The sequence below is a fragment of the Microbacterium sp. S308A+ genome, assembly GCF_049800815.1.
Taxonomy (GTDB): domain Bacteria; phylum Actinomycetota; class Actinomycetes; order Actinomycetales; family Microbacteriaceae; genus Microbacterium.
In genome coordinates, this window is the sequence record NZ_JBNAFT010000006.1 from 1 (window position 1) to 52227 (window position 52227).

Here is a 52227-nt window from a genome sequence, read left to right on the forward strand (position 1 = left end):
CCGCGCCGTTCATCCACCTCTGGGCATCACCGGCGGCGGGTCCGCCAGCGGGGACCGCGCACGTCATCGGTCCGCTCGTCGGTGGTGGTTTCGCCTTCGGGATCTCGCTCGGCTACGACTATCTGCTGCGTGACGCCGCGGAGCGGGAGCGTCTCATCGCCTCGCTGCTGCGGGCGCAGGAGGAGTCGGCCCGGCTGCAGGAGGAGCTGGCCGAGGAGCAGCGCGAGGCGGGAGCCCTGCGGGAGCGAACGCGCCTGGCCCGCGACCTGCACGACACGATCGCGCAGGAGCTCAGCTCGATCGCCCTGCTCGCCCGCACCGACGACGCGGCTCGGAGGGGGCAGATCGAAGAGCTGGCGCAGCGCTCCTTGCGGGAGCTGCGTCGCATCGTCGCCGCGCTCGCCCCGTCCGAGCTGGACGACGCGGCGCTCGCCGGTGCGCTCGGGCGGATGCTCGACGCGCTCCGGCAGGACACCGGGATCTCGACCGCGCTCGCGATCGACGAGACCCCCTTCCCCCTCCCGACGACGGTCGAGGTAGCCCTTCTCCGGGTCGCGCAGTCGGCGCTCGCCAACGTGCGGCAGCATTCCGGTGCGCACACGGCGACGATCCGGCTGACCTCCGACACCACGGTCGCACGGATGGAGATCGTCGACGACGGCGAGGGGTTCGCTCCCGGTGCGGCCGCTGCGGGGCGGCTCTCCGTGGAGCGCGCCTCGTTCGGGATCCTCGCGATGCGCTCGCGCATGCGGGAGCTCGGCGGAGATCTGAGGATCGACGCGGCGCCCGGCGAGGGGGTCCGTCTGACGGCCGAGGTGCCGGTGCGCGAACGGGAGGACGGGAACGCATGAGCATCCGGGTCCTGCTCGTCGACGACCATCCGATCGTTCGTGCCGGACTGCGCGCTGTCGTGGAGGCGCGTGGCGTGGTGGTGATCGGCGAGGCGGGAACGGGTGAGGAGGCGGTCGCGTTGGCCGCCGACCTCGCTCCCGACGTGGTGCTGTGTGATCTCCGCCTCGGCGCAGGGATGGACGGCGTCGCGACGACGGTCGCCCTGCGCGGGCTTCCGGACGCTCCGGCCGTCCTCATCCTCACGACCTTCGACCACGACGCGCAGATCATCCGCGCCGTCGAGGCCGGCGCGGCCGGATATCTCCTCAAGGACGTCGGCACCGACGTGATCGCCCGGGCCATCGCCGACGCCGCCGCGGGCTCCATGGTGGCCACGCCCGGTGGTGACACCCGGCTCGTGGCCGCGCTCCGGGCTCCTCGCGTCACGATGACGGCACGGGAGCAGGAGGTGCTCGCCCTCGTCGCCGCGGGCGCGGGCAACCGCGAGATCGCCACGCGCCTTTTCATCAGCGAGGCGACCGTGAAGACGCACGTGGTGCACCTGCTCGAGAAGCTCGGCGTCGAGAGTCGCAGCGCCGCGGCGGCCGAGGCGCGCCGGCGCGGGCTCCTCGGGGACTGAGCACACCGTCCGGGACACCGGCCCTTTCTCGGTCGTCGGCGCGATCATCCGGGCTCAGAGTGCTCGGTGGCGGCCAGCGCCTTCAGGAAGCGGGTGACCACCTCCCGCTCGGAAGGGGGAAGGGCAGCGGCGACGGCGAATCGGCGCGCATGCTGGTGTCCGACACCGGCGCGAGCGGCCTGCCTGGCGGCCGGCGTCACCTGCAGCACGAGGGAGCGACGATCGGCAGGGTGGGGGAGTCGTCGCACATGACCGCCACGTTCGAGTCGGTCGAGCATCTTCGTCGTGGCGGCGGAACTGATCTCCAGGTGCTCGGCCAGCGCGCGGGCCGTGGCGAGCTCGCCGATGTTCTCGCGGGCGATGAGGAAACGCATCGCCCGCATGTCGTTCGCGTTGAGCTTCATGTATCGACGTGACGCGGCGCTCATCCTCTCAGCCGCACGGTGCCAGGCGCTCAGCGCCGCCATCATCTCGACGATCTCGTCGATGTCCGTCTCGCTCAGCCCGTCGCGCGGGACGATCTCGGACCGAGGATCGATCAGGCGGGGGTCGACCATCGCGCGGTCGGCGCGGAGGTCGGGCTGGGGGTTGTCCATGTGAGGACTCTATTCTTCTGTGATTTAATGCTAGCTTAGCTGATAACTAACTTAGTTAGCATTTAGGGGTGGATGGTGAGTTCCGACATCGAACAGGTCGTGCTGATGGACGCGGACGGAGCGGAGATCGGCACCGCTCCGAAGAGCAGCGTCCATGGCGCCGACACCCTTCTCCACCTGGCCTTCTCCTGCCATGTCTTCGATCAGGCGGGCCAGCTGCTGGTCACCCGGCGGGCGTTGGCGAAGACGGCGTGGCCGGGGGTCTGGACCAACTCCTTCTGTGGCCATCCCGCACCCGCGGAGGAGTTGACGAGCGCGGTTCGGCGTCGTGCGGAGTACGAGCTCGGGATCGGGCTGGAACGGGTAGAGCCTGTCCTGCCGTTCTTCCGGTATCGCGCGGTCGATGCCACGGGCGTCGTCGAGAACGAGATCTGTCCCGTCTATGTGGCCACGACCGTGCAAGAGCCTCGCCTGCATCCCGAGGAGGCGATCGAGCACCACTGGGTGAATCCGGACGACCTCGCCGAGTCGATCCGACGCTCGCCGTGGGCGTTCAGTCCGTGGCTGGTGCTTCAGGCCCAGCTGCTCCCGTTCCTCGGTGGCACGGGAGAGCTGACGGAGCGGGCGTCATGATCGACGTCATGGTCCCGCGCGACGTGCGAGACGGGGTCGTTGCGGCGATGGACAGCTGCTTCGAGGATATCGCGCAGCGGATAGGACAGGTCGAGGGCTTCGACGGCGTCTGGGAGACAGCGCGGGAGGCTTCCGAAGGCGGCAAGATGCTGCGGCCTCACCTGCTCCTCTCGGCCTATGGTGCGTTCGCGGTTGAACCTGCCGAGAGCGCGGTGCAGGTCGCCGCCGCCATGGAGCTGTTGCACCTCGCGTTCCTTCTGCACGATGATGTGATCGACCGGGACCTCGTGCGTCGGGGGCGTCCGAATCTGATCGCCCGCAGATACGACATCGCCCGAGGTCAAGGAATGAACGACTCCGCCGCGCTCCGCTACGGCGACGGCTGCGCGATCCTCGCGGGGGACGTGCTGCTCTCGGCCGCGCACCGCCTCGTGGCCGAGGTGGACGAGCCGCTTGACGTGCGGAGGGGCCTGCTACGGGCGCTCGACGACGCGATCCTGGCCGCTGCGGTGGGGGAGCACGCCGATCTCGTCATCGGCCTGCGAGGTGTGGCGGACGAGAGCGCGATCCTGCGGACGATGCGGGACAAGACCGCTCGCTACTCGTTCAGCGCCCCGCTGCGGATGGGGGCGCTGCTGGGCGGGGCGTCTGCGGAGGTCATCGCCGCGCTCGGTGTCATCGGCGACACCATCGGCATCGCCTTCCAGGCGCGTGATGACGTGCTCGGGGTGTTCGGAGATCCGCAGCGCACCGGCAAGTCGGCGCTGTCTGATCTGCGCGAGGGCAAGGTGACCTTGCTCATCGCGGCGGCACGAGCCGATCCGGCGTGGCGAGAGGTCGCGCATCTCTTCGGACGCCCGGAACTGGAAGAGACCGACGCCGCCCTGATTCGCGCCGTCATCGAGCGCAGTGGCGCCCGCACACGCGTCGAGGCGGCGATCACCCGCTTCGCCGAAGACGCCAGGGCCTCCTTGGAGCCTGTGACGCTACCGTCCACGCTCGTCGATGATCTGGAACGGGTGCTCGTGACGGTGACGGAGCCCCTCGGATGACGACGACCGGTCTGGCGCTGTACCACAGGACGGCCGCGCGCAGCGCCAAGCGGGTGATGGAGGGCTACTCGACCTCGTTCCGCCTGGCCAGCCGCCTGTGCGCGCCGCCTGTGCGCACCGATCTCGCGAACGTCTACGCGCTGGTACGGGTGGCGGACGAGATCGTGGACGGCTGTGCCGCCGACGCAGGTCTCGACGCCTCGCAGTGTCGCGACGTGCTGGATCGGCTGGAGGACGAGGTGGAGGGCGCGATCCGATCCGGATACAGCGCCAACATCGTGGTGCATTCCTTCGCCGTCACCGCCCGAGAGGCGGGGATCGACGAAAGTCTCACACGTCCTTTCTTCGCCTCCATGCGACGTGACCTCGCTCCGCTCGCGTTCGCGGGCGAGGACGAGCTGGACGAGTACGTACACGGTTCAGCTGAGGTCGTCGGGCTCATGTGCCTGGCGTCCTTCCGCCGTGGCCTTCCGCCGGACACCGAACGCGACGCGCGCTGGGAACGGGGGGCGGTCGCACTCGGCTCCGCCTTTCAACGGGTGAACTTCCTGCGTGACCTCGGCGACGACGCCGAGGTGCTCGGCCGACGCTATTTCCCCGGAGTGGATCCTGCTCGGCTCACCGAAGAGCAGAAACACCGGATCCTTGATCGCATCGATGACGAGCTGGATCTCGCGGATGTGGTGATCGGGGAGTTGCCGTCGTCCAGTCGTCGCGCCGTCGCCGCCGCGCATCTGCTGTACTCCGAGCTGTCCTCCCGCCTTCGCCGCGCACCGGCGGACATGCTCGTGTCGCGTCGGGTCAGGGTGTCCGACGCCCGCAAGGCTTGGCTGGTCGCCCGGGCAGCGTTGCGGCGGGGAGCGGCACGATGAGCCGGGTCGCGGTGGTCGGCGGTGGGATCTCCGGCATAGCCTCTGCAGCGCTCCTGGCCTGCGACGGCCACGAGGTGACCCTTTTCGAGAAATCCCCCGAGCTGGGCGGACGGGCTGGTCGCTGGGAGGCGGGAGGCTTCCGGTTCGACACCGGTCCGTCCTGGTACCTCATGCCGGAGGTCTACGATCACTGCTTCCGGCTGCTCGGCACCACCGCAGCCCGCGAGCTGGATCTGATCCGCCTCGACCCGGCCTACCGTGTGTTCTTCGAGGGTGCAAAGTCCTTCGACATCCACTCGGATCGAGAACGATCGCTTGCCCTCTTCGAGTCCGTCGAGCCCGGGGCGGGGAGGGCGCTCGCCCGCCATCTCGACTCCGCCGCACGCACCGCCCGTATCGCGGTCGACCGGTTCCTCTACACCGATTTCTCGCACCTCGGCGCATTCCTGCCCCGGGGTGATCTGCGCGAGCTGCCCCGGACCTCCCTCCTGCTCGGGCGCTCGCTGCAGAGCATGGTGGAGAGCGCCTTCTCCGACCGGCGGCTGCGCCAGGTCCTGGAGTACCCGGCCGTCTTCCTCGGAGCCGCCCCCGACATCGCTCCCGCGCTCTTCCATCTCATGAGCACCTTCGACCTCGAAGACGGCGTGCTCTACCCGCGGGGCGGGTTCTCCGCGGTCATCGACGCGTTCGTCCGCCGCGCGACGGCGGCGGGCGTCGAGACGCACATCAGCACCGAGGTCCGTAGGATCATCGTCGAGGACGGCGCTGTGTCCGGTGTCGAGATCGACCGGGCCGGATCCCGCACGAGAGAGGCCTTCGATGCGGTGGTGAGCGCCGTCGACAGCCACCACAGCGACCACGTTCTGCTTCCTCCCCGCGCCAGGGAGCGCAGCGCACGGCGATGGAGCAAGGTCAACCCCGGGACAGGGGCGGTCCTGGCCATGCTCGGGGTGCGGGGGCGTCTGCCCGGCCTCACCCACCACAATCTGGTCTTCACCGAGGACTGGGAGTCGAACTTCGGCGCGATCTTCGGTTCCGCGCCGTATGTTCCCGACCCTGCCTCGTTCTATGCGTGCATGCCGAGCGCGACCGACGACTCCGTCGCTCCTGTCGGGCACGAGAACCTGTTCCTTCTGGTGCCTGTCCCCGCGGATCCCCGGATCGGCGTCGGCGGCGTGGACGGTCAAGGAGACCGGGAGGTGGAGGGGGTCGTCGATCGGGCGATCGATGCTCTTGCCGCGCACGCCGGCGCTCCCGACCTTGCCCAGCGCGTCGTGATCCGCCGCACAGTGGGGCCCGCGGACTTCGCACGCGATCTGCATTCCTGGCGTGGCTCGGCGCTGGGGCCGGCGCACACTCTGCGGCAGAGCGCCTTCCTGCGTGGGCGGACCCGCTCCCGCACGACCCGAGGGCTGTTCTACGCCGGAGCGACGACCCTGCCCGGTATTGGTCTGCCGATGTGCCTCATCAGCGCCGAGCTCGTGCTCAAGGCGTTCCGTGGCGATCGGACGACCGGCCCTCTTCCCGTCTTCTCGTCGGCGACGGCGGAGGGATGATGGGGCTGCTGTACCTGGGGATGCTCCTTGCCGCGATCGGCGGCGTCGCCGCCGCGGACGCACGATGGCGGCTGTTCCTCTGGGCGCGACCACGCCGCGCGGTCCTCGTGCTCATAGTCGGCGTCCTCTTCCTCCTTGTCTGGGACCTCGCCGGGATCGCGTCCGGGATCTTCCGTCGTGAGGCGAACGCGATCTCGACGGGGATCCTGCTCGCCCCCCCACCTGCCGATAGAGGAACCCGTGTTCCTGCTCTTCCTCGTGCAGCTGACAATGACCGTCTACGCAGGCCTCCGCAGCCCGCGCACCCGACGGGAGGGCGGGGGCAGATGAGCGCCTATCTTCTGCTCGACCTCCTCTTCCTGACGCCGTGCGTGATCCTGTACGCCGCCGCGTGGAGGCTCCGCCCTCCCCGTCACGTCCGTGCGCTTCTGGCCACTCTGCTCACGCTTTTCGTTCTGACCGTGGTGTTCGACTCGCTCATGATCGCGGCCGGCCTCTTCACCTACGCGGAGGACAAGATCAGCGGGGTCCGCCTCTGGCTCGCCCCGATCGAGGACCTCGCCTACCCGCTCGCGGCGGCGCTGCTGGGCGCGGCCCTATGGGACCTGCGTCGCGGCGGGCGGGGCATGACCCCGACAGCCCCGGAGGGCGGTGCGGCGGCAACCGGCGGAGCCTCCGCTCCCGTCGGGGAGAGGTCGCGATGAGTGCGACGACCCGGCGGTCGCTCCTCGGGGACCTGCTGATCACATCGCGTCCGCTCAGCTGGATCAACACGGGGTATGGCTTCGCCGCCGCGGTCCTGCTGACCACCGGTCGTATCGACATGACCCTGGTCCTCGGCACCCTCTTCTTCCTCGTCCCTTACAACCTCTTGATGTATGGGATCAACGACGTCTTCGACTACGCGTCCGATGTGGCCAACCCGCGCAAGGGCGGTGCGGAGGGGGCGGTCCTCCGCCCCGGCCGGCACCGCGTGACCCTGCTCGCCGCGGCCGGGTTCTCGCTGCCTTTCGTCATCGCGCTCGTCCTGCTCGGCGGCCCGGTCTCGTGGCTCGCGCTCGCGCTCAGCCTCTTCGCCGTCGTCGCCTACTCGGCTCCGCCGTTCCGATTCAAGGAGGTGCCGTTCCTCGACTCCGTCACCTCGAGTGTGCACTTCGTCTCGCCGGCGATCTACGGCCTGACGCTCGCGGACGCGAGTCCCACTCCCGAGCTCGTCCTTCTCCTGCTGGCCTTCCTTGCATGGGGCGTGGCCAGCCACGCCTTCGGCGCGGTGCAGGACATCGTGCCGGACCGGGAAGGAGGGATCTCCTCGATCGCGACGGTGCTGGGCGCCCGAGGGACGGTGCGCTTCGCGATGACGATGTGGCTGTCGGCCGGGGTCCTCATGCTCTTCACCTCGTTTCCCGGGCCCTATGCCGCACTCCTCGTGGTGCCGTATCTCGTGGCCGTCTGGCCCTATCGCTCTATCTCCGACGCCCGTTCGGCTGCGGCGAACCGGGGATGGCGCCGGTTCCTCGCCCTCAACTACGTCTGTGGCTTCCTTGCAACCCTGCTCCTGATCTGGTGGGCGCTCGTCCGGCATGGCACGTGAACGAGGCCGGGAGTGATCGCCCTGTCCGCGCCGTCACATGGCCGATGCGGCATACGCCGCGCTCGTAGAATGTCGCAGGGCGCCGACGACTCGGTCCGCCCTCCATCCCCGGGAGTGATTTCGTGGCCCTCATCGTGCAGAAGTACGGCGGCTCCTCCGTCGCCGACGCAGAGAGCATCAAGCGCGTCGCCAAGCGCATCGTCGACACCCGCCGTGCCGGTCACGACGTCGTCGTGGCCGTGAGCGCGATGGGCGACACGACCGACGAGCTGCTCGACCTCGCCGCGCAGGTCGCGCCGATCCCCGCGCCGCGGGAGCTCGACATGCTGCTCTCCAGCGGAGAGCGGATCTCGATGGCGCTGCTGGCGATGGCGATCCACTCGATGGGCTTCGACGCGCGGTCGTTCACCGGCCCCCAGGCGGGGATGCGCACCGACAGCCGGTACGGTGCGGCGCGGATCGTGGAGGTCACCCCCACCCGTCTGCGCGAGGCTCTCGACGAGGGGGCGATCGTGATCGTCGCGGGCTTCCAAGGCCTCAACGACGACACGCAGGACATCACGACGCTGGGGCGCGGCGGCTCCGACACCACGGCGGTCGCGCTCGCCGCCGCGCTCGACGCCGACGTGTGCGAGATCTACAGCGACGTGGACGGCATCTTCACCGCCGACCCCCGGGTCGTCCCGCTGGCCCGCAAGCTCTCGTGCGTGAGCAGCGAGGAGATGCTGGAGCTGGCGGCCAACGGGGCGAAGGTGCTCTACATCCGCGCCGTCGAGTACGCACGTCGTCACGGCGTGCTCATCCATGCCCGGTCGACCTTCACGTCGAACGAGGGCACCTATGTTCTGGGCGAGGGAATGAAGGACCCCCGCGGACCCGAGGGAGATTCCATGGAAGAGCCGATCGTCGCCGGGGTCACCACCGACCTCAGCCAGGCCAAGGTGACCGTCTCCGGCGTGCCGGACGTGCCGGGGAAGGCCGCGGAGATCTTCAAGATCGTCGCGAAGGCCGGCGCGAACGTCGACATGATCGTGCAGAACGTGTCCGCCGCCTCGACCGGGCGCACCGACATCTCCTTCACGCTGCCTAAGTCCGATGCCTCCGCCGCTCTCAAGGCGCTCGCCGCCGAGCAGTCCGAGGTCGGCTTCGCGGGTCTCGTGCACGACGACCAGATCGGCAAGCTCTCGGTCGTGGGGGCGGGGATGCGCACGCACTCCGGCGTCTCGGCGATCCTCTTCGAGGCGCTGTCGACCGCGGGGATCAACATCGAGATGATCTCGACCTCGGAGATCCGCATCTCGGTCGTGCTCCGGGGCGACGACCTCGCCGAGGCCGCGCGCACCGTCCACGCCGCATACGGGCTCGACGGCGAGGTCGAGGCCGTCGTCGCCGCCGGCACCGGACGCTGATCCACCCCCCCCGCCTCAGGTCGGCCGGTGCCGAAAGGAACGCGTGAGCGCGGAGGGTGCGGAGTATGGGGGTTCGGGCCGCCAGGCGCCACGGACCCGGTAGACTCACCGGAACCCTGACATCGGCGCCAGGCGCGGCTCTCCGCCCACCCGGCGGCCGCGCCGGCGCTTCGAACGCCTCACCGCTCGACGCCAAGGAACCCCCGTCATGACCCGTATCTCCGATTCCGGACTCTCCCTCGCCATCGTCGGCGCCACCGGTCAGGTGGGCGCCGTCATGCGCGACATCCTCACGGAGCGCTCCTTCCCGGTTCGCGAGCTGCGGCTGTTCGCCTCCGCGCGCTCGGCGGGCAGCACGATCGGCTTCGGCGGCGTGTCGGTGACCGTCGAGGACGTCGACACGGCCGATCCGGCAGGGATCGACATCGCCCTGTTCTCCGCGGGTGCCACCGCCAGCCGAGCCTATGCTCCGCGCTTCGCTGCCGCGGGGGCCGTGGTGATCGACAACTCGAGCGCCTGGCGGATGGATCCCGATGTCCCGCTCGTGGTGAGCGAGGTCAACCCCGAGGCCATCGCGAACACGCCGAAGGGCATCATCGCCAACCCCAACTGCACCACCATGGCCGCGATGCCTCCCCTCAAGGCGCTGCACGAGGCGGCGGGGCTGCGCCGGCTCATCGTCAGCACCTACCAGGCTGTCAGCGGGTCGGGTCTCGCCGGTGCGCAGGAGCTCCTCGGCCAGGTCGAGGGCGTGCTCGCCCAGGGGGACACCCTGCGCCTCGTGCACGACGGTTCCGCCGTCGACTTCCCGCAGCCCGAGAAGTATGTCGCGCCGATCGCGTTCGACGTCATCCCGTTCGCGGGGTCCCTCGTCGATGACGGGCAGAACGAGACGGACGAGGAGAAGAAGCTCCGCAACGAGAGCAGGAAGATCCTCGGCCTGCCTGACCTCCTCGTCGCGGGGACCTGCGTGCGCGTGCCCGTCTTCACCGGCCACTCCCTGTCGATCCATGCGGAGTTCGCGGAGGACATCACGCCCGAGCGCGCCCGCGAGCTGCTCGCCACGGCGCCCGGCGTCGCCCTCGAGGAGGTGCCGACGCCCCTGTACGCGGCAGGCAGGGACGCGAGCTACGTCGGCCGCATCAGGGCCGATCAGTCCGCTCCCGAGGGCAAGGGCCTCGTGCTGTTCGTCAGCAACGACAACCTCCGTAAGGGCGCGGCGCTCAACGCCGTGCAGATCGCGGAGCTCGTCGCCGCCCGTGTTCCGGCCTGACCTCTCCGGCCGGGACGGGAACGGTCGTCCGTGCCTCTCCGCACGCGGCAAGAGCGACCGGCGGAGAGAACTAGACTGAGCACGTGACTGAAAACGTCGACGTCGTCCTCATCGGCGGTGGCATCATGAGCGCCACGCTCGGTACGCTGCTGCACGAGCTCCAGCCCGACTGGAAGATCGTCGCCTTCGAGCGGCTGAGCGAAGTGGCGCAGGAGAGCTCCAACCCCTGGAACAACGCGGGCACAGGCCACGCCGCGCTGTGCGAGCTGAACTACATGCCGCAGAACGGCGACGGTCCGCTCGACCCGGCCAAGGCGGTGTCGATCAACGAGCAGTTCCAGCAGAGCCGCCAGTTCTGGTCGTCGCTGGTGGATCGGGGCATCCTCGACGCCCCGTCGACCTTCATCAACTCGACGCCGCACATGACGTTCGTGCGGGGCGAGAAGGACGTCGCCTACCTCCGCAAGCGTTACGAGGTACTCAAGGAGCAGCCGCTCTTCGCCGGCATCGAGTACAGCGAGGACTCGCGCGTCATCAACCAGTGGGCACCGCTGCTCATGCAGCAGCGCCGCAAGGGCGAGCCGTTCGCGGCGACCCGGGTGCCCTCGGGCACCGACGTGGACTTCGGCGCCCTCACCGGCCAGCTCTTCGATCATCTCGCGGCCTCCGGTGTGGAGGTGCGCACCAATCACGAGGTGGAGAAGCTCAAGCGGCAGAAGGACGGCACCTGGCAGGTGTCCTACCGGAACCGGATCGGACACACGCCGAACCGACTGAACGCGCGGTTCGTCTTCGTCGGGGCCGGCGGGTGGGCGCTCAAGCTCCTGCAGGCCTCGAAGATCCCCGAGATCAAGGGGTACGGCGTCTTCCCGATCGGCGGCCAGTTCCTGAAGACCACGAACCCGGCGATCGTCTCGCAGCACAAGGCGAAGGTCTACTCGCAGGCCTCCGTCGGCGCGCCGCCGATGTCGGTCCCGCACCTCGACGCACGGGTGGTGGACGGCGAGTCCTCACTGCTGTTCGGGCCGTTCGCGACCTTCAGCCCGAAGTTCCTCAAACAGGGCTCGATCCTCGACATCGTCACCCAGGTGCGGCCGCACAACATCTGGCCGATGCTCCGTGTCGCCTTCGCGAACCCCGACCTCATCACCTATCTCCTCAGCGAGCTGCTGAAGAACCACAGGAAGAAGGTCGACAGCCTCCGCGTCTTCATGCCGACGGCGAAGGACGAGGACTGGACGCTGATCCAGGCAGGCCAGCGGGCGCAGGTGATGAAGAAGGACGCCAAGAAGGGCGGCGTCCTTCAGTTCGGCACCGAGGTGGTCGCCGCCGCTGACGGCTCGATCGCGGGTCTCCTGGGGGCGTCGCCCGGTGCCTCGACCGCGGTCCCCATCATGCTGGGCCTGCTCAAGCGCTGCTTCCCCGAGCAGTACTCGGGGTGGGAGCCGCAGCTGCGGGCGCTCATCCCGACCCTCGGCGAGGAGTTGAACCTCGACGCCACTGCCGCCGAGGCGTCCATGGCGTCGACCGCGTCCACGCTCGACCTCACGGCCTGATCGGTCGCCGTGGCGAAGCTGTACTTCCGCTACGGGGCGATGAACTCCGGCAAGTCCACGGCTCTGCTGCAGGCGGCGTACAACTACGAGGAGCGTGGCCAGCACGTGCTGCTGGCCAAGCCCGAGATCGACACGAAGGGCGCCTCGCAGATCGAGTCCCGCCTCGGGATGACCCGCGAGGTGGACTTCCTGATCGGCCAGGACGACAGCGCCCGTGCGCTGTTCCGGCAGCATCGCGAATGCAAGCGCCAGGAGCTCGCGGAGAGTCTCCTGCCGGAGGAGCCCGGCGACGTCGCCTGCCTGCTCGTCGACGAGGCGCAGTTCCTGTCGCCCGCGCAGGTCGACGATCTGTTCCGGATCGCGGTGGAGGACGGCATCCCCGTGATGGCCTACGGGATCCGCAACGACTTCCTCACCCACGCCTTCCCCGGCTCCGCGCGCCTGCTCGCGATCGCGCACACGCTGGAGGAGCTGAAGACCATCTGCCGGTGCGGGCGCAAGGCCGTGTTCAACGGGAGGCGGATCGGTGGCCGGTTCGTCTTCGACGGCGACCAGGTGGCCATCGACGGGGGAGGGGACGAGCTCGTCACCACGTACGAGTCCCTTTGCGGCAACTGCTACCTCGACGAGTCCGGCGGACGCCTGGGCTGACCCGGCCTCCCGGCATCCGGCTCACCGCGCGCTTCCTCTGAGAAGCGTGCCGTTTGCGTGGTCTGACCACAAGGGCTACCCTGTGGTCAGACCACAGGAGGAACCATGGCCGATCCCTCGCAGAGCGCCGAGCCGCCCGCCCGTGCGTGGCGGACGGTCCTCGCTCGTCTCGAGGGCGACCTGATCGACGGCCGGCTCGGCCCGGGTGACCGGCTGCCCTCTGAGCGCGACCTCGCCGCCGACCTCGGCGTCGGACGTTCCAGCGTCCGTGAGGCGCTGCGCGTCCTGGAGGTCATGGGACTGATCCGCACCGCGACCGGTTCAGGGCCCCAGGCGGGCGCGATCGTGATCGCGACGCCCGGAGGAGGGCTCTCCGCCCTGCTTCGGCTCCAGGTGGCCGCCCAGGGCTTCCCGATCGCCGACGTGGTTCGCACCCGTCTCGTGCTCGAGCGGGCGGTCGCGGTCGATCTCGCTACCGGTCCCTCCCGCGACACGGCCGCGGCCCACGGCATCCTCGACGCGATGGACGCGGACGACCTCGCACCCGCGGAGTTCCTTGCGCTCGACGCCCGGCTGCACCTCGCACTCGCCGAGGCATCGGGCAACGCCGTGATCGCGGCGATGATGACCGGGCTCCGCGACGCGATCGAGTCGTATGTGCTCCAGGGCTCCGAGCGGATCGCGGACTGGCCGGCGATGGCCGAGGCGCTCAGGGCCGAGCATCGCGGGATCCTGCGTGCGATCGACGCCGGCGACGGCGCGACGGCGTCGGACCTCCTCCACGACCACATCGTCGGATACCACGCCGCCACCGGCATCTCAGACCCCCATCGAACGAAAGGCCTCCCATGACCCGTCGCACGGTCGCACGACAGCTCCCCAACCCGCGCGAGATCTTCGAGCTGATGAGGTTCAGGGCCCCCGAGCTCGACGGCACCAAGCGCCGTCTCGACACGGCTCTCACGATCGCGGACCTGCGGGCCATCGCGAAGCGGCGCACGCCCAAGGCCGCGTTCGACTACACCGACGGCGCGGCCGAGGGCGAGCTGTCGCTCGCACGCGCTCGGCAGGCCTTCGAGGACGTCGAGTTCCACCCCGGCATCCTCACCCCGGCCCCGGACCTCGACACCTCGGCGACGATCCTGGACGGCCCCAGCGCCCTGCCCTTCGGCATCGCGCCCACCGGGTTCACCCGGCTGATGCAGACCGAGGGGGAGTACGCGGGGGCGGGGGCGGCGGCAGCCGCGGGCATCCCGTTCACCCTCTCGACGCTGGGGACCACCTCGATCGAGGACGTCAAGGCCACGAACCCCGAGGGACGCAACTGGTTCCAGCTGTATGTCATGCGCGACCGGGAGATCTCCTACGGGCTCGTGCGTCGGGCCGCGGAGGAGGGGTTCGACACGCTCATGTTCACGGTCGACACCCCCGTCGCGGGCGCGCGTCTGCGGGACAAGCGCAATGGCTTCTCGATCCCGCCGCAGCTGACGCTCGGCACCATCGTCAACGCCATCCCGCGGCCGTGGTGGTGGATCGACTTCCTCACCACGCCCAAGCTGGAGTTCGCGTCGCTGAGCTCGACCGGCGGTACCGTCGGCGAGCTCCTGGACGCGGCGATGGACCCGACGATCAGCTACGAGGACCTCGATGTGATCCGCGGGATGTGGCCGGGCAAGCTCGTGGTCAAGGGCGTGCAGACCGTGGAGGACGCCGTTCGCCTGCGCGACGCGGGCGTGGACGGGATCGTGCTGTCCAACCACGGCGGACGCCAGCTGGACCGGGCGCCCATCCCGTTCCACCTCCTGCCGCACGTGCGCCGCGAGGTCGGCGAGGACTTCACCGTGATGGTGGACACGGGCATCATGAACGGCGCCGACATCGTCGCCTCGGTGGCGCTGGGCGCCGACTTCACGCTGATCGGTCGTGCCTACCTCTACGGTCTGATGGCGGGCGGTCGTCGCGGCGTGGATCGTGCGATCGCGATCCTGCGCAGTGAGATCGAGCGGACGATGCGCCTGCTGGGCGTCTCGACGCTGGCCGAGCTGGAGCCGCGCCACGTGACGCAGCTCGCGCGCATGGTCCCTGTCGCGGACGGGATCGCCGCCGTCCGTTGAGCACTCGGTCCGGGAACACCCAGTCCGGGCTCCTCCCCGTCGGGGGACGCCCGGTCCGGGGAGTGGCGCGTCTCAGCGCAGCGTCGGCAGGAGGGCGTCCAGCCGGTCCGCCGTCTCCTCCCAGCCCTCCACGGCCACGGTCGGAACGCCGAGCGCCTTCACCGGATAGTCGTTGCCGCCCTCGTCCAGACGGTCTCCGTAGAAGAGCATCTCGGCGAACGGGATCCCGGTGTGCTCGGCGAGCTCGGTCATCCCGTAGGCCTTGTCGATCCCGGCGCGGGTGATGTCGATCGACGTGGAGCCGCCGGAGCGCACCTCCAGCTCCGGGAGGAACGGGGCGACGGCGTCGCGCAGGGCGGCGCGCTTTGACCCGTCCGGGTCCCAGGCCTGCTTGGCGTCGCCGGGCGCGCGCTGGCCGAGCGCGGAGAAGGTGATCTGCGACCCGCGATCCTCCAGGATCGGCCCCCACGTCTCCTCGGCCCACAGGCCCAGCCGTCGCGCCTCGCGCTCGAGGGCGGCGAGCGCCGTCGTCTTCTGGTCCTCCGTGAGGTCCCGAGCGTAGACGAGGGTGAAGTCGGTGCCGTCGTGGCGGAGATACCGTGTGCCGCAGGTGGGCATGAGGTGGATGCGCGCGAGCGTGGCGGAGTCCGCGTCGGGGAGCTGCGAGACCACCTGCGTCCGGAACTGCTCCTCGTTGCCGCCGGAGATGATCGCGACCTCCACGAGAGACGCGAGGTCGAGGAGCAGGCGCGCGATCCGCGGGTCGATCCGGCTCTTGGACGGCGCGAGCGTGTCGTCCAAGTCGAACGCCACGAGGCGAGGTGTGGTCGTCATGATCTCTTCCCGGGAAAGATGACATCGGATGCGAGAGAAGGGAGCCGACCCTTGGGGGCGGCTCCCTTCCTCCACGTCGGGGTGACAGGATTTGAACCTGCGGCCTCTTCGTCCCGAACGAAGCGCGCTACCAAGCTGCGCCACACCCCGTGGCAACCGTTCGAGTCTATACCGAAAACCTCTCGGCTTCGAATCGTCGATCGCCCGCGCGCGCCGCGCGAGGTCGCCGCTCAAGGCCGGGCGACGAGGGTGAGCAGCGTGGCCTCGGGGCGACAGGCGAAGCGGACGGGAGCGTAGATCGAGTGGCCGCAACCGGCGCTCACGTTCAGCGGGACGGTTCGCCCGCCATGGGTCCAGGTGCTCAGCCCCTTGGCCTGCTTCACCGGGATGTCGCAGTTCGCGACGAGGGCGCCGAGGCCCGGGACGCAGACCTGCCCGCCGTGCGTGTGCCCGCCGAGGATCGCGTCGGCGCCGAGGTCCACGAAGGAGTTCAGGACCCGCTGGTAGGGCGCGTGGGTCACCCCCAGCACAGGAGTGCTCTCCGGACGGTCGCCCAGGGATCGGAGCGCCGCGGGCAGCTCGTCCAGCTCGTCCCAGTCGCGATGCGCGTCGTCCACGCCGAAGAGGTCGAGCCGGCGGCCGTCGATGTCGAGGCTCGCCGCGGTGTTGTTCAGGGAGGCCCAGCCGAGCTCGTCCGACAGGTAGGCGTCCAGCGCCGCGGTGTCGAGCTTCGGCGGCTCGCGCCGGATGTCCGAAGGCCCGAGGAAGTATTTGAACGGGTTGCGCGGCGCGGGGGCGTAGACGTCGTTCGAGCCGTGCACGAAGACGCCGGGTACGCCTGCGAAGGGGGCGAAGGCACGCCGGATCCCCGCGAGCCCGTCGGCATGCCCCAGGTTGTCGCCCGTGTTCACGACGAGGTCGGGGCGAAGGGCGGCGAGCGAGGCGAGCCACCGCTGTTTGCGATGCTGCCACGGGGCCATGTGGGCGTCGGAGAGGTGCAGGATCCGCAGCGGACGGGAGCCCGCGGGGAGAGCGGCGGCCGTCGCGTGACGCACGGTGAACAGGTAGCGCTCGACGCCGACGCCCCAGACGGCCGCGGCCGCGCCGACGGCCCCCGCCGCGCCGAGCGCGACGAGGGCCGGATGTGTGGAACGCCGCGGCACTAGGGGCAATTCTGCTTCGCGTAGAGCAACGAGATAGTGGCGTTCCGGTTGACCACCGTCCCTGTCGCGGGGTCGGTTCCCGTGACGGTCCCGCCTCCGCCGCTGCCGGCGGTGCAGGCGCCCAGCCCGACGTTGGGGAAGCCGGCCGCTCTGAGGTCGTCCATCGCCTTCTGCGGCGGCCGGCCAGAGACGTCGGGCACCGCGACGCCCTGTCCGTTGCTCGGAGAGATCGTGACGGTCGCGCCGCGTGCCGCCTGGCCGCCGCTCGGATCCTGCGCGGCGATCACTCCCGGTGCCAGGTTGCTGTCGACCGGCGCGCCGACGGTGACGTCGAACCCGGCGTTGCGGAGCGTGCTCTGCGCTTGCTCCTGCGACATGCCGACCACATTGGGGAGGCTCGCCATCGTCGGACGCAGCAGGGAGTTGGTCGGGTCGGGGAATCTGTCTCCGCCGTAGATCGCGTCGGCCGCCCTCTGGAGGGCCGGTGCGATCTCGAACCTGGTGTAGTTGAGGCTCACGCCGTTGTAGCCGAAGTCCTCGATGTCGACAGCGCCCTCGCTCTGCCCGACCCACACGGCCGTCGCCGTCTTGGTCGTGGACATGACCATGGTGGTCTGCTCGGTGTTGTGCGAACCGGTCTTGCCGAGCACAGGGGTGCCGTCATAGGGATTCGCAGCCGTACCCGTCCCGCCCCCGGTCATGACGCCCTGGAGGGCGTAGGCGGCGGTCGCGGCGATGTCGGGCTTGATCACTTCCTTGCATCCGTTGGGGGGCAGGGCCTTGTCCTGGCCGTCGGGACCGACGATCCGGTCGATCGCGTGCTGGTCGCACCGGGTGCCGCCGTTGCCGATCGCACCCATCGCGCTCGCCATGTCCAGCGGCGCGATGGCCTTCGACCCCAGGATGTCGAACGGCACGTTCTCCTTGGTGACCGGTTCGCCGTTGCCGAGCTTCACGCCCATCCGGTCGGCGACGCGGTTGATGTCGCAGAGGTTGAGCTTCTCCGCCATTGCGAAGAACCCGCTGTTGAGTGACTTCACCGTGAACTCGTAAGGCGTGCCCACCCAGCCGCGATCTCTGTTGGCGTTCCCGACGATGTCGGTGCCGAAGTAGACCGGGTCGCCGTCGCAGGTCAGCTTGTTGAAGATGCGGTTCGTGCCGTTGACGGTCTCACGAAGGGAGTTGCCCTTCTCCAGCCAGTCGATGAGGGTGAAGATCTTGTAGCTCGATCCGACCGAGAAGCCGTTGGACGCGCCGTGCGCGGAGTCGGCCGCGTAGACGAGCGAGGAGTATCCCGGCTGCCCGTCGAGCGATGCGTCCTCGGAGAAGGTCGTGTTCTGCACCATCGCGAGGATCCGGCCGGTTCCGGTCTCGATCGTCGTTCCGGCGGCGCCGAACTTCAGGCCCTCGATCGACGGCGGCGCGTACTCGGTCATCATGTCGATGCCGGCCTGCTGGATCGACAGGTCCAGCGAGGTGTAGACGTCGAGGCCGCCGCGCAGGAGGGTGTCGTAGCGTTCCTCCGGGGTCTTGCCGTAGAAGGCGTCGTTCTCCAGCGTGGTCTTCACGTACTGGCAGAAGTAGGCGTTCGGACCGGCGGCCGCGCAGCCCTGCGTCGGGGCGACGATGTTCGGGGTGATCGGCTCGGCGACCGTGACGTCGTGCTGCTCCTGGGTGATCTTGCCGTCGGCGAGCATGCGCCCGAGCACGTAGTCGCGTCGGGTCTTGGTCTGCGCGTAGCCGTCCGCGGCCGAGTTCGCGGGCTGACCGTCGATCGACATCGAGCCCTCGGGGCGGTCGATGCGGAACGAGTTGGGGTTCTGCACGAGGCCCGCCAGGGTGGCGGCCTGGTTGAGCGAGAGCGCCGAGGCCGAGACGCCGAAGTAGCGCTGGGCGGCGGCCTCGATGCCGTAGGTGGTGCCGCCGAAGTTCACCAGGTTCAGGTAGCCGATCAGGATGTCGTTCTTGGAGAACACCTTCTCGATCTGGATCGCGTAGCGCATCTCCTTGAGCTTGCGCGCGACACCGTCGCTGCCGTCGCTGGTGGCGGCGTCCAGCCAGCACTGGTTGAGCTTGTCGTCCCGATCGGGGTCGTCGAGGGTCACGCTGCGCTCGCACTCCTGCAGGAGCACGTTCTTCACGTACTGCTGGCTGATCGACGAGCCGCCGCGGGTGGACCCGCCGCCGAGGTTGTCGACGAGAGCCTTGGCGGTGCCGACGAGATCGATCCCGCCGTGGTCGTAGTAGTTCTTGTCCTCGCTCGAGAGCAGGGCGTCGTACAGGATCGGCGTGACCTGGTCGTAGGTGACCGGCGTGCGGTTCTGATCGTAGAACCGGGCCAGCTGGACCGGGTTGCCGTCGACGCCCTTCGCGTAGAAGGTCGTCGGCTCCATCGGCTGGGTCACGTTGAGCTTCGAGGGCAGCTTCTCGAACAGGTCGAGGGACTGCGCCGCCGTGGCGCCGGCCACCGCGAACACGGGGGTCACGGATGCGGTCACCAGGATCCCGGCCACCGCGCTGAGGCCGACGAGCCCGAGGAGGCCGCCGAACACACCCGTGAGCGTGCGTTTGGTCTGAGGCATACGCTTGATCGTAGGGGAGTTCCCTGAATACCGTCTTTGATGCGTGCGCGCTGCACGCCTGATCCGTCCGGGAGAGCCATGACCACGTGGGAGTACCTGACCACCCCGCTCCTCATCCACAACACGGCCGCGATCCTCAACAACTGGGGCAAGCAGGGCTGGGAGCTGGTGCAGGTCGTCACCGGGCCCGAGGGTGGGCTCGTCGCTTATTTCAAGCGCCCCGTCGCGGAGGGGAGCGCGGCCAACGCCGGCCTGGCCGCCGCGGCCGACGCCGCCCGCCAGTTCGAGGGAGAGAACCGATGACCGTCGCCGCCCGACTCGCAGAGCTGGGGATCGAGCTGCCCGCGGTCGCCGCGCCCGTCGCGGCCTACGTGCCGGCCCGGGTGCACGGCGACCTCGTCTACACCTCCGGCCAGCTGCCCTTCGCCGCCGGGGCGCTGCCGGCCACCGGCAAGGTGGGCGCCGAGGTGTCCGCCGAGGACGCCAAGGCCTACGCTCGCACCTGCGCTCTGAACGCGCTGGCCGCGGCCGCCGACGCCGCGGGTGGGCTGGACCGGATCGGCGGTGTGCTGCGAGTGGGCGGCTTCGTCGCGTCCGATCCCTCGTTCTCCGGTCAACCCGGGGTGATCAACGGCGCCAGCGAGGTGCTCGGTGAGATCTTCGGCGACGCCGGTCGGCACGTGCGTGCGGCGGTCGGCGTGAGCGTGCTGCCGCTGGACAGCCCGGTCGAGGTCGACGTCGTCTTCACCCTCGCCTGAGCGGGCGCAGGACGATGCGCCTCTGCGCCCATCGCGCTCGCTCGTCCGTCCCGTTCAACGCACCTGGGCCGAGATCACGCTCATCACCGCGGTGTCGGCGAGTGTCGTGGTGTCGCCCACCTCTCGCCCCTCCGCCACGTCGCGCAGCAGGCGGCGCATGATCTTGCCGGAGCGCGTCTTGGGCAGCTCGCTCACGATGTAGACGTCGCGGGGACGGGCGATCGGGCCGATCTGCTCGCCGACCCAGAGACGCAGCTGCTGGGCGAGGCCCTCGGGGGAGTGCTCTGCGAGGTAGCTCTCCTTGATGATCACGAACGCGACGACGGCCTGGCCGGTCGTCTCGTCGGACGCGCCGACGACCGCGGCCTCGGCCGTGGCCTCGTGCGCGACCAGGGAGGACTCGATCTCCGCGGTCGAGAGGCGGTGCCCCGAGACGTTCATCACGTCGTCCACGCGGCCGAGCAGCCAGAGGTCGCCGTCCTCGTCGAGGCGTGCCCCGTCTCCGGCGAAGTAGTAGCCCTGCGCCTCGAACTTCTCCCAGTATGTCTCCGCGAAACGCTCCGGGTCGCCCCAGATGCCGCGGAGCATGCTCGGCCAGGGCTCGGTGATCACGAGGAGCCCGCCGCTGCCGTTGCCCACGACCTCCCCCGACTCGTCCACGACGTCGATCGAGATGCCGGGGAGCGGCACCTGGGCGGAGCCCGGTTTGGTCGCCGTGATCCCGGGGAGCGGCGAGACCATGATCGCGCCGGTCTCCGTCTGCCACCAGGTGTCGACGATCGGCGCCCTGCCCCCGCCGATCACCTCGCGGTACCACATCCACGCCTCGGGGTTGATGGGCTCGCCGACCGAGCCGAGCACGCGCAGGCTGGACAGGTCGTGCTTCCTCGGGACGCTGCGGCCGATCTTCATGAAGGACCGGATCGCGGTGGGCGCCGTGTAGAAGATCGTCACGCCGTATTTCTCGATGAGCTCCCACCAGCGACCCTGATGCGGCGTCTCCGGCGTCCCCTCGTACAGCACCTGGGTGGCGCCGTTCGCGAGGGGAGCGTAGGCGACGTAGGAGTGGCCGGTGATCCAGCCGATGTCGGCGGTGCACCAGAACACGTCGGACTCCGGATGGAGGTCGAACACGTTCCGATGCGTGTAGGCGGCCTGCGTGAGGTAGCCGCCGGAGGTGTGCAGGATGCCCTTCGGCTTCCCCGTGGTGCCGGAGGTGTAAAGGATGAAGAGAGGGTTCTCGGCGGGGAACGCCTCGGCGACGTGCTCGGCCGGGGCGACCGGCACCACGTCGTGGTACCAGAGGTCGCGGCCCTCGACCCAGTCCACCTCGTTGCCGCCGCGCCTGACCACGAGCACGTGCTCGACCGTCTTCTGCTCGCCCTCGCCGCGGTCTGCCAGCGCCTGGTCGACTGCCGGCTTCAGCGGCGACACCTTGCCCTTGCGGTAGCCGCCGTCGGCCGTGATGACGAGCTTCGCCCCCGCGTCGTCGATCCGGGAGCGGAGGCTGTCGGCACTGAATCCGCCGAACACCACCGAATGGATCGCGCCGAGGCGGGCGACGGCGAGCATCGACGCGATGGCCTCAGGGATCATCGGGAGGTAGACGGCCACACGGTCTCCGCGCTCGACGCCGAGGCCGGCGAGCACGTTCGCGAGGCGCTTGACCTCATCGGTGAGCTCCGCGTAGGTGATGCGTCGCTCGTCGCCGGGCTCGCCCTCCCAGAGGAGTGCGACCCGGTCGCCGTGACCCGCCTCCACGTGACGATCGAGACAGTTGTATGCCACGTTCAGCTCGCCGTCGGCGAACCATTTCGCGAACGGGGGCGTCGTCCAGTCCAGCACCTGGGTGAACGGCGTGTGCCAGTGCAGCAGCTCCCTGGCCTGCTCGCCCCAGAAGGACTCGCGATCGGCGGCGGCGCTCTCGTAGAGCTCCGGCTTCGCCACCGCCTGCGCCGCGAACTCGGGTGACGGCGGGAACTGTCGGTCTTCCTCGAGAAGGTGGTCGATCTGACTGCTCATGCGAGGGGGCGCTCCTTTGCGGTGGGGACGTGCCTCCCCGGAGGCGGCACGGCGACATCGTGAATATAATCCGGGCCCCCGCCCCGGACTACCGACGAAAGTCGGTATGCCTTCGGGTTTTGTCAGGGCTCCTGACATGCGTACACTAGCCACGGCCGAATACGGCTTTTGCGTCGCGGTTCCCCCGACCGCGGACGCCTGGGCGGCATCCCATTCCCCCCGTGGGATGCCGCCCTCTTCTGTCTCCAGACGGGCGAGAGCGCCCTCTCCAGACGGGCGAGAGCGCCGCGACGCCTCCACGGGAGGGCAGGTTCGCGCACTTCTCCACGGGTCGTGGGGATCTCGCTTCGTCGGCCGACGCCGTCGCCTACGTTCGGCGTATGCCCACTCCGTTCGTGCTCGTGCCGCGCTCCTCGTCACCGAACGAGGGGGCGCCCGTGACGCTCGACCCCGCCTTCGGCGAGCTCGGCGAGCACGCCGCGGACGAGCGTGTCACCGATCTCTTCGTCAACGGTCCGGCAGGGCTGTTCGTCGATCGCGGGGACGGGGCCGAGCGGATCCCGTCCTGGGCCGCGTCGGAGAGAGAGGTCCGAGACCTCGCGGTACGGCTGATCGGTCTCGGCGGGCGCCATCTCGACGACCAGGCGCCGTGCGTCGACGTGCGGCTGGGGTCCGGCGTCCGGGTGCACGCCGTCCTCGCGCCGGTCTCGACCGGCGGGACGACGCTTTCCGTGCGGATACCACGGGTCCGCGCCGCGAACCTGCACGACCTCGTCAGGCTCGGCGCGATCGACGCCACGCAGTGCGCCTGGCTCCTCGACGTCGTGCGGGAACGCAACAACCTCCTCATCACCGGAGGCACCGGCACAGGCAAGACGACGCTCCTGGCCGCGGCGCTCGCGCACGTCCCGCCCCAGGAGCGGATCGTCACGATCGAGGACGTCGCCGAGCTCCGGCTCCGCCATCCCCACCATGTCTCGCTCGAGGCTCGGCAGGCGAATCTGGAGGGTGTCGGGGCGATTCCCGTCTCACGCCTCGTGCGCGAGTCGCTGCGCATGCGCCCCGACCGCCTGATCGTCGGGGAATGCCGCGGGGAAGAGGTGCGGGATCTCCTGACGGCTCTCAACACGGGCCATGACGGAGGGGCAGGGACGCTCCACGCGAGCGGGCTGCCCGATGTGCCGGCGCGGATGGAGGCGCTCGGGGCGCTCGCGGGAATGGACCCGGCGGCGCTCGCGCGGCAGACGGTGAGCGCTTTCGCCTACGTCCTCCACCTCGAACGCGGAGGCGGGCGCCGTCGGCTCGAACGGGTCGGCCGGTTCGTGATGTCCGGCGAACGTCTGGACATCGAGGAGATCCGGCCGTGGTGAGCATTCGACGAAGGACGAGGGGCGAGCAGGGAGCTCTTCCCGAGGCGGTGCGCATGCTCGCGGTGCTCCTGCAGGCCGGGGCCGTGCCGATCGCGGCGTGGCGGCACCTCGCCGAGTCCGGCGTCCCGGCGGCGTCGTCGGTCGTCGCCGCCGTCGAGCGCGGCGCCACCGTCGCCGACGCGGTGCGCGAGCAGGGCGGTGTCTGGCGGGAGGTCGCCGCGGCGTGGGCGATCGCCTCGACCGTCGGGGCGCCGTTGGGCGACGTGCTCCGGGTCGTCGCCGACGCGCTGGACGACGCCGTGTCGACGGCGGACGAAGTGCGGGTCGCGTTGGCCGAGCCCAGCGGGACGGCCAGGCTTCTGCTCTGGCTGCCCGGCGTCGGCATTCTGCTCGGCACGGCACTGGGCTTCGAGACCCTGCCGGTGCTGGTCGGGCGTCCGATCGGCCTGGTCTGCCTCGTGATCGGCCTCGGGCTCACCCTGCTCGCCCGCATCTGGACGGCGGCGCTCGTCCGTCGTGCCCAGCCGCGTCCCGGCGTCCCCGGCATGCAGGCCGAGCTGCTCGCGGTGGCGCTCTCCGGAGGGGCATCGATCCCGAGGGCGATGGCGCTCGTGTCGGACGAGAGCGACGACGCCCTCGGTGGCTCCTCCCCGGGCGAGGGTGGCGGCGGGCGCGGGGGAGAGGAGACGGGCATCGGTCGCGTGCTCCGACTCTCCGCGAGCGCAGGAGTGCCGGCGGTCGATCTGCTTCGCGCCGAGGCCGCTCGTGCTCGGCGGACGGAGCGGGTGCGCGGTCGGCTCGGGGCGGCGCGCCTGTCCGCGCGGCTGCTCCTGCCACTGGGCGTCTGCACCCTTCCGGCATTCCTCCTGCTGGGCGTCGCGCCGCTCGTGGTGAGCGTGCTGAGCACGACGCCGCTACCCGGCGGGCTCTGACACGGTCCCGGCGGCGGCCGGGCGCGTGGTGCGCCGCGGAAGATTGCCGACAAGAAGCACGATCTGACAATGAACGAAGGGAAACACGATGACCAGTCCACTCTTCTCTCCGCCGTTCGCGGCGACCGCCGTGCCCCCGCTCACGCGACAACGCGCGGCGTCGCTGTTCACCGACGAGTCGGGCGCCGCCACGGCCGAGTACGCGATCGCCACGATGGCCGCGGTTGCCTTCGCGGGGCTGCTGGTCGTCATCATGCGGTCACGACCGACAAAGGGTCACCGCTGACGGCGCTTGCCTCTCCAGGTAGACGGCCCTCGCAGCTCGTGTTCCTTTCCCCATGCGGTGCGCAGGGTGAAGCGCTCGCCGTCGTCATGCGCCGCGATGTCACGTATGACCTGGCGGAGTCCGCGGTTCTGTCCTGGGATCGTCATCACGGGCCATGTGCTCTGCAGTGTCGCGACGTCCTCGGCCGTGATGGCGTGAGTTGGGGCCAGGGAGCGTTCCTCTGCCGCGAGGCGTGCGAGGTCGGCGCGGATCTCCGCCGCGGCGCGCATGTACTCCTGTTCGGGGATGATCTCGCGGCCGAGTTGGCGGCCGAGCACGCCGAGTTCCTTGTCGAGGGCCATCTGTTCGCGGATGATGGCCGCGTGTCGAGCGGCGCGTGCGGCGTCGGTGGGCGCCGCGGCGACGGTTGGGTCGAGGTTGAGGAGCCACTCTGCGACAAGTGGGTCGACTGTGAGGGCTGAGACGTAGGCGCGTCGTTCGTGGCTCTTGGTTGTCTCGCCGCAGATGTAGCCGCGGTAGATCTTCCCGGCGGTGATGGAGCCCTTCCCGTGCATGCGGGAGCCGCAGGAGCAGGTCAGGAGGCCGGAGAGGAGGTGTTGGTACTCGCGGGGTCGCTCGGTGTTCTCCCGTCGGCGGGCGCGTTCGGTCTGGTAGGCGGCCCAGGTTGCCTCGTCGATGATCGGTGCGTGTCGGCCCGGGTAGGTCGCGTCACGGTAGGGGATCTGTCCGACGTGGATGGGGGAGTCCATGACGCCGAGTGGCCGGGCGCGGCGCCAGGTGCCGCCGTTCGGGGCGGGGATGCCTTGAGCATTCAGCCACATCGCGATGGCTGCCGACCCCTGACCGTCGAGGTAGCGTCGGTACATTTCGACGACTATCGCCGCGTGTTCGGGGTGGGGCTCGATGCCTTGGGCGGTGCGGACCCAACCGAAGGGGAGTCGGCCTGATGCGGGGAGGCCGAGGCCGATACGGCGTCGCCGAACCTCCTCCCATTGCTCGCCGATCTGCTCAGACTGGAACGCCGCGTACTCGGTCATGACGCCGCGGGCGAAGCGTCCTGACGCTGTGGCGGTGTCGATCGGCTCTGTTGCGGATTCGATCTTTCCGCCGGCAAGGTCGGCACGGTCGATCGCGAGCGCCCAGTCTTTCCGGGACCGTGAGAGCCGCGACCATTTCCAGAGGACGATGACGTCGGCGTCACGCTCGTCGATCGCGGACATCACGCGTTGCACGGCGGGCCGGTTCCATGTGCGCCCTGAGACGCCCGGGTCGGCTTCGACGGCGATGACGTCATATCCCATGCGTGCGCAGTAGTCGCGGCAGGCGAGCTCCTGTAGCTCGAGGCTGATCGATTCGTCACGATGCACGGACTGGCGGAGGTAGATGATCGCGCGCGGTGCGGTCTCGGTTACGGCGCGCAGGCGCGTTGCCATCAGGCGACTTCCCCGCGGTGTGCCCACTGCCCGATGCCTTCCTTGGCATGGACGTATGTGATGCCGCGTACCTGTGTGAGGCAGTCCTGTTCGAAGACGTGGACGTATTCGACGGGGATGCCGAGTTCGTCAGCGATCGCGTGCTGGTCGGGGTTGATGGCTTCGACGCGGGCGTATGTGAGGGGGTCGATGAGGAGGCGGGCCGCGTAGCGGTCGGCGCGGCGTTCGCGGGCGAGTTCGGCGGCAGTGCGGGGATGCTTCACGCATGGGTCGCCGGTGTGGAGGTGGCCGAGCTCGTGGGCGAGGTGCCCGCGCTGCTCGTCTTCGGTGAGCCGGGAGTCGACGAAGATGCGCCGCATCTCCGGCACGGTGCAGGCGAGGAGGTCGTCGGGAAGCCCGCAGAAGTGAACCACGTAGCTGTGATTGTTCGCGGCATCGAGCAGGCGTCGCATCCGTTCCATCGGTCCCCCTATTCCGCCCAGGGCTCCTGGTCGGCCTTCCGCACGCCACGCTTCGCCGCGTAGTCGAGCCGGTCGAGATCCGGCGTCTCGACGTGATCGATAGTGTCCACGACGGTGGGGACACTCTTCCGGAACGGAGTGATTGCGCCCGTGGTTGACGCTGGATCGTCGGTCACATCGGAGCCTGCATCAGGAGTGCCTACCACGCTCATCCCGCCGGGGACCAGTGCGTCATGGTCGGCCCCAACGTAGATCCGTCCGTCGCGCTCCCCGTACTCGACGGCAAGTCTTGAGTAGGCGTCTTCCACGATCTTTGATGGCTCGACATCGATGAACTCGCATGCCTCGCACAGGACGGACATCGGGATCTCTACCTTGCCGTTCAGCCAGCGGTTGAAGGCCGCCGGTTGCCGTCCGATCGCCTCCGCGACTGCCTTCGCGGTGAACTGTTGCGTGGTGATGCGGCCTTTCAGCTCGAGGCCGACGTAGCGCGAGAAGGTTTCCGCTCGCTTCCGAATGTCCATGAGAGCACTCTACTGATCAAGAACGGCAACCACAATGCCCGAACTGATCATCGGAACTCCTTGACGAGTGCTGGCATGAGCACATAGGTTGTCCGTATGAGCAATCCGATCATCGAGTGGACCTCCGCGGCGGTCCGGGACGCCATCGTTGACGCGGGGCGGTCGAAGACATCGGTGTCTGATGAGACCGGCATCCCGTATCCGACTCTGAACCGGAAGGTCGCGGGCAAGACCGAGTTCTCCTTCACTGAACTGCTGCTGATCGCGGAAGCGCTGGGGGTTTCGCCCAGCCAGTTCACGCCTCCACCTTTCCAGAGGAACGTCGTCCTGGCGGTGGCGTCGTGAGCGGCTACAAGTCGAAGGAGCAGGCACTCCGGGATCTGGGCCGTGTGGTCGCCGAGGAGGCTGCGATCGTCCGCACTTTGACAGTGCGTGAGGCGGCTGAACGGATCTGGTACCCGGGCGGTCCGTCGATGGAGGAGTGCATCCGTCGCGCTGAGGCGTCGGGGCTCTGCAAGGCGGATCCGGTCGGTCAGGCGGTGGCGTCGTGAGCGTCTACACGCTGGTCATATCGCTGGTGGCAGTTCTGATCTCAGCTCTTGGATGGCTGGACGCAGTTCGACGCTCTGGGGGAAAGCGATGACTCGCTCACCGCGTCGTCCGAACTTCACCACGAGCTCCTCTGGAACGAGGCCGTGTGATGCGTTCATCCAGAAGGTGATCGAGTCGCCCGGGCGCATGATGTTGCGGAAGGTGAGTCCGTCGATCTCGTATCGGGCCAGGCCGGTGAGGTCGAGTCGGAAGTCCTTGACGGTGCGTGTGCCCGTCGCTCGGATCAGGAATCGGTTCTCCTCGTTCGTCTCCTCAAGAGCAAAAGACACCTCGGTGCGTGAGACACGCAAGCGGCTATCGATCCACCCCGCGATGGCGACGACCAGCGCTCCCGTCGCGATGATCTCGCTCCATCCGAATTCCCACATGGCCATGAGCATAGAGCCCGGGGCGGTGGCGTCGTGAGCGCGTTGGAGGTCTTCGGGTTCGACGGCCACGACGTGCGCGTAGTCATGGTTGACGGGCTGCCCCGGTTCGTGGCGCGGGACGTCGCGTCGGCGCTCGGCTACGCGGATCCGACGAGCGCGATCAAGCAGCACTGCCGTGGGGTGGCGGTTCACCACCCCATCACAGACAGCTTGGGCCGCCCCCAGCTTGCGCGGGTGATCGGCGAGCCGGACCTGCTGCGCCTGATCACGGGGAGTCGTCTCCCGCAGGCGGAGCAGTTCGAGCGGTGGGCGTTCGAGGAGGTCCTCCCGACAGTCATCCGCACCGGCTCCTACGCCGCGCCGGCTCCGGCGCTGCCGCAGTCCTACGCGGAGGCGCTTCGGGAGCTGGCCGCGACGGTGGAGCGCGCCGAGGTGCTCGAGACCGCGAACGCCGCGCTCACCCCGCGTGCAGAGGCGTGGGATGAGCTCGCCGACGCAGGCACGGACTACGCCGTCGGCGACGCGGCGAAGATCCTGCAGCGCGCGGGCGTTCAGACAGGACCTCAGCGGTTGTTCGAGCAGCTCGATGAGCTCGGCTGGATCTTCCGCGGCGGGGATCGCCGGTGGCGGGCGTACTCCACGGCTGTGCATTCCGGGTACCTCGCTGAGCGGGCGCAGCCGCCCCGCCGCGACCCTGCCTCGGGCGAGTTCGTCCCGGTGGCCCCGCAGGTTCGTGTCACCGCCCGCGGCCTCGAGCGTCTCCGGGTGCGTCTCGGCGCGCTCGCCCTGACCTGACCCCAGAACCAAAGACGGGGCGCCCGCGGCAACGGGCACCCCACCTGAAGAGAAGGAGGACACGGACATGTCCACCAGCACGTATCAGCCTACGTTCCTCGCCGTCGAGGAACGCGACGGGCGCGCCACGCTCGCCGGACGCCGCCGGTTCTTGACCGACATCGAGGCGGCCACGGCCGCCGCCGCGGAGATCCAGGGGCGTGTGTTCGCGATCGAGCCGGTCGAGGTCGTAGACATCACCCCGGTCTCCGCGTCCGCGCACGTCCGCCTGATCGACGTCCCGACCCTGAATGACATCGAGTCGATGGGAGAGGTCGCATGATGCCCGACACCGAGGTTCAGACATGCCCGGACGGGCACCACTGCCCGACTTGTCTCCTCGACCGGGAGAGGGACGCGTGCTGCGAGTGCGGGGCCTCGTTCGTCCCGGCTCCCTTCTGGCCGTTCGAGCCGTGGCGGATGATCCTCCTCGCGACGATCCTCATTGCGATCGTCCCGGTCGGCATCGAAGCCGCCCGACCCGTCTTCAACGGCGCCGACGTCATGGCGCTGGTCCTCCTCGGCGCGTTCGCCGCCTTGTTCTTCATCCGATCGAAGGAGTCCTGATGACCGTGAAGCTGTCCGGCAGCCTGCCGCAGGAGCACGACCGCAACGGCATGGAGCGTCTGCACGCCCAACTCGTGAAGCACCCCGACCGCCGGCATGTGATCGTCATGATCGTCGACTGCGTCCGGACGACGATCGAGCACACCGGCGACGGCGAGCGGTACACGCCGACCGCGGGCGCCTTGTTCGTCGAGCCGATCACCGACGAGGCCGACGTGGACACGATCGTCGACATCATGGGCCGTGTCCGCGCCGACCGGATCGGCGACGCGACTCTCGACTTCGACTTCGGCGTCGGGACCGACCCGATGGCGAAGGCCGCGTTCGACCTCCGCACCGCCTCCGGCGTGTACGTCGCCGACGACGAGGACGCATCGTGACCATGGCCTCGATCGCGGGGCGCCCACTGCACGCCATCGCGGAGGATTCCCTTGGCTCCGAGGAAGGGCTCGCCGCGCGCGCCGCCGGGGTGACGGCGTCGGAGATCCACGCGATCGCCGCTGGTGGCCGTGGCACGCACCGGCGGATACTGGCCGACAAGCTCAACGGGTCCACGTTCCGCGGGAACGCGCACACCCGCCGCGGCCATGAGCGTGAGCCGTTCCTGCTCGCCTGGGTCGCCGAGAACGTCGCCGACTGCGTCGAGAACCGTGCCCTCTACGCCCACCCGGAGAACCCGCTGATCCTCGCCACACCGGACGGCCTCGGCGCAGACGGCGGCGAGCCGTTCGGGGTCGAGGCGAAGTCGCACGACCACTCCTGGGGGTACCGCGACGACATCCCCGCCGACCATTACGACCAGATGCAGTTCGGCATGTATGTCCTCGGCTTCGACCGGTGGTTGTACGTGTGGGAGGTCATGGGGGAGGACGGCACGCCGACGCTCGACGCTCCCCGCTACCGGTGGGTGGAGCGGGATGAGAAGCGGATCGCGAAGCTCGTCGCCGAGGCCGAGGCGTTCCTCGCCTGGCGCGCCGCCGGAGCCCCCGACGCGGATGCCGACCTGCCCGACGAGATCGACGACGCCCTCGCGACCATCGTCGAGGCCCGGGCTGCGATGGCTGAGCACAAGAAGGCCGAGGCCGACGCGCTCGCCGTCGTCCGCCGGCACGCCGAGCAGGCCGCGGATGAGCACGGTGTGAAGGGCGCCGGCCACCGCGCGAGCTTCACCTACACCCGCAGCACCACGACCGTCCTTGACGAGGACGCGTGGGCCGCCGCCGAGCCCGCCACCCACGCCGAGTGGATCGCGGTGCGCGCCTGCATCGCCGCGACGGAGGCTGCGGCCGTCGAGCTGTATCACCGCGAGAAGCCCTCGGCCCGGCTGCTCGTGACCGAGACGAAGGATCCCGCATGACCCCGAACATTGACGACGTCGCCCAGACCCTCGCCGAGTATGAGCGCCTCGCGATCGCCACCGGCGACAAGGTGCAGATCGACCCCCCAGAGTTCTCCGAGGACGGCGCCGCCTGGTCCCCGTTCTGGATCGCCGACGCCCACCCGGCCATGGCTCGTGTGACCGTCCACCGTGACGGCGTCGCGACGACGGTCTACGTGTCCTGGGTCGAGTCGCTGCCCGCCGATGACTCCTGGCGGGGGCTGTGGCTTGCGAAGCCGATGAAGCTCTTCGGCGCCTACGTGGTCCGCGCCGCCCTCCGCCGGGCGTTCCGTGACGCGATCGGCGACCGCCGCGAGCCCGACGAGGCCCCGGCTGCGCCGCCCGCCGTCACCCGCGACTGGGACGCCGAGATCGCTGAGGCCACGACTGTGGACGCCGTCACCGGACTCCACCGGGCCATGAAGGACGCCCGAGCGGTGACCCCGGCCCGGGAGGCGGCGCTGCGCGCGCGTCTCGCCGAGGTCGCCGCGAACGCGTGGCAGGTCGCCCCGATCACCGCCTCGATCCCGGTCCCGGCCGCGGTGGTCTCGGCCCCGTCGCGGCCGGCGCCGCGCGACTACCTGCCCCCGGCTGGGAACCGCGCGGCCCGCCGCGCCCGCAAGAAGGGACGTCGCTGATGAGTGTGAACTTCACCACGGGCGAGATCGAGGAAGACGAGCGCCCCGCTGAACTGGACCTCGTTCCGCTGAACCTCGCCGAGCTCTCCGAGGACCAACTCCTCGCGATGCTCCCGACCCCGGTCCAGTGCGCGGGCGCGCTCCAGTACGCCCGCCAGGTCGCCCGCCGCGCCCCGAAGGCGCTCGACTCCCTGCGTACCAAGCTCAAGGCAGCCGAGCGCGAGCTGACGATCGCACTCGCGATCGGTGCCCGCGACATGCTCGCCACGTACCCGCGCCTTCCCATGACCGAGCGCCGGGACCTCGCACGCGCCACCGACGACCGCGTCCGCACCGCACAGGAGGCCGTCGACGAGGCCTGGCTGCTCCTCGAATACGCCCGCGACTACGACCGCGCCATCGGTCGCGACATAGACATCCTCCGCAGCCTGAACGCAAACTTCCGAGGAGAGCACCGATGAGTCTGACGGCGCCGTTCCCCTACTTCGGAGGGAAGCGTCGTGCGGCGGAGACAGTCTGGGCGCGCCTCGGGGACGTGGGCGGGTATGTGGAGCCGTTCGCGGGATCTGCGGCCGTGCTCCTCGCCCGCCCTGACGTGCCGGGTCGCCGAGTGGAGACGATCAACGACGCTGACGGGTGGCTTGTGAACACATGGAGGGCGATCCAGCAGGCGCCGAACGAGGTCGCGCACCATGCGGCCGGTCCCGTGACTGAGATCGACTATCACGCGCGTCTCGCATGGTTGCAGGAGCGTCGCACGGACGATCTGGTCCCCTGGCTTGAGGGCGGGCCAGAGGCGTTCGACGCGAAGGCCGCCGGCTGGTGGCTATATGTCGCGGCGTGTGGGATCGGTGACCCGTGGGGGCCAGGGCCGTGGCGCGTAGTCGACGACCGACTGCAGGACACACGCAAGCTTCCCCACCTCGGAGACGCGGGGAAGGGCGTGAACCGCAAGCTTCCCCACCTCGGAGACGCGGGGAAGGGCGTGAACCGCAAGCTTCCCCACCTCGGAGACGCGGGGAAGGGCGTGAACCGCGAGCTTCCCCACCTCGGAGACGCGGGGCAGGAGGCGCGCCTAGCCGCGTACATGCGGACGCTAGCCGCCCGGCTCGCGTCGGTGCGGATCGCGTGCGGCGACTGGCGGCGCGTGCTGAAGCCGTCCGTGCTGCGCGCAACGGCCGGCCCCGGCATCACGGGAATCTTCCTGGACCCGCCCTACGCAACGTCTGGCGACCTGTATGCATCGACGAACACGGGTGGAGACGAGCACAAGACGATCAGCGCTGAAGTGCGCGATTGGTGCGTTCGCCATGGTGCTGGACACCGGATCGTGCTGTGCGGATACGACAACGAGCACGACGCCCTACTAGGCCACGGATGGACAGTAGAGGCCGGAAAAGCGGGAGGCGGCGCCGGCTATAGCACCGACTTGGGAGCCGGGCGACGAGAGCGCCTGTGGGTGTCTCCCGAGTGTATGGCCGACGGGCTCCTCGATTGGGGTGCGGCATGACCCGCCCGACACCCGGTGCGGTCCCGCAGACGCGACCGCACGATGACCCGCCCGGCCGGTGTCGGCCGTCGTGCTGCAAGACCCCGTACATGTGCCGCACCGGGTATCGGTGTGGGTGTCATCGAGGGGAGCCGGGGCGGTGACGGTCACGGCTACGACGAAGCGGCAGGTGATCGCCCGCGATGGCGGCTTCTGCCTGATGATGCTCCCCGGCTGCCTGGGGGAGGCGCAGACAGCGCATCACCGGGCGAACCGCGGCTCGGGCGGGTCGACGATCCTCGACCACCCGGCGAACCTCTGCGCGGTATGCGCGGTCTGCAACGGGCTCGCGGAGGACGCCGACGCGATCACCCGCCTCGACTTGATCGACCGGGGTCTGCGGGTGGAGAAGGCAGCGACGAACGCCGCGACGCTCCAGCGCGCGATGGCGACTCCCGTCGAGAGCATCGATGGGGAGCGGTGGCTGCTGCTCTCGGCGACGAAGCGCCGGCACGTGTCCGAGGTGGAGGCGTGCTCATGAGCGACCAGATGGAGAGGGAGTGGGCGCCGGATCGGGCGGTGACGCTCGCCGCGCTCGCGGACATCGATGCCGTCCAGGCTGGTGCGCCGACGTGCGCACTGTGCGGGCAGCGCGCGATCCGGCTCGACACGTACGGGCTGTGCTCGAAGACGAGCGAGCAGCACAAGGACTGGCGCGCCGGGGTGCGCACCGACAGGAAGGCGGGTGTCCGATGAGCGTGATGCCGCGGTATGCGATGACGTACGTCGTGGTCTGGGCGGACGAGCTCGGCCCGGGCCGGCACGTGCTGAAGGTGGGCCGCGCGTGGAGGTTCGCTCGGGTGCAGATGATGACCGTCTCCGGTGGTCAGGTGCTCGTGCTCGCACGGGGCACGGACGGCACGTGGGAGACGGAGGCGCTGCGGATCCTGCGCCGCTGGTTCCCGCCCGCGTTCGCCAATGAGCGGGAGGCCCGCCGGGTCCTGTTCAAGGGGCGCGGGTGGACGGAGTGCTTCGAGGTCGACGACGAGCATCTGCGCCTGGCGGTCAATCTGTGTTTCGAGGGATTCGCGAGAGGGAGCGAGCAGGGTGTCAACGAGGAGCGTGCAGCGGAGGATCAGCGCGGCGGACATGCAGTGGCCGGGGTATCTCCGCGCCCCGCTGGAGGCGCGGCCGACGGCACTGGGCTTGTGGTTGACGACGGATCCGCTGGGCCGGTGCGAACTGGTGCCGGAGCTGATCGCGGCGGCGATCTACCCGGGCGAGGCAGCGACGGACATGGTGATCGAGCACGTGCTGATGCTCGCCGACGTCGGGTTTCTCACCCTGTACCAGGACGAGCGCGGCGCGGAGTGGATCGCCCTCCGGCGTCCCCTGAAGGTCGACGCGCGCCTGGCGTCGTCGGATGCCCCGGAGCCGCCACGCGAGCATTCGCGAACGTTCGCGGCTGTGGGGGGAGCGCGCGAGCGGGCGCGGGCGAGGGTGCAGGCCGAGGGCGCCGAGCGTGCGGGGGAGTGGGCGACGTGGGCGCACGAGCAGGAGCGCGGACCCCGTCAGCCGCGACGGCCCCTCCTGATGGACGCCCCGCCGATCGGATGCCCAGATCACCCTCACGGGCGCTTCAAGGACTGCGGACCCTGCGGCACCGCGCGCCGACGTCACGACCGATGGGTCGCGGAAGCCCGCTACGGCGAGCAGATCACCGAGCAGGAGCAGGGAGACGAGGGGGTGTGGGATGACGAACCGTTCTGACATGGCCCTGGCGGAGTTCCTGGACCGGTGCTGCGCGAGGTACGCGAAGGAACCGTCGTACAGGGGGAAGCTCCGGCGCGAGCTCGACAAGAAGCATGACGAACGAACGAGGAGAACAGGATCATGAACAGGCAGAAACGTCACGCAGGCCGGGCGATTCGTCGGCAGAGGCGCGAGCAGCATCAGGTGATGGGGGCGGTCGCAACGATCGACTGGGGTGCACTGGGAGCTCTCTTCACGAGAGCCATGGAGTGGCTCGGACGGGTCGTCGCTGCTGTCGCAAGCGCGGTCGAGGATCTGGTTCGTGCCTATCTCGACGCTGTCGCCCGTGAGCACCGGATGACCTACCGCGCTCTGACGACCGGTGGCGAGGTGAAGTCCTGATGGCAGGGGAGACCGTGATCACGGTCGTGGGGAACCTCACTGCAGACCCTGAGCTGCGTTACACGCAGAACGGGCTGCCGGTGGCGAACTTCACCATCGCATCGACGCCGCGCACCTTCGACCGTCAGGCGAACGAGTGGAAGGACGGCGAAGCGCTGTTCCTCCGTGCGTCCGTGTGGCGCGAGTTCGCGGAGCACGTGGCGGGTTCGCTGACCAAGGGCATGCGGGTCATCGCATCCGGACGCCTGAAGCAGCGCTCCTACCAGGACCGCGAGGGCAACAACCGCACCGCGATCGAGCTCGAGGTGGACGAGATCGGCCCGAGCCTCCGCTACGCGACGGCGCAGGTCACCCGGGCCGCCCGCCGTGACGGCACCACGGCCACGCCGCAGCAGACAGAACAGTGGCCGACGGCGGGGCCCCCGGCCGACGCGTGGGGAGAGACCGATGCGACACCGTTCTAACCCGGACCGGGACTGCCCGTTCTGCCGAGGCGTGGGCTTCGTCATGGTGTGCCGTGACCCGGACGTCGACGAGGACTGCGTCTGCACCGATCGGGGGGATGATGTCTGACCGCTTCTGCCTCCGAGGGTGCACACGTCGCGGGGAGCACTGGGCGGTATGCCCGGACTACGGCCGTGAGGACGGCACCTGCCGCGGGTGCGTGCAGGTCGAGGCCCGCGACGGCGCGCTCGTGTGCGAACGCTGCTACCGGTCGCTGCGCCGACACCTGGAGGACGCCGCCGACCTGGTCGGGCACCTCCGGTCCCTGGCGGATCCGACGAAGGCCGCGCCGATCGCGCGCGGCGCCGGCGGCTCCCGTGTGGAGGCTCCAGCGCCGGTCGCGGCGGACCTGATCGACGCATCTGACGACATCGTCCGCACACTCCGTGCCTGGGCGCTGTACGTCCAGTTCGGGGAGGGGCATCCGTGGCGGGTCGAGGGGCTCGAGGCGGGGATCGATGGCGCGGACGCGTACACGGACGCCGCCGGCTGCGCCGAGGTGATCCTGGACGCCCTGGACGGCATCGCGAACGACTCTCATCAGAGCCTGGCGCTCTGCGAGGGCGTGATGGTCGTGCACCCTGGCGACCCGGACGTGTGGTCGATCGCGGACGCCGCGGCCCGGTGGCCGCTGGACGAGGAGCCGCGGTGGGCGCCGGTGCCGTGCCCGGCGTGTGACCTGCTGACCGTGCGGGTCGAGCCGCACCGGGGTCGCCGACCGACCCGGTATCGGTGCGCGTCGGACGGGTGCGGGTGGGAGGCGAACGCGCTCGATGACGGCGGCCTGTGGTCGGCGGTGTTCGCCGACCCGGTTCAGATCCTCGCCGACGACGACCACCCCCGTCACGACCCGGACCTGCTGACCCTGTCCGCCGCGGCGCGCGTCGCCGGACGCACCGTCGGCACGATCCGCACATGGGTGTCCTCGGGAGACCTCGCACGTCACCTCGGCCGGGTGCGCCGCGACGACGTTATCGCGGTGAAGGCGCGGAAGGAGGGCGTGAGGGTATGAACGCCGAGAGGATGCCGAGGTTCATTCGTCGATCGGAGATCGCCGCGGTAGCGAACCGGTCGGAGAGCACGGTGCGGGGCTGGATCCGCTCCGGTGCGCTCGTCCCGGTCATGTCTGGCTGGTACGACCGTGACGCGGTGCTCGCCGTCGAGCGGGAGATGCGAGCACGCCGAGCTCGCGCTTCTACGCCGAAGGGGAGCGCCGCCCGGGTGCTGCGGGTCTCACCTGGGGCATGGGTTGAGGTGACCGCGTGCGGGAGCCACCGCGACGCGCTCGACGCCGGCTTGATCGCCCTGACCTGTAGGACCTGCCGGATCCGTCCGGCCGACGCCCCGAATCGAGGAGAGATCGATGAGCAGTGACCGTATCGACCACGCCGCCGAGGCGCGGTACATCCTCGATCACGGCACGATCGTGAGCGCGGAGACGGAAGCACTGATCCGAGAGGGGCTGGGGCTATGACCGACATTCGAGGCGAGATCGCCCGCACCCTGGCCGAGTGGACTGAAGACGGGCCAGCGGAGGCGTGGCTGGTCGAGGTGTACGAGGACGCGGCCGACGCCCTCATGCCTCTGATCCGGCGCGCACAAGCCGAAGCGCGAGGCGAAATTCTGGGGAGGGTCGCCGAGACCGCGATCGAACTTCAGCACACCCGCGAAGAGGTGCGTGAGCGCATCCGCGACGGCCAGTCGGCGGACTGGTCCACTGGCTATGACGCGGCCTGCGCCGTCATCGTGTTCTGGGCGCTCGAGCAGATCGAGAACGAGAGGACGGGATCATGACCACCCGTGAGCAGAAGATCGAGAAGACGAAGCGGGCGATGGCGGAAGCTGATGGCCAGGTTGTGTCGTTGATGGATTCGCACACGTTGGAGTTCATGTACGGAGCTCCGGCTCGCGCCGCTCTCGCCGCGTTCGAGGAGGCGCACGCCCCGACCGACGACGAGCGGGAAGCGCTCGCGACCCGCTGGCTATCGAACTATTACGGCAGTATCGACGCGACGGCCCTGGTCCTCGCATTCAAGGCCGGGCTCGCGGCTGGCTTCCGCCGCACCGTGCAGGGCGAACCGTCCGACGCGCAGCTAGACCGCGCTCTTGTCGCCCTGATGCATGACCCCGAGGTGCCGACGGGCGTCCGCCCGCACCTTCTGGGCGGCGAGGTGCTGGTCATCCGGGAGCGGACGGACGCTGAGCCGATCGTGCGGGCGGTTCTGCGTGCGGCTGCCGCTGTAGAGGGAGGAGAGACCCGATGAAGTGGGCCAAGGAGCAGACGACCACGACACGAAAGTCATACGTCCAGGCGACACGCCTGATCGGAGGACGTTCGAGGCTCAACCTCGCCGCGCTGCGAGACATCGTGGCCGCGACTGAGGACTACGACGAGCACTCCGAGGTCCTGATCGAGCAGACCTCCGTGTCCGTCATCGAGACCACGCAGTCCCGCTGGCGTGAGCGTGGGCGCGCCGAAGCTGAGGGAGGAGGGACCCGATGAGCGACTACACGCCCACGACCGAAGATGTGCGGCGCTCCGCATTGGAATATTGGCCGCCGATCACGGGCGAAGAGTTCGACCGCTGGCTGGCCGCTCACGATGCCGAGGTGCGCGCCGCCCTGGAAGCTGCCGAGAAGCGTGCTGAGTACTGGGAGAGCGAATACCGGACAGCCGAAGACACTAAGGCGGAACTGCGCGCCGCCCTGGCTGAACAGGGCACCGAGGAATGGGAGTACGGAGCCCAGCACAGTCAGGGGACGAATCCGCACCCTTCACGAAAGCGGGCGGAAGAGATGGTCGCGTGGCATGCGTCGAAGGATGCGCGCAAGCGTCCCGAAGCACGGGGAAAGGCGGGGCTCGTCCGCCGCCGTCCGGCTGGCCCGTGGGTCCCGGTGGATCAGCCCGCGGCTAATCAAGAAGCGAAAGGTGGGACCCGATGAGCGACTACACCCCGAGTGATGACGAGATCCGTGCCGAGTATCTGGCCCGCTATTCGCACGCGAACGTCCGTGACCGGTATGACGCTGACCTGATGATGGCGGGCTTCGAGGATGGGGCACGGTGGGCTGCCGGGCGCACCGCCGTACTGGCCGAGCAGGCAGAGCCCGAGTGGGAGTACGTCTACGAGGACGCGGAAGCGGACCGCCCCACCATGCGCCGCCGCAAGGCTGGCCCGTGGCAGCCGGTTCCCGCTGACGAGACGGAAGGAGCAGGCGATGCTGAGAGTTGAGCCAATCAGTCTCCGTGCCGCCAACGCGTTCGTGCAAGAGCACCATAGGCACCACAAGCCCGCGCGCGGCCATAAGTTCTCGGTGTCCGTCGTTGACGAGGCGGGCCGGATCCACGGCGTAGGCATCGCCGGTCGCCCCGTCTCGCGTCATCTTGACGCCTCGGGGCACTTGGAAGTCGTCCGTGTCTGCACCGATGGCACCCGGAATGTCTGCTCGATGCTGTACGGGTCGCTCAGGCGGGCCGGCGTCGCTCTCGGGTACCAGCCGCACAAGATCATCACCTACACGCTCGCTTCGGAGCCTGGCGGGTCACTGCGTGCCGCTGGGTGGCACGACGACGGCGTTGCTGGTGGCGGGTCGTGGGATGTCCCATCTCGACCGCGCGTGGATCAGGCTCCCACGGAGCCGAAGAGGCGCTGGCGAGCTGCGCCCATCGAGACGGAAGGAGCAGGAGCATGACGTACACGCCTGAGCAGGTGGCGTCCCTGATCGCGATGCTGCGGAGCCTGCCGGGGTTCGAGCACCTGCCGGACACGGATCTTGCGGTGAGGGCTGCCGACGCTCTCGAAGCCGAGCACAGGCGGGCTGAGGAAGCGGAGGCCGCGTGCGAGACACTGGAGCACGAGTGTGTGGAACACCATGTTCGACATGCCGAATGGGTGGAGCGCGCCGAGGCTGAACGTGACCGCTACCTGGCCGCGATCAAGGAGGCGCTGGAATCCCTCAGCGAGAACGAGGACCGCGACAAGGTCGTGATCGGGATTCACTCTCGCGCTCTGGGTGAGACCGACACGGCATCGTGGGATATCCCGATCGACCTCCCTGCGGACGGAGATCACTCATGAGCGAATATGACCTTGAGAACGCGCGCCGAGCGCTCCATATCGCCCGGGATCTGATGCAAACTCACCAGCCAACCATGATGCAGGCCCTGGTGGGTGTGGCGAACGCCTGGGTCGCTATCGACCAAGCTGAGCGCGCCAACCGTCCGAGCGTGTGCGGGGCGACCCCCACGGACAAGGCGTTGGTCTGCGCTCTGTCCGCCGATCATCAGGGAGACCATATGGCCTGCACGGGACCGTGGGGCAATTTGGTGCACGTCTGGCGAAGGACCACAGATCGCCCAAACCGGAGTGCGCGGGAATGTGACGTGTGCGCCGACGGCATTCCGCATAGCCGTAGATGCCACTGGGATGAGCACGAGGCGTGCGATCGTGTGGCCGAGGGAAGCGACACGCCACGCTCCTGCGTGTGCGATTGCCACGACCCCAACCGCCCAAACGGGAGCGAACGATGATGGGTCTACTCGGAGGGCGCGTCCCTGATGGTGGTCTCCCGCTTCCCGGCGAACCACGCGGCAACGAAAGCGGCGACGGCCCCGACTCCGAGTCCCCAGCCGATGCCGTCCCAGAACGACTCCATACCGCGGGTGGTCACGAATCCGAGCATCATGGCGATACCGGTGATCAGGTAGTAGGCGCGGTCACGGCTCATGACCGGGAGTCTACGCGTGGGGTCTAGTTCTGCGCACTTCTGCTGCTGGTTGTGTTAGGCTGTGCCTGCACAAGGATTATGTCGAGAGCCCTGCCGAGTTCGGCGGGGCTCTCGTCGTTGGTGGGGAGGCGCGATGTCTCGGCCGACGTTCGCGTGTGATTACTGCGGTGGGGAGTATGTGTCGCCGATGGCGGCGGCGTTGTGCTGTGACCCGGCCGCGTTTGGTGAGGACGATCTGCGTGGCTAACCGGGTGGACTCGCGGCGGATGAAGAAGCTCCGCGCGGAGTTCTTCGAGGAGGGGCAGGCGCTCGACGCGGATCCGGAGACGCGGCACCTCGCGGATTGCTGGCTATGCAGGACTCGCATCGACTACACGGTGCCGCAGGCCACGACGCCCGACTCCCACACCCTCGACCACGCCAAGGACGTCGACACCTACCCGGAGATGCAGGAAGACCCGGAGAACTTCCGTCACTGCCACTTCTCCTGCAACAGCAGCAGGGGCAAGGACGCCCCGAACACTCAAGGACTCGGCGAGCCCATGCCCGCCTGGTGGTAAGGAGACCCCACATGACCTCCGTCGGCAGCATCCCCATGAACGTCCGCCTCCGCATCGAAGCAGGCATCGGCCACGCACTCACCGACGTCGGCCACGCCGACATCCACATCAACCTGCCCGTCGAAGTCACCACCCTGACGGACACGGAGACCGCAGGCGCCGCCATCACCAGCACCATCAGCACACGACTCACCGAAGCCGTAGCCGCGTTCGAACGCACCCTGAAGCAGACCAACACCCACCGCTGACCCCGGGGGCACAGAAAATCCAGGAGAGCCCAAACTGCGGACGACCTCCCGGGCGCCTCGGCCTCCCTCCCCGGGGTTCCCGAGAGGGGGTCGCGCGCGATAGGAGGTGTACGCCGTGACCAAGTTCGAGAAGCTGTCGGTGTCCGAGGCGCTGGAGCGGTCGCTGCGGAACGCGAAGCACCTCCGCGCCAAAGACTCGGCGACGGTCGCGGCTGCGCGAGCGCTGGCGCGCAAGATCGACGCGTGGGACGTGATCGTCTCGTGGGCACTGGAGGACGCGGAAGAAGTTGGTGGTCGGCCGGCGGTTCCGGCGAACGACAACGTCTCGCTGTCGTCGTTCTTGAAGTACCAGGAGGCCCTCGGCCTCATCTCTCCCGTCGATGACGCCGGAGGTGCGTCGAGCGTGCCGTCGCCGGCGGCCGCTCCGCCGCAGAGCAAGGTCGTTCAGTTTCGTCAGCGGGCGGGCACGGCGAGGGGGCGTAAGGAGGCGCGGTGATCACGCACGGCTTGACGGAGCCGCGCGTCTGGACCAAGCCGCTTTGCGAGCTCACACCGCAGACCTCGCGCGGGTTCGACGTGATCGAGTTCGCCGAGGACGTACTGAAGGTATGCCTCTTCCCGTGGCAGAAGTGGCTTCTGATCCACATGCTCGAGCTCGACGCGTTCGGGCGGCTGCGCTTCCGCAAGGCGTTGGTGATCGTCGGGCGCCAGAACGGCAAGACTCTCATCGCCGCGGTCCTCGCCGCGTACTGGCTGTACGTGGACGCGGGGCGCTGGCCCGACCAGCTGCCTGAGCAGGATTTCATCGTCGTCGGCGCCGCGCAGAAGCTCGACATCGCGATGAAGCCGTGGAGGCAGGTGCGTCGATGGGGTGCGCCGGACGATCCGAAGGTCGGCATCGCCCGAGACCGGGTGCCCGACCTGCAGGCGTTCACCTACCCTCCACGGACCACGAACGGCGAGACCGAACTCCGCACGCACGGCGGTGCCGCGTACCTCCCTAGGACCTTCGAAGGTGCGCGCGGCCAGTCCGCCGCGCGGCTCATCCTCGACGAGCTGCGAGAGCAGTACGACTACGAGGGATGGTCGGCGATCGAGAAGTCGGCGAACGCGATGTTCGACTCGCTGCTCGTCGCATTCTCCAACGCCGGTACGAAGCGATCCCGAGTGCTTCGAGACGTCCGGCAGATCGGGCACGAAGGAGTCGACGACCGGGAGACGCAGTGGTTCATCGCCGAGTGGTCGGCGGAGCCGGATGCCTCGTTGGACGACGAGCGCGCGTTCGCGCAGGCGAACCCGTCCGCTGGCTACCTCGCTGGCATGACCATCGCGGGGCTGATGCGAGCCGCAGCCGAGGCCAAGGAGAAGAACGTCGAGCGCATCGAGGTGCTCGGCCAGTGGGTCACCGCGAAGGTCGACAACTTCATCGACTCGGAGGAGTGGAAGTCCCGGCACCGCGACGTCGCGTCCATCTTCGCGAGGATCCCAAACGGCGCTCGGACGGTCTGGGCAATCGACATGTCGCACGACCGCCGTACGACCTGGCTCGCCGCCGCAGTGCTCACCGAGGACGGGAACCCGTTCGTTACCGTGCGCGTCAAGCGCACCGGCTGGGCCTGGGTGGTTCCGACGCTGATCGAGCTCGCCCAGCAGTCCGGCCACCGTGAGGTCGCTCTGCAGGCGAAGGGCGTCCCGGCGATGGACTTCCTCAAGCCCCTCCAAGACGCGGAGTTCGAGGTGAACGGCCGCGTTTCCGGCTTCATCGTCCACGCGATCGACTGGGCCGGTTTCGCGCTCGCGACCGGCCGGATCCGTGACCGTGTCCGAGACGGCGAGCTTGTCCTGGTCCCGCAGCCTGATGTCGACATGGCCGTCGAGGGCGCCGTCGTCCGCTCGTATGCGGAGAACGTCGGTTGGTCCCGGGAGAAGTCCCTCCCGCTCGACATCGCCGGGGTGTGCGCAGAAACGCTCGCTCTCTACGCGCTCGAAGCCCTCGCCCCAGAGCCCGACCCCGAGCCAATCAAGCCGCCGTCGGCGGGGACCGTGCCGCGCACCGCGTCGGCATCGACCGAGCTGAACTTGGCGACGGTCGCCTTCTGAGAGGAGCCGCCGTGGGTGAGATCGGGTACGTCCGTGAAGGACTGCGCGGATGGTCGTCGCTCGCCGAGGAGGCGCACGAGACGAACCCCGATCTGATGCACCCGCATTCGATCGAGGTGTACGACCAGATGCGCCGCGAGGACGCGCAGGTCGGATCGGTGCTCCGCGCGATCACCCTGCCGATCCGCTCGGCCCGGTGGGAGATCGACCCGGCGGGCGCCCGCGACGAGGTGGTGCAGCTCATCGCGGAGGACCTCGGCCTGCCCGTGAAGGGGAAGCCGGAGCTGCCGTCCCCGCGCCGTCAGCGTGGTCGGTTCTCCTGGGACGAGTTCCTCCGCCTTGCGCTCCTCGAACTACCGTTCGGGCACTCAGTGTTCGAGCAGGTGTATCGGATCGAGAACGGACGGGCCAGGCTCGGGAAGCTCGCCTGGCGGCCACCGCGCACGATCTCGCGATTCGACGTCGCACCGGATGGTGGCCTCGTTGCGATCGAGCAGTGGGGCGTCTTCGGGAAGGCGACGGTCCGGATCCCCGTCGACCGGCTGGTCGTCTTCGTCAACGAACGCGAGGGTGCGAACTGGCTCGGCCAGTCCCTCCTCCGCCAGGCGTACAAGAACTGGCTGCTGAAGGACAGGTTCCTCCGCATCCAGGCGCTCGTCGGCGAGCGGAACGGCCTCGGCGTCCCGATCTACCAGGGCGCCCCGCTCCCGGAAGCGATCGCCCGCGACACAGCCCGGGCCGAGCAGTGGCTGAACGACCAGAAGGAAGAAGGGCTCCAGCTCGCGAAGGAGTTCCGGGCGGGGGAGGCCGCCGGCGGGTATATCCCGCACGGCGCGAACTTCACCCTCACCGGCGTCCAGGGGAAGCTCCCCGAGATGGACGGGCCGATCCGATACCACGACGAGCAGATCGCCCGCGCGGTCCTGGCCCACTTCCTCACCCTCGGCGGCGACAAGTCCACCGGCTCCTACGCCCTCGGCGACACCTTCGCCTCGTTCTTCACTGGGTCGCTGAACGCGGTGATGAAGCACATCGCGGACGTCACCCAGCAGCACGTCGTAGAGGACCTGGTCGATCAGAACTGGGGGCCGGAGGAACCGGCCCCGCGTCTGGTCCCGGCGCAGCTCGGCAAGGAGCAGCCGGTCACCGCGGAGGCGATCCGCGCGCTCGTCGAGTGCGGCGCGTTCACCGCCGACCCCGAGCTGGAGAAGGACCTCCGCGCCCGCTACGGCCTCCCGGCTCCCGCCGAGCGCGACGACGGCGCGGATGCGGCAGCCGCGAAGGCAGCGGCAGACGTCGCGCAAAGCGTCTACCTGGCCAGCGACAAGGTGCCGCTCTCCCAAGCCGAAGCCCGAGAGCTGATCCGCCGCGCCGGCGCGGACCTCTTCGGCGACGGCCCCGACATCCAGCGCATCGCCGATGCGCGCCCGACGGCTGAGGAGGCCGCATGACCAAGTCCGCAACGGCCGGCGCCCCACCGCGTCCCTGGTTCCGCGTCGATGCGCACGCCGGCGACGGCGACGCGCCGTCGACCGCCGATGTCTACATCTACGACGAGATCGGTGAGTCGTGGTGGGGCGGCATCGCCCCGAAGGCGCTGGTCGATGAGATCACCGCGCTCGACGTCGCCGAGATGACCGTCCACATCAACAGCCCCGGCGGGGCCGCATGGGACGGCATCACGATCATGAACGCACTGCGCGCCCACAAGGCGCAGGTGCACGTGGTCGTCGACGGTCTCGCCGCGTCGGCGGCGTCGGTGATCGCGATGGGCGGCGACACGATCACGATGAACCGCGGCGCGCAGATGATGATCCACGACGCGTCCGGCGGCGTCTGGGGCAACGCCGCCGAGGTCGAGGCCGTCGCCACGATCCTCCACAAGCTGTCCGACTCCATCGCGGACACGTACGCCGCCCGCACCGGCGGCACCCGCGAGCAGTGGCGGGCCGTCATGAAGGACGAGGCCTGGTACACGGCCGAGGAGGCCGTGGCCGCCGGGCTCGCCGACACCTGGGACGGCGCAGCCGAAGACGCGGACGAGGTCGCCGCGGTCGCGGCGTTCGACCTGTCCCGCTTCCGATTCCAGGGGCGCGCGCATGCGCCCACGCCGCCGCTGGCGGCGTACAAGCTCCCGAGCTCGCCCGAGCCGGGTACCCCCAACCGAAAGGAGAGCGTCGTGGATCACGACGACTTCGTGGCTGGAATCCGTGAGCGGCTCGGCGTGACCGATGCCGCTGCCACCCCCGAGACGGTCCTGGCCGCTCTCGACGAGGCACTCGCGGAGCAGCCGACCACCGAGGCGGCTCCGGTCGCCGCCATCCCGGAAGGCACGCAGCTCGTCGAGGACAACGTCCTCGCCCAGCTGCGCGCCGACGCCGCCGCCGGCCGTGAGGCCCGTGACGAGCAGATCCGCGCCCGCCGCGACAGGATCATCGACTCGGCGCTGCGTGAGGGCCGCATCACCGCGGCGACCGCGCCCAACTTCCGCGCCCTCCTCGACAACGACGAGGAAGGCACCACGAAGCTGCTGAGCTCGCTGGCGAAGAACAGCGTCCCGGTCGAGGAGATCGGGCACGCCGCCGGCGAGGTGTCGGCGGAGGACGCGCTGTACGCGAAGTACAGCGGCGAGATCGAGGAGGCCTGACGTGGCTGCTGACTACGTTCCGAAGTTCATCCCTGGCGCCGCGGTGACCTACACCGCGGAGGCCGACATCAAGGCGGGCCGCGTCGTCGAGGTGAGCGGCGACCGTTCGGTCTCGACCGCGACCGCCGACTCGACCAAGTCCGTCGGCGTCGCCGCGCGTGATGCGAAGGCGGGCGAGAAGGTGCTCGTGCACCACCTGAACGGTCAGGTGCATCGCCTGGTCACCGCGGGCGCGGTCGCGGCCGGCGACCGGGTCGCTGCCGCCGCGGACGGCAAGGTGGCGACCGCCACCGCGAACACGGTGGGCCTCGCGCTCACGTCGGCGGCTGCGGCCGACGGCGTGATCGAGGTCCTGAGCTGAGAAGGAGGAGGACATGGGCTACACCTACCCGCAGCGCCACAAGGAAGGCGCGCTCACCGCGGAGGAGCTCCAGCTTCTCCTGAAGTCGAAGACCCTCATCGGACGTCGTCTCGCCGACCTGACGAAGGAGAAGTTCCTCGCGGACTACCTCCTCTCGGGCCGCTACGACGCCACCGGCGGCGGCGTCTTCTACGAGACCGAGACCGAGGACCTCTACACCGACGAGGACCCCGAGGCCATCGAGCCCGGCGGCGAGTACCCGCTGATCACCCTCGACGAAGGTGTCCCGTCCGCGGCGCGGACCGTCAAGTGGGGTCAGGGCATCATCTTCACCGACGAGAAGGTGACCCGCGAGGGGCGCCAGTACGTCGAGAAGGGCCTGCGCCGCATCGGCAACACCATCGTGCGACACACGGACCGGTCGGCATGGGGCGTCATCTCGTCCCGGGTGACCAGCACGCACGCCGCCTCGGCAAGCTGGACCTCCGCCGGCGTGATCATGCGGGACATCCTCACGATCCAGAACCAGCGCGCCGAACTCGCCACCGGCTTGGAGCTCGACGTCGTCGTGCTCTCCGGCGCGCAGTTCGCGAAGCTGATCGGGATCCTCGTCGATGACAAGGCGCTCCCGCGCGAGCAGGCCAACATCGTGCTCACCGGGTCACTTCCGGTGAGCGCGTACGGGCTGACCTGGGTCACGTCGCGGCACATCACGGGCACGGACCCGTGGCTGTTCGATGTCGAGCAGCTCGGCGGCATGGCCGACGAGAAGCTCCTCTCGCCCGAGTTCGCCCCCGCGGGCAACACCGGCGTCGAGGCGTCGACCGAGCGGGCGCACCAGGGCGTCAAGGACGGCTACCTCGTCCGCGGGCGTCGGAACACGGTCGCGGTCGTCACCGAGCCGATGGCCGGTGTCCGGCTCACGGGGACGGGGCTCTGATGGCGCAGACGAAGCCCGGACAGGGCAGGTACAAGGTCGTCGGGCACGTCGCCGTCGTGAAGGTCGCCGACGGGTCCGAGCGGTACCTCTACCGCGGCGCGACCTTCGACGCCGCGCAGGTGGACGCCGACCGGGTGAAGCACTTGCTCGGCGTCGGCCTGATCCAGAAGCTCGCCGAGCCCTCGGTTGCCGAGAAGGCCGCCAAGGAGAAGGCCGAGGCTGACGCGAAGGCCTCGGCCGAGAAGGCCGCCGCGGGCGGGAAGTGACGAGAGGGGGCGGTGGGCATGACCATCAAGCCGGACGAGATCGGCTCGGACGACGGCGCCGCACGGCGCGTGCTCGTCTTGGCACGCACCATCGCCCCCTGCCTCGACTCCCTCCCCGAAGACTCGGACAGGCGGAAGGACGCCCTCGCGATCCTCAGGAACGTGTACGAGGAGGTGCTGACCCGGGGCGCCCGGAACGTGCGCTCGGAGGGCGTCGCCTCGGCGCGGGTCTCCTATGAGGTCGGGTCGGCGTTCACCGACGACGACCGTGCGTCGCTGCGCGCCCTGTGCGGCGCCGTGCCGCCCGTGCAGGCGTCGGCGGAGGCACCGGCAGGGTCCTTCCCGAAAGAGCGCCCTGTCGGCCGCGTGTGGACGGAGACGTACTGATGCACCTGGACTCGTTCGTCCGACAGCGGGCGGCACGCGCCCCTGACCCGTACAACCCCGACTCGACCGTCGAGGACTGGACGGCCCCTGAGGAGCTTCCGCTGGATGGGTTCTTCGACCCGGCCTCCTCGACCGAGGAGTACGACGCCGTCCGGAAGAAGGCTGTCAGCCGGGAGCTGCTGGTGCTCTGGGACCCCAATGCCGATGTGGAGCGCGGGGACCGGATCGTCCAGGGCTCCCGAGTCTGGACGGTCGAGGGATTCCCCTCGGCGCCGATGAACCCGTTCACGGGGCGCCGGCGGCACCGGTTCGTCCGGGTGATGGAGGCGGTGGGCTAATGGCTGACGCGTTCACACCGAACCCGACCTGGTTCGACCAGATCATGCGTACCCCCAAGGTCCGCGCGCTCGTGGACGGTGTCGCGGAGGAGACCCTGGCGGATGCGAAGGCCTCCGCACCCGTGGACACCGGCGCCTACCGGGACGGTCTGCATATCGAGCACCGGCAGGGGCGGTCGCGGGAGACGGCGATGGTCGTCGGCTCCGACGAGAAGACCCTGCTCATCGAGTCGAGGACCGGGAACCTCGCCCGCTCTGTGAAGAGGCGGCGCTCATGAGAGTCGCACCGCCGGACCTCGAGGAGTGGTTCACGGCCCTGCTGCGCGCCGAGGTGCGCGCGGCGGGCGTGGACGCCGAGGTCGGTAACAAGGAGCCCGACAACCTGCGCGTCCCGCTGCGCCGGCCGTTGATCGTCGTCCGTGACGACTCCGGCGACCGGCGCGACTGGACCACGTTCGACCGGTCGGTCGGCTTCACGGTCCTGGCTGGGACGAAGCAGAACGACAAGCCCGCGAACGACCTCGCCCGCGTGGTGGCGTCGATCGTTCACGACCACGAGCTCCCGCTCATCGAGGGGAGCCCGATCGCCGCGGTGGTCTTCGACGGATGTCGGGGCCCGTACGCGGTACCCGACACCATCGACGTCGCCCGCCGGTATCTGACCGGACAGTACGTCGCCTCCGGCTCGTGGTGAGCCATCCGAACACCCATCGCCCCCGCACGGTCGGGGGCTTTCTCATGAGGAGAGCACACACATGACCGCAGATGCGCAGGGCAACGACCTCAGCGCCGTTGGCGTTCCGATCACGGGACGGGCGGCGTTCGCCCCGCTGGACCCGTCGAACGTCCTCACCAAGGCGCAGCTCGCCGCGCGCCCCCTGGTCCTCCCGGCGGCCTACCGGACCCTCGGCCTGTACAAGTCCGACGGTGGCCCGCAGGATGGCCGCGAGACTGGCGACGCGATCGAGTTCTTCCAGCAGGGCTACAAGCTCGCCGGTGAGGGCACCCGTACCGTCCAGTACACCCTGGCGGAGCACAACCCAAACGTGCTGCTGCTGATCGAGGGGCAGGAGCCCGACGAGAACGGCGTGATCGAGGTGTCCTCGTCGCTGCCGGATAACCGGTTCCTCCTGTTCGACGCGATCCGGTATCGGAACAAGACGGAGAAGCGTCGCAACGGCGTTGCGTTCGTCAGCGCCGTCGAGCCCGACCGGGCCGAGCGCGGATCCGTCGAAGGCGCCGCGGTGACCTTCACCTGGCTGGAGGACGACCTGTTCAATGGCGCCCCGTTCTGGCAGGCCATCGTCGGCCCCGACGGCGCCCCGATCACCCCGACCGGTGTGACCCCGGGCACCCCGGGCGCGTTCACCCCGGCCGGTGCGACCCCGCCGGCGAACATCACCGCGCTGCGCGCTCTCGGCCCACTCGGGCAGACCACCGCGTGGGCGACGGGGGAGTACGTCGTGCTCGGCAACGCCGCCCAGGTGTCGTGGGACGGCACGGACTGGAAGACCGGTCCCGCAGCCTGATGACCGGCTGGCCGGGGTGCTATCGGGTCGCCCCGGCCAGCCCACCACACCCGAACCCGAGAACCCGAAAGGAGCGCCACCATGGCGAGCACCACCAAGAAGGCCGCGGTCGAGTACGACTTCGACAGCTGGACCGAGGACGATGAGGCAAAGGCCATCGCGGCAATTGCGCCGGATGTGAAGTACATCATCGTCGAACGAACATTCGTCGGACGCTTCTACGATGGGACGATCGTCAAGGCATCCCTCGCGCTGACGCTCGACGACGTCGACGCCCTGCAAGCTGAGTACGCGAACGAGGTCGACCAGTTCCGCTCCCTGATCCGCGTTATGGGAGGCGAAGAGAACGTCCGCGCTCTGAGCCGCCAAGACATCTCTGATGTCGTACACATGGCAACGAAGTACTTCGACGTCCTGGGGCGCATCCAGGGGGCCACACGCCCGGAATGATCGCCGTCGCCCAGACCGTCCGAGAGCACCGACGCACAGTCGCCCGCACGTTGCGGGAGACCTTCGGGGTCGGCCTGTCGGATCTGGGCGACGGCCTGTCCTGGGGCGAGGCGAAGCTCCTGCTCGAGGAGGCAGCTGCGGACCCGTCGACCGCTCTCGGCGCCGAACTCGCCGGATGGGCCTACCCGGCGTCCACTCTCGACCTCCTCAGCGTGGTCGCCCAGTTCGGGAAGAAGGCCACCGAGGCGCGGCTGATGCCGTGGCAGATGGCCGAGGACCGTGCCGGGCAGCCCACACCGGATGAGATCGCTGAGGCCGAGGCCGCCCTCGCGGAGTCCATCGTCTTCACCTGATCACCGGGGAGGTGCCCATGTCCAGCGAGGTCGGTTCCGGGCACGTCAGCATCTTCCCGGTGATGACCGGCTTCAAGAGCCGTGTCGCGAAGGAGGTCAAGGGCGCCGCCGATGACGGCGCGAAGTCCTTCGAGCGTGGCTTCAAGGGCGCCGGCACCCGTGCCGGGTCCGCTCTCGGCCGGGACATGAAGTCCGCCCTGTCGAAGGGTGCGAGCGGTCTGGCCGCCGACGAGCTGAAGACCCTCACCCGTGATGTTGCGTCGGCGTCGGCCGCGCTGTCGAAGACCCGTCTGCGTCAGCAGGACGACGCCGGCCGGGTGCGGGTCGCGGAAGCCCGCCTCGCGGAGGCGATCGCGAAGTCCGGGGCGGAGTCCGCCCAGGCGATCGCCGCCGAGGAGCGGCTTGCGTCCGCCCGCCGCAACCAGGCCGCGTCCGCAGACGCCGTGGCCGCTGCGACCGCCCGGCTGCAGCGCGCGCAGGAGTCTCTCCGTACCGCTCAGGCCGCGATGGCTGCCTCGTCGTCGGCCGCGTCGGGCGGGCTGGGTTCGATGCTGTCCAACCTCCGCGCTGGGTGGAAGGATGCGCGCGCAGCGCAGTCCGCGTTCACGGGCGTCGCCGGATCACTGGCTGGCCTCACCCGCGCTGTTCTCGACGTCACTGGTGTCACCAAACTGTCCCGTCTGGTCGCCGGGCAGGTCTCGACCGCGTTCACGTCGATGGCCACGATGGTCGGCGGCGGGCTGGCGAAGGCGTGGGCCGGAACCCGGTCTTGGCTGGGTGGGGTCGGGGCAACTGTGCGGGGCGCGCTCGCTCCGACACTGCAGTATGTGGCGTCCGCCGGGACTCTCCTGGCATCGCCGTTCGTGCGCCTCGGGTCGCAGGTCTCAACCTGGCTGTCTCCGGTCACGACTCAAGTCACGGGGCTGTTCTCGAAGATCGGGCAGACGGTCGGCCCGGCGCTCTCGAACATCGCCGCATCGGTCGGTCCCGCGCTCAGCGGTGTCGGTGCCGCGGTCGGGAGGGGACTGTCGTCGGTCGTCTCCACTGTTGCGGCGGTCGGTGCGAAGGCGGGGGCAGCGCTCGGCGCGGGCATCCAGTCCACCGCGACGACCGCGGTCGGCCTTGCCGCCACCGCGATCGGTGTCGCATTCGGTAAGGGCTTTTCTCGTCTGACCGCGATCGACACCGCCCAGGCGAAGCTCCGCGGTCTCGGAAACGACGCCGAGAGTGTGACAGCGATCATGACCGACGCAACTGCGTCGGTGAAGGGAACCGCGTTCGGTCTCGGCGAGGCGGCCACCGTCGCCGCGTCGGCCGTCGCCGCAGGGATCCGTCCCGGCGAGGCGCTGCAGGGCCACCTGAAGAACATCGCGAACAACGCCAGCGCGGCGGGCATCTCCATGCAGGAGATGGGCTCGATCTTCAACAAAGCCGCGACCCAGGCGAACGGCGTCCAGAACGACGTCATCAGCCAGCTCGCCGACAAGGGCATCCCGATCTACCAGAAGCTCGCCGAGCAGATGGGCGTCACCGCCGGCGAGGTCTTCAAGATGGCCTCCGAAGGGAAGGTCGACTTCGAGACGTTCTCGCGGGCGGCGACCGCCGCGGCGGGCACGGTCGCGGAGGAGATGGGCAAG

70 protein-coding genes and 1 tRNA gene (1 of these 71 only partly in view) are annotated in these 52227 nt (G+C 69.4%); 60 read left to right on the top strand and 11 right to left on the bottom strand.

The genetic code is table 11. From position 1 onward, the window contains the following. Together ACP15J_RS13105 and ACP15J_RS13110 are read left to right on the top strand one after the other, a co-directional pair. The coding region (locus ACP15J_RS13105) for a sensor histidine kinase (protein ID WP_424980963.1) at positions 1 to 851 on the top strand (851 nt) is incomplete at its 5' end. Then, positions 848 to 1471: a response regulator gene (locus ACP15J_RS13110; RefSeq protein WP_424937581.1), complete on the top strand. Its 624-nt coding sequence runs from the start codon at positions 848 to 850 to the stop codon at positions 1469 to 1471. The genes ACP15J_RS13105 and ACP15J_RS13110, both read left to right, overlap by 4 nt. Before the next feature lie 44 nt (positions 1472 to 1515). On the opposite strand, the gene ACP15J_RS13115 is transcribed toward ACP15J_RS13110, so the two are convergent. Then, positions 1516 to 2067, bottom strand: coding sequence for a MarR family winged helix-turn-helix transcriptional regulator (locus ACP15J_RS13115; RefSeq protein WP_424937580.1), 552 nt, complete (start codon positions 2065 to 2067; stop codon positions 1516 to 1518). A 72-nt stretch (positions 2068 to 2139) separates the two neighbouring features. Between ACP15J_RS13115 and idi the strand changes: the two genes are divergently transcribed. The 12 genes from idi to ACP15J_RS13175 all read left to right on the top strand — a co-directional run bounded on the left by idi (position 2140) and on the right by ACP15J_RS13175 (position 14774). Next, on the top strand, positions 2140 to 2700 hold the full coding sequence (idi, locus tag ACP15J_RS13120; RefSeq protein ID WP_197220027.1) for an isopentenyl-diphosphate Delta-isomerase: 561 nt from the start codon (positions 2140 to 2142) through the stop codon (positions 2698 to 2700). Further along, positions 2697 to 3752: a polyprenyl synthetase family protein gene (locus ACP15J_RS13125; protein WP_424937579.1), complete on the top strand. Its 1056-nt coding sequence runs from the start codon at positions 2697 to 2699 to the stop codon at positions 3750 to 3752. Before idi ends, ACP15J_RS13125 begins: the two co-directional genes overlap by 4 nt. Continuing rightward, the gene (locus ACP15J_RS13130) at positions 3749 to 4624 is read left to right on the top strand and encodes a phytoene/squalene synthase family protein (RefSeq protein WP_424937578.1); all 876 of its coding nucleotides are present in this window, start codon (positions 3749 to 3751) and stop codon (positions 4622 to 4624) included. Before ACP15J_RS13125 ends, ACP15J_RS13130 begins: the two co-directional genes overlap by 4 nt. Then, complete coding sequence (crtI, locus tag ACP15J_RS13135; protein ID WP_424937577.1) at positions 4621 to 6180, top strand: phytoene desaturase family protein; 1560 nt, start codon at positions 4621 to 4623, stop codon at positions 6178 to 6180. Before ACP15J_RS13130 ends, crtI begins: the two co-directional genes overlap by 4 nt. After that, positions 6177 to 6884, top strand: coding sequence for a lycopene cyclase domain-containing protein (locus tag ACP15J_RS13140; protein ID WP_424937576.1), 708 nt, complete (start codon positions 6177 to 6179; stop codon positions 6882 to 6884). Before crtI ends, ACP15J_RS13140 begins: the two co-directional genes overlap by 4 nt. After that, positions 6881 to 7771, top strand: coding sequence for a prenyltransferase (locus ACP15J_RS13145; protein WP_424937575.1), 891 nt, complete (start codon positions 6881 to 6883; stop codon positions 7769 to 7771). The genes ACP15J_RS13140 and ACP15J_RS13145 overlap by 4 nt, the downstream gene beginning before the upstream one ends. A gap of 122 nt (positions 7772 to 7893) precedes the next feature. Next, positions 7894 to 9180, top strand: a complete 1287-nt coding sequence (locus tag ACP15J_RS13150; RefSeq protein ID WP_424937574.1) for an aspartate kinase — start codon at positions 7894 to 7896, stop codon at positions 9178 to 9180. A 208-nt stretch (positions 9181 to 9388) separates the two neighbouring features. Next, on the top strand, positions 9389 to 10453 hold the full coding sequence (locus ACP15J_RS13155) for an aspartate-semialdehyde dehydrogenase (protein WP_424937573.1): 1065 nt from the start codon (positions 9389 to 9391) through the stop codon (positions 10451 to 10453). An 83-nt stretch (positions 10454 to 10536) separates the two neighbouring features. Next, positions 10537 to 12009, top strand: a complete 1473-nt coding sequence (locus ACP15J_RS13160; protein WP_424937572.1) for a malate:quinone oxidoreductase — start codon at positions 10537 to 10539, stop codon at positions 12007 to 12009. Positions 12010 to 12018: 9 nt separating this feature from the next. Continuing rightward, on the top strand, positions 12019 to 12660 hold the full coding sequence (locus ACP15J_RS13165) for a thymidine kinase (RefSeq protein ID WP_424937571.1): 642 nt from the start codon (positions 12019 to 12021) through the stop codon (positions 12658 to 12660). Positions 12661 to 12765: 105 nt separating this feature from the next. Further along, positions 12766 to 13512: a FadR/GntR family transcriptional regulator gene (locus ACP15J_RS13170; protein WP_424937570.1), complete on the top strand. Its 747-nt coding sequence runs from the start codon at positions 12766 to 12768 to the stop codon at positions 13510 to 13512. After that, on the top strand, positions 13509 to 14774 hold the full coding sequence (locus ACP15J_RS13175; RefSeq protein WP_424937569.1) for an alpha-hydroxy acid oxidase: 1266 nt from the start codon (positions 13509 to 13511) through the stop codon (positions 14772 to 14774). Before ACP15J_RS13170 ends, ACP15J_RS13175 begins: the two co-directional genes overlap by 4 nt. Before the next feature lie 72 nt (positions 14775 to 14846). Here the strand turns inward: ACP15J_RS13175 and ACP15J_RS13180 are convergent, their stop codons facing one another. From ACP15J_RS13180 to ACP15J_RS13195, 4 genes are all read right to left on the bottom strand, one after another. After that, positions 14847 to 15608 (bottom strand): HAD-IIB family hydrolase, encoded by a 762-nt coding sequence (locus ACP15J_RS13180; RefSeq protein ID WP_424937568.1) that lies wholly within the window; start codon positions 15606 to 15608, stop codon positions 14847 to 14849. Between the two features lie 76 nt (positions 15609 to 15684). Further along, positions 15685 to 15758: transfer RNA gene (locus ACP15J_RS13185), tRNA-Pro, on the bottom strand. 80 nt (positions 15759 to 15838) lie between these two features. After that, a complete protein-coding gene (locus tag ACP15J_RS13190) occupies positions 15839 to 16771 on the bottom strand; it encodes a metallophosphoesterase (protein WP_424937567.1) in 933 nt (310 codons plus the stop codon). Further along, positions 16771 to 19353, bottom strand: coding sequence for a transglycosylase domain-containing protein (locus ACP15J_RS13195; protein ID WP_424937566.1), 2583 nt, complete (start codon positions 19351 to 19353; stop codon positions 16771 to 16773). Before ACP15J_RS13195 ends, ACP15J_RS13190 begins: the two co-directional genes overlap by 1 nt. Before the next feature lie 78 nt (positions 19354 to 19431). Here ACP15J_RS13195 and ACP15J_RS13200 point away from each other — a divergent pair, with 78 nt between their 5' ends. Further along, the gene (locus ACP15J_RS13200) at positions 19432 to 19656 is read left to right on the top strand and encodes a hypothetical protein (RefSeq protein ID WP_424937565.1); all 225 of its coding nucleotides are present in this window, start codon (positions 19432 to 19434) and stop codon (positions 19654 to 19656) included. After that, positions 19653 to 20111: a RidA family protein gene (locus tag ACP15J_RS13205; protein ID WP_424937564.1), complete on the top strand. Its 459-nt coding sequence runs from the start codon at positions 19653 to 19655 to the stop codon at positions 20109 to 20111. The genes ACP15J_RS13200 and ACP15J_RS13205 overlap by 4 nt, the downstream gene beginning before the upstream one ends. 54 nt (positions 20112 to 20165) lie before the next feature. On the opposite strand, the gene acs is transcribed toward ACP15J_RS13205, so the two are convergent. Continuing rightward, positions 20166 to 22133, bottom strand: coding sequence for an acetate--CoA ligase (gene acs / locus ACP15J_RS13210; RefSeq protein WP_424937563.1), 1968 nt, complete (start codon positions 22131 to 22133; stop codon positions 20166 to 20168). Between the two features lie 380 nt (positions 22134 to 22513). Here acs and ACP15J_RS13215 point away from each other — a divergent pair, with 380 nt between their 5' ends. From ACP15J_RS13215 to ACP15J_RS13225, 3 genes are all read left to right on the top strand, one after another. Beyond that, complete coding sequence (locus ACP15J_RS13215; RefSeq protein ID WP_424937562.1) at positions 22514 to 23503, top strand: TadA family conjugal transfer-associated ATPase; 990 nt, start codon at positions 22514 to 22516, stop codon at positions 23501 to 23503. Continuing rightward, on the top strand, positions 23497 to 24435 hold the full coding sequence (locus tag ACP15J_RS13220; RefSeq protein ID WP_424937561.1) for a type II secretion system F family protein: 939 nt from the start codon (positions 23497 to 23499) through the stop codon (positions 24433 to 24435). Before ACP15J_RS13215 ends, ACP15J_RS13220 begins: the two co-directional genes overlap by 7 nt. 88 nt (positions 24436 to 24523) lie before the next feature. Beyond that, positions 24524 to 24721: a DUF4244 domain-containing protein gene (locus ACP15J_RS13225; protein WP_424937560.1), complete on the top strand. Its 198-nt coding sequence runs from the start codon at positions 24524 to 24526 to the stop codon at positions 24719 to 24721. Here the strand turns inward: ACP15J_RS13225 and ACP15J_RS13230 are convergent. The 3 genes from ACP15J_RS13230 to ACP15J_RS13240 are packed head-to-tail and all read right to left on the bottom strand — an operon-like array spanning position 24712 to position 27139. After that, positions 24712 to 26154 (bottom strand): recombinase family protein, encoded by a 1443-nt coding sequence (locus tag ACP15J_RS13230; RefSeq protein ID WP_424937559.1) that lies wholly within the window; start codon positions 26152 to 26154, stop codon positions 24712 to 24714. The genes ACP15J_RS13225 and ACP15J_RS13230 overlap by 10 nt on opposite strands. Continuing rightward, entirely contained in the window at positions 26154 to 26615 is a 462-nt protein-coding gene (locus ACP15J_RS13235; protein WP_424937558.1) for an ImmA/IrrE family metallo-endopeptidase, read from the bottom strand. The genes ACP15J_RS13230 and ACP15J_RS13235 overlap by 1 nt, the downstream gene beginning before the upstream one ends. Positions 26616 to 26623: 8 nt before the next feature. After that, the gene (locus ACP15J_RS13240) at positions 26624 to 27139 is read right to left on the bottom strand and encodes a helix-turn-helix domain-containing protein (protein ID WP_424937557.1); all 516 of its coding nucleotides are present in this window, start codon (positions 27137 to 27139) and stop codon (positions 26624 to 26626) included. Between the two features lie 96 nt (positions 27140 to 27235). On the opposite strand from ACP15J_RS13240, the gene ACP15J_RS13245 reads away from it, so the two are divergent. Next, complete coding sequence (locus ACP15J_RS13245) at positions 27236 to 27484, top strand: helix-turn-helix domain-containing protein (RefSeq protein WP_424937556.1); 249 nt, start codon at positions 27236 to 27238, stop codon at positions 27482 to 27484. After that, positions 27481 to 27690, top strand: coding sequence for a hypothetical protein (locus tag ACP15J_RS13250; protein ID WP_424937555.1), 210 nt, complete (start codon positions 27481 to 27483; stop codon positions 27688 to 27690). Before ACP15J_RS13245 ends, ACP15J_RS13250 begins: the two co-directional genes overlap by 4 nt. Before the next feature lie 15 nt (positions 27691 to 27705). Here ACP15J_RS13250 and ACP15J_RS13255 read toward each other — a convergent pair whose 3' ends face one another. Beyond that, positions 27706 to 28119, bottom strand: coding sequence for a hypothetical protein (locus tag ACP15J_RS13255; RefSeq protein WP_424937554.1), 414 nt, complete (start codon positions 28117 to 28119; stop codon positions 27706 to 27708). A gap of 33 nt (positions 28120 to 28152) precedes the next feature. On the opposite strand from ACP15J_RS13255, the gene ACP15J_RS13260 reads away from it, so the two are divergent. From ACP15J_RS13260 to ACP15J_RS13365, 22 genes are all read left to right on the top strand, one after another. After that, the gene (locus ACP15J_RS13260; RefSeq protein WP_424937553.1) at positions 28153 to 28914 is read left to right on the top strand and encodes a phage antirepressor KilAC domain-containing protein; all 762 of its coding nucleotides are present in this window, start codon (positions 28153 to 28155) and stop codon (positions 28912 to 28914) included. A 67-nt stretch (positions 28915 to 28981) separates the two neighbouring features. Beyond that, positions 28982 to 29236, top strand: coding sequence for a hypothetical protein (locus ACP15J_RS13265; RefSeq protein ID WP_015985769.1), 255 nt, complete (start codon positions 28982 to 28984; stop codon positions 29234 to 29236). After that, positions 29233 to 29520, top strand: coding sequence for a hypothetical protein (locus tag ACP15J_RS13270; RefSeq protein ID WP_015985770.1), 288 nt, complete (start codon positions 29233 to 29235; stop codon positions 29518 to 29520). Before ACP15J_RS13265 ends, ACP15J_RS13270 begins: the two co-directional genes overlap by 4 nt. After that, complete coding sequence (locus tag ACP15J_RS13275; RefSeq protein ID WP_015985771.1) at positions 29520 to 29900, top strand: hypothetical protein; 381 nt, start codon at positions 29520 to 29522, stop codon at positions 29898 to 29900. The genes ACP15J_RS13270 and ACP15J_RS13275 overlap by 1 nt, the downstream gene beginning before the upstream one ends. 2 nt (positions 29901 to 29902) lie before the next feature. Beyond that, on the top strand, positions 29903 to 30877 hold the full coding sequence (locus ACP15J_RS13280; protein WP_424937684.1) for a YqaJ viral recombinase family protein: 975 nt from the start codon (positions 29903 to 29905) through the stop codon (positions 30875 to 30877). Next, complete coding sequence (locus ACP15J_RS13285; RefSeq protein ID WP_424937552.1) at positions 30874 to 31536, top strand: hypothetical protein; 663 nt, start codon at positions 30874 to 30876, stop codon at positions 31534 to 31536. The genes ACP15J_RS13280 and ACP15J_RS13285 overlap by 4 nt, the downstream gene beginning before the upstream one ends. Continuing rightward, positions 31536 to 31997, top strand: a complete 462-nt coding sequence (locus ACP15J_RS13290; protein ID WP_015985774.1) for a hypothetical protein — start codon at positions 31536 to 31538, stop codon at positions 31995 to 31997. Before ACP15J_RS13285 ends, ACP15J_RS13290 begins: the two co-directional genes overlap by 1 nt. Continuing rightward, positions 31994 to 33046, top strand: a complete 1053-nt coding sequence (locus tag ACP15J_RS13295; RefSeq protein ID WP_424937551.1) for a hypothetical protein — start codon at positions 31994 to 31996, stop codon at positions 33044 to 33046. Before ACP15J_RS13290 ends, ACP15J_RS13295 begins: the two co-directional genes overlap by 4 nt. Positions 33047 to 33185: 139 nt before the next feature. Continuing rightward, a complete protein-coding gene (locus tag ACP15J_RS13300) occupies positions 33186 to 33566 on the top strand; it encodes a hypothetical protein (protein WP_424937550.1) in 381 nt (126 codons plus the stop codon). Further along, positions 33563 to 33781 carry a hypothetical protein gene (locus ACP15J_RS13305; protein WP_015985778.1) on the top strand — a complete coding sequence of 73 codons (219 nt, stop codon included), beginning with the start codon at positions 33563 to 33565 and terminating at the stop codon, positions 33779 to 33781. The genes ACP15J_RS13300 and ACP15J_RS13305 overlap by 4 nt, the downstream gene beginning before the upstream one ends. A 351-nt stretch (positions 33782 to 34132) precedes the next feature. Next, positions 34133 to 34795, top strand: a complete 663-nt coding sequence (locus tag ACP15J_RS13310) for a hypothetical protein (RefSeq protein ID WP_424937549.1) — start codon at positions 34133 to 34135, stop codon at positions 34793 to 34795. 189 nt (positions 34796 to 34984) lie between these two features. Then, on the top strand, positions 34985 to 35179 hold the full coding sequence (locus tag ACP15J_RS13315; protein ID WP_424937548.1) for a hypothetical protein: 195 nt from the start codon (positions 34985 to 34987) through the stop codon (positions 35177 to 35179). Next, positions 35179 to 35643, top strand: coding sequence for a single-stranded DNA-binding protein (locus tag ACP15J_RS13320; protein ID WP_424937547.1), 465 nt, complete (start codon positions 35179 to 35181; stop codon positions 35641 to 35643). Before ACP15J_RS13315 ends, ACP15J_RS13320 begins: the two co-directional genes overlap by 1 nt. 101 nt (positions 35644 to 35744) lie before the next feature. After that, the gene (locus ACP15J_RS13325) at positions 35745 to 36695 is read left to right on the top strand and encodes a hypothetical protein (RefSeq protein ID WP_424980965.1); all 951 of its coding nucleotides are present in this window, start codon (positions 35745 to 35747) and stop codon (positions 36693 to 36695) included. A gap of 11 nt (positions 36696 to 36706) precedes the next feature. Continuing rightward, complete coding sequence (locus ACP15J_RS13330; RefSeq protein WP_015985783.1) at positions 36707 to 37057, top strand: hypothetical protein; 351 nt, start codon at positions 36707 to 36709, stop codon at positions 37055 to 37057. 96 nt (positions 37058 to 37153) lie between these two features. Then, positions 37154 to 37477 carry a hypothetical protein gene (locus tag ACP15J_RS13335; protein WP_424937545.1) on the top strand — a complete coding sequence of 108 codons (324 nt, stop codon included), beginning with the start codon at positions 37154 to 37156 and terminating at the stop codon, positions 37475 to 37477. After that, on the top strand, positions 37474 to 37947 hold the full coding sequence (locus ACP15J_RS13340) for a hypothetical protein (protein ID WP_424937544.1): 474 nt from the start codon (positions 37474 to 37476) through the stop codon (positions 37945 to 37947). Before ACP15J_RS13335 ends, ACP15J_RS13340 begins: the two co-directional genes overlap by 4 nt. Further along, a complete protein-coding gene (locus ACP15J_RS13345) occupies positions 37944 to 38186 on the top strand; it encodes a hypothetical protein (protein WP_424937543.1) in 243 nt (80 codons plus the stop codon). The genes ACP15J_RS13340 and ACP15J_RS13345 overlap by 4 nt, the downstream gene beginning before the upstream one ends. Then, positions 38183 to 38626, top strand: coding sequence for a hypothetical protein (locus ACP15J_RS13350; RefSeq protein ID WP_424937542.1), 444 nt, complete (start codon positions 38183 to 38185; stop codon positions 38624 to 38626). The genes ACP15J_RS13345 and ACP15J_RS13350 overlap by 4 nt, the downstream gene beginning before the upstream one ends. Next, positions 38623 to 38916, top strand: coding sequence for a hypothetical protein (locus ACP15J_RS13355; RefSeq protein WP_015985788.1), 294 nt, complete (start codon positions 38623 to 38625; stop codon positions 38914 to 38916). Before ACP15J_RS13350 ends, ACP15J_RS13355 begins: the two co-directional genes overlap by 4 nt. Then, positions 38903 to 39376, top strand: coding sequence for an XF1762 family protein (locus ACP15J_RS13360; protein ID WP_015985789.1), 474 nt, complete (start codon positions 38903 to 38905; stop codon positions 39374 to 39376). The genes ACP15J_RS13355 and ACP15J_RS13360 overlap by 14 nt, the downstream gene beginning before the upstream one ends. Beyond that, positions 39373 to 39762 (top strand): hypothetical protein, encoded by a 390-nt coding sequence (locus ACP15J_RS13365; RefSeq protein ID WP_015985790.1) that lies wholly within the window; start codon positions 39373 to 39375, stop codon positions 39760 to 39762. The genes ACP15J_RS13360 and ACP15J_RS13365 overlap by 4 nt, the downstream gene beginning before the upstream one ends. A gap of 457 nt (positions 39763 to 40219) precedes the next feature. On the opposite strand, the gene ACP15J_RS13370 is transcribed toward ACP15J_RS13365, so the two are convergent. Continuing rightward, a complete protein-coding gene (locus tag ACP15J_RS13370) occupies positions 40220 to 40411 on the bottom strand; it encodes a hypothetical protein (RefSeq protein ID WP_015985791.1) in 192 nt (63 codons plus the stop codon). 239 nt (positions 40412 to 40650) lie between these two features. On the opposite strand from ACP15J_RS13370, the gene ACP15J_RS13375 reads away from it, so the two are divergent. The 17 genes from ACP15J_RS13375 to ACP15J_RS13455 all read left to right on the top strand — a co-directional run. Then, the gene (locus tag ACP15J_RS13375) at positions 40651 to 40971 is read left to right on the top strand and encodes a hypothetical protein (protein ID WP_424937541.1); all 321 of its coding nucleotides are present in this window, start codon (positions 40651 to 40653) and stop codon (positions 40969 to 40971) included. An 11-nt stretch (positions 40972 to 40982) separates the two neighbouring features. After that, complete coding sequence (locus tag ACP15J_RS13380) at positions 40983 to 41219, top strand: hypothetical protein (RefSeq protein ID WP_015985793.1); 237 nt, start codon at positions 40983 to 40985, stop codon at positions 41217 to 41219. Between the two features lie 115 nt (positions 41220 to 41334). Continuing rightward, positions 41335 to 41715 carry a terminase small subunit gene (locus ACP15J_RS13385; RefSeq protein WP_424937540.1) on the top strand — a complete coding sequence of 127 codons (381 nt, stop codon included), beginning with the start codon at positions 41335 to 41337 and terminating at the stop codon, positions 41713 to 41715. After that, positions 41712 to 43319 carry a hypothetical protein gene (locus ACP15J_RS13390; RefSeq protein WP_424937539.1) on the top strand — a complete coding sequence of 536 codons (1608 nt, stop codon included), beginning with the start codon at positions 41712 to 41714 and terminating at the stop codon, positions 43317 to 43319. Before ACP15J_RS13385 ends, ACP15J_RS13390 begins: the two co-directional genes overlap by 4 nt. A gap of 11 nt (positions 43320 to 43330) precedes the next feature. Next, positions 43331 to 44770 carry a phage portal protein family protein gene (locus tag ACP15J_RS13395; protein ID WP_424937538.1) on the top strand — a complete coding sequence of 480 codons (1440 nt, stop codon included), beginning with the start codon at positions 43331 to 43333 and terminating at the stop codon, positions 44768 to 44770. After that, positions 44767 to 45966, top strand: a complete 1200-nt coding sequence (locus ACP15J_RS13400; protein WP_424937537.1) for a head maturation protease, ClpP-related — start codon at positions 44767 to 44769, stop codon at positions 45964 to 45966. The genes ACP15J_RS13395 and ACP15J_RS13400 overlap by 4 nt, the downstream gene beginning before the upstream one ends. 1 nt (position 45967) lies before the next feature. Beyond that, positions 45968 to 46327 (top strand): capsid cement protein, encoded by a 360-nt coding sequence (locus ACP15J_RS13405; protein ID WP_015985798.1) that lies wholly within the window; start codon positions 45968 to 45970, stop codon positions 46325 to 46327. A gap of 13 nt (positions 46328 to 46340) precedes the next feature. Next, complete coding sequence (locus ACP15J_RS13410; RefSeq protein ID WP_424937536.1) at positions 46341 to 47267, top strand: hypothetical protein; 927 nt, start codon at positions 46341 to 46343, stop codon at positions 47265 to 47267. Further along, complete coding sequence (locus ACP15J_RS13415) at positions 47267 to 47533, top strand: hypothetical protein (RefSeq protein ID WP_015985801.1); 267 nt, start codon at positions 47267 to 47269, stop codon at positions 47531 to 47533. Before ACP15J_RS13410 ends, ACP15J_RS13415 begins: the two co-directional genes overlap by 1 nt. Positions 47534 to 47551: 18 nt before the next feature. Continuing rightward, entirely contained in the window at positions 47552 to 47920 is a 369-nt protein-coding gene (locus tag ACP15J_RS13420; RefSeq protein WP_424937535.1) for a hypothetical protein, read from the top strand. Further along, on the top strand, positions 47920 to 48258 hold the full coding sequence (locus ACP15J_RS13425) for a hypothetical protein (protein WP_424937534.1): 339 nt from the start codon (positions 47920 to 47922) through the stop codon (positions 48256 to 48258). The genes ACP15J_RS13420 and ACP15J_RS13425 overlap by 1 nt, the downstream gene beginning before the upstream one ends. Beyond that, entirely contained in the window at positions 48258 to 48536 is a 279-nt protein-coding gene (locus tag ACP15J_RS13430; RefSeq protein WP_015985803.1) for an HK97 gp10 family phage protein, read from the top strand. The genes ACP15J_RS13425 and ACP15J_RS13430 overlap by 1 nt, the downstream gene beginning before the upstream one ends. Continuing rightward, the gene (locus ACP15J_RS13435) at positions 48533 to 48952 is read left to right on the top strand and encodes a hypothetical protein (RefSeq protein WP_015985804.1); all 420 of its coding nucleotides are present in this window, start codon (positions 48533 to 48535) and stop codon (positions 48950 to 48952) included. The genes ACP15J_RS13430 and ACP15J_RS13435 overlap by 4 nt, the downstream gene beginning before the upstream one ends. 61 nt (positions 48953 to 49013) lie before the next feature. Next, positions 49014 to 49787 carry a hypothetical protein gene (locus ACP15J_RS13440; RefSeq protein ID WP_424937533.1) on the top strand — a complete coding sequence of 258 codons (774 nt, stop codon included), beginning with the start codon at positions 49014 to 49016 and terminating at the stop codon, positions 49785 to 49787. Positions 49788 to 49868: 81 nt separating this feature from the next. Then, positions 49869 to 50237, top strand: coding sequence for a hypothetical protein (locus ACP15J_RS13445; RefSeq protein ID WP_015985806.1), 369 nt, complete (start codon positions 49869 to 49871; stop codon positions 50235 to 50237). Then, positions 50234 to 50590: a hypothetical protein gene (locus ACP15J_RS13450; protein ID WP_015985807.1), complete on the top strand. Its 357-nt coding sequence runs from the start codon at positions 50234 to 50236 to the stop codon at positions 50588 to 50590. Before ACP15J_RS13445 ends, ACP15J_RS13450 begins: the two co-directional genes overlap by 4 nt. A gap of 17 nt (positions 50591 to 50607) precedes the next feature. Continuing rightward, positions 50608 to 52227: the start of a phage tail protein gene (locus ACP15J_RS13455; protein WP_424937532.1), read on the top strand. The gene runs 1707 nt beyond the window's last position; only the first 1620 of its 3327 coding nucleotides appear in the window; the start codon lies at positions 50608 to 50610; its stop codon lies beyond the right edge, outside the window.

Excerpts from the sequence above, each read along its gene's own strand:
- ACP15J_RS13110 (WP_424937581.1), top strand. The coding sequence starts at position 848 with ATGAGCATCCGGGTCCTGCTCGTCGACGACCATCCGATCGTTCGTGCC.
- ACP15J_RS13115 (WP_424937580.1), bottom strand. The coding sequence starts at position 2,067 with ATGGACAACCCCCAGCCCGACCTCCGCGCCGACCGCGCGATGGTCGAC.
- idi (WP_197220027.1), top strand. The coding sequence starts at position 2,140 with ATGGTGAGTTCCGACATCGAACAGGTCGTGCTGATGGACGCGGACGGA.
- ACP15J_RS13125 (WP_424937579.1), top strand. The coding sequence starts at position 2,697 with ATGATCGACGTCATGGTCCCGCGCGACGTGCGAGACGGGGTCGTTGCG.
- ACP15J_RS13130 (WP_424937578.1), top strand. The coding sequence starts at position 3,749 with ATGACGACGACCGGTCTGGCGCTGTACCACAGGACGGCCGCGCGCAGC.
- crtI (WP_424937577.1), top strand. The coding sequence starts at position 4,621 with ATGAGCCGGGTCGCGGTGGTCGGCGGTGGGATCTCCGGCATAGCCTCT.
- ACP15J_RS13140 (WP_424937576.1), top strand. The coding sequence starts at position 6,177 with ATGATGGGGCTGCTGTACCTGGGGATGCTCCTTGCCGCGATCGGCGGC.
- ACP15J_RS13145 (WP_424937575.1), top strand. The coding sequence starts at position 6,881 with ATGAGTGCGACGACCCGGCGGTCGCTCCTCGGGGACCTGCTGATCACA.
- ACP15J_RS13155 (WP_424937573.1), top strand. The coding sequence starts at position 9,389 with ATGACCCGTATCTCCGATTCCGGACTCTCCCTCGCCATCGTCGGCGCC.
- ACP15J_RS13170 (WP_424937570.1), top strand. The coding sequence starts at position 12,766 with ATGGCCGATCCCTCGCAGAGCGCCGAGCCGCCCGCCCGTGCGTGGCGG.
- ACP15J_RS13175 (WP_424937569.1), top strand. The coding sequence starts at position 13,509 with ATGACCCGTCGCACGGTCGCACGACAGCTCCCCAACCCGCGCGAGATC.
- ACP15J_RS13180 (WP_424937568.1), bottom strand. The coding sequence starts at position 15,608 with ATGACGACCACACCTCGCCTCGTGGCGTTCGACTTGGACGACACGCTC.
- ACP15J_RS13195 (WP_424937566.1), bottom strand. The coding sequence starts at position 19,353 with ATGCCTCAGACCAAACGCACGCTCACGGGTGTGTTCGGCGGCCTCCTC.
- ACP15J_RS13200 (WP_424937565.1), top strand. The coding sequence starts at position 19,432 with ATGACCACGTGGGAGTACCTGACCACCCCGCTCCTCATCCACAACACG.
- ACP15J_RS13205 (WP_424937564.1), top strand. The coding sequence starts at position 19,653 with ATGACCGTCGCCGCCCGACTCGCAGAGCTGGGGATCGAGCTGCCCGCG.
- acs (WP_424937563.1), bottom strand. The coding sequence starts at position 22,133 with ATGAGCAGTCAGATCGACCACCTTCTCGAGGAAGACCGACAGTTCCCG.
- ACP15J_RS13215 (WP_424937562.1), top strand. The coding sequence starts at position 22,514 with ATGCCCACTCCGTTCGTGCTCGTGCCGCGCTCCTCGTCACCGAACGAG.
- ACP15J_RS13225 (WP_424937560.1), top strand. The coding sequence starts at position 24,524 with ATGACCAGTCCACTCTTCTCTCCGCCGTTCGCGGCGACCGCCGTGCCC.
- ACP15J_RS13230 (WP_424937559.1), bottom strand. The coding sequence starts at position 26,154 with ATGGCAACGCGCCTGCGCGCCGTAACCGAGACCGCACCGCGCGCGATC.
- ACP15J_RS13235 (WP_424937558.1), bottom strand. The coding sequence starts at position 26,615 with ATGGAACGGATGCGACGCCTGCTCGATGCCGCGAACAATCACAGCTAC.
- ACP15J_RS13240 (WP_424937557.1), bottom strand. The coding sequence starts at position 27,139 with ATGGACATTCGGAAGCGAGCGGAAACCTTCTCGCGCTACGTCGGCCTC.
- ACP15J_RS13245 (WP_424937556.1), top strand. The coding sequence starts at position 27,236 with ATGAGCAATCCGATCATCGAGTGGACCTCCGCGGCGGTCCGGGACGCC.
- ACP15J_RS13255 (WP_424937554.1), bottom strand. The coding sequence starts at position 28,119 with ATGTGGGAATTCGGATGGAGCGAGATCATCGCGACGGGAGCGCTGGTC.
- ACP15J_RS13265 (WP_015985769.1), top strand. The coding sequence starts at position 28,982 with ATGTCCACCAGCACGTATCAGCCTACGTTCCTCGCCGTCGAGGAACGC.
- ACP15J_RS13270 (WP_015985770.1), top strand. The coding sequence starts at position 29,233 with ATGATGCCCGACACCGAGGTTCAGACATGCCCGGACGGGCACCACTGC.
- ACP15J_RS13275 (WP_015985771.1), top strand. The coding sequence starts at position 29,520 with ATGACCGTGAAGCTGTCCGGCAGCCTGCCGCAGGAGCACGACCGCAAC.
- ACP15J_RS13280 (WP_424937684.1), top strand. The coding sequence starts at position 29,903 with ATGGCCTCGATCGCGGGGCGCCCACTGCACGCCATCGCGGAGGATTCC.
- ACP15J_RS13285 (WP_424937552.1), top strand. The coding sequence starts at position 30,874 with ATGACCCCGAACATTGACGACGTCGCCCAGACCCTCGCCGAGTATGAG.
- ACP15J_RS13290 (WP_015985774.1), top strand. The coding sequence starts at position 31,536 with ATGAGTGTGAACTTCACCACGGGCGAGATCGAGGAAGACGAGCGCCCC.
- ACP15J_RS13295 (WP_424937551.1), top strand. The coding sequence starts at position 31,994 with ATGAGTCTGACGGCGCCGTTCCCCTACTTCGGAGGGAAGCGTCGTGCG.
- ACP15J_RS13305 (WP_015985778.1), top strand. The coding sequence starts at position 33,563 with ATGAGCGACCAGATGGAGAGGGAGTGGGCGCCGGATCGGGCGGTGACG.
- ACP15J_RS13315 (WP_424937548.1), top strand. The coding sequence starts at position 34,985 with ATGGGGGCGGTCGCAACGATCGACTGGGGTGCACTGGGAGCTCTCTTC.
- ACP15J_RS13320 (WP_424937547.1), top strand. The coding sequence starts at position 35,179 with ATGGCAGGGGAGACCGTGATCACGGTCGTGGGGAACCTCACTGCAGAC.
- ACP15J_RS13325 (WP_424980965.1), top strand. The coding sequence starts at position 35,745 with ATGTCTGACCGCTTCTGCCTCCGAGGGTGCACACGTCGCGGGGAGCAC.
- ACP15J_RS13330 (WP_015985783.1), top strand. The coding sequence starts at position 36,707 with ATGCCGAGGTTCATTCGTCGATCGGAGATCGCCGCGGTAGCGAACCGG.
- ACP15J_RS13335 (WP_424937545.1), top strand. The coding sequence starts at position 37,154 with ATGACCGACATTCGAGGCGAGATCGCCCGCACCCTGGCCGAGTGGACT.
- ACP15J_RS13340 (WP_424937544.1), top strand. The coding sequence starts at position 37,474 with ATGACCACCCGTGAGCAGAAGATCGAGAAGACGAAGCGGGCGATGGCG.
- ACP15J_RS13345 (WP_424937543.1), top strand. The coding sequence starts at position 37,944 with ATGAAGTGGGCCAAGGAGCAGACGACCACGACACGAAAGTCATACGTC.
- ACP15J_RS13350 (WP_424937542.1), top strand. The coding sequence starts at position 38,183 with ATGAGCGACTACACGCCCACGACCGAAGATGTGCGGCGCTCCGCATTG.
- ACP15J_RS13355 (WP_015985788.1), top strand. The coding sequence starts at position 38,623 with ATGAGCGACTACACCCCGAGTGATGACGAGATCCGTGCCGAGTATCTG.
- ACP15J_RS13360 (WP_015985789.1), top strand. The coding sequence starts at position 38,903 with ATGCTGAGAGTTGAGCCAATCAGTCTCCGTGCCGCCAACGCGTTCGTG.
- ACP15J_RS13365 (WP_015985790.1), top strand. The coding sequence starts at position 39,373 with ATGACGTACACGCCTGAGCAGGTGGCGTCCCTGATCGCGATGCTGCGG.
- ACP15J_RS13370 (WP_015985791.1), bottom strand. The coding sequence starts at position 40,411 with ATGAGCCGTGACCGCGCCTACTACCTGATCACCGGTATCGCCATGATG.
- ACP15J_RS13380 (WP_015985793.1), top strand. The coding sequence starts at position 40,983 with ATGACCTCCGTCGGCAGCATCCCCATGAACGTCCGCCTCCGCATCGAA.
- ACP15J_RS13400 (WP_424937537.1), top strand. The coding sequence starts at position 44,767 with ATGACCAAGTCCGCAACGGCCGGCGCCCCACCGCGTCCCTGGTTCCGC.
- ACP15J_RS13410 (WP_424937536.1), top strand. The coding sequence starts at position 46,341 with ATGGGCTACACCTACCCGCAGCGCCACAAGGAAGGCGCGCTCACCGCG.
- ACP15J_RS13415 (WP_015985801.1), top strand. The coding sequence starts at position 47,267 with ATGGCGCAGACGAAGCCCGGACAGGGCAGGTACAAGGTCGTCGGGCAC.
- ACP15J_RS13420 (WP_424937535.1), top strand. The coding sequence starts at position 47,552 with ATGACCATCAAGCCGGACGAGATCGGCTCGGACGACGGCGCCGCACGG.
- ACP15J_RS13425 (WP_424937534.1), top strand. The coding sequence starts at position 47,920 with ATGCACCTGGACTCGTTCGTCCGACAGCGGGCGGCACGCGCCCCTGAC.
- ACP15J_RS13430 (WP_015985803.1), top strand. The coding sequence starts at position 48,258 with ATGGCTGACGCGTTCACACCGAACCCGACCTGGTTCGACCAGATCATG.
- ACP15J_RS13435 (WP_015985804.1), top strand. The coding sequence starts at position 48,533 with ATGAGAGTCGCACCGCCGGACCTCGAGGAGTGGTTCACGGCCCTGCTG.
- ACP15J_RS13440 (WP_424937533.1), top strand. The coding sequence starts at position 49,014 with ATGACCGCAGATGCGCAGGGCAACGACCTCAGCGCCGTTGGCGTTCCG.
- ACP15J_RS13445 (WP_015985806.1), top strand. The coding sequence starts at position 49,869 with ATGGCGAGCACCACCAAGAAGGCCGCGGTCGAGTACGACTTCGACAGC.
- ACP15J_RS13450 (WP_015985807.1), top strand. The coding sequence starts at position 50,234 with ATGATCGCCGTCGCCCAGACCGTCCGAGAGCACCGACGCACAGTCGCC.